The organism is Micromonospora sp. NPDC047707, assembly GCF_040704235.1.
GTDB lineage: Bacteria > Actinomycetota > Actinomycetes > Mycobacteriales > Micromonosporaceae > Micromonospora.
Window position 1 is genome coordinate 55,772 of record NZ_JBEYSU010000019.1, and the last position, 54,664, is coordinate 110,435.

General features: G+C 72.7%; 53 protein-coding genes, 1 tRNA gene and 1 pseudogene. 22 read left to right on the forward strand and 33 right to left on the reverse strand.

The genetic code is table 11. The features are described 5' to 3' along the window. Positions 1 to 35 precede the first annotated feature (35 nt). Positions 36 to 215, reverse strand: a complete 180-nt coding sequence (locus AB0873_RS20525) for a hypothetical protein (protein ID WP_366601338.1) — start codon at positions 213 to 215, stop codon at positions 36 to 38. 196 nt (positions 216 to 411) lie between these two features. On the opposite strand from AB0873_RS20525, the gene AB0873_RS20530 reads away from it, so the two are divergent. Then, positions 412 to 1,437 (forward strand): NADPH:quinone reductase, encoded by a 1,026-nt coding sequence (locus AB0873_RS20530; RefSeq protein ID WP_366601410.1) that lies wholly within the window; start codon positions 412 to 414, stop codon positions 1,435 to 1,437. Positions 1,438 to 1,612: 175 nt separating this feature from the next. Here the strand turns inward: AB0873_RS20530 and AB0873_RS20535 are convergent, their stop codons facing one another. Continuing rightward, positions 1,613 to 3,262 (reverse strand): fatty acid--CoA ligase, encoded by a 1,650-nt coding sequence (locus AB0873_RS20535; protein ID WP_366601340.1) that lies wholly within the window; start codon positions 3,260 to 3,262, stop codon positions 1,613 to 1,615. An 83-nt stretch (positions 3,263 to 3,345) separates the two neighbouring features. Between AB0873_RS20535 and AB0873_RS20540 the strand changes: the two genes are divergently transcribed. After that, entirely contained in the window at positions 3,346 to 3,837 is a 492-nt protein-coding gene (locus AB0873_RS20540; RefSeq protein WP_366601341.1) for an NUDIX domain-containing protein, read from the forward strand. Between the two features lies 1 nt (position 3,838). Here AB0873_RS20540 and AB0873_RS20545 read toward each other — a convergent pair whose 3' ends face one another. Next, a complete protein-coding gene (locus AB0873_RS20545; protein ID WP_366601343.1) occupies positions 3,839 to 5,506 on the reverse strand; it encodes an MDR family MFS transporter in 1,668 nt (555 codons plus the stop codon). 149 nt (positions 5,507 to 5,655) lie between these two features. Continuing rightward, entirely contained in the window at positions 5,656 to 6,207 is a 552-nt protein-coding gene (locus AB0873_RS20550) for a type 1 glutamine amidotransferase domain-containing protein (protein WP_155329219.1), read from the reverse strand. Between the two features lie 124 nt (positions 6,208 to 6,331). Between AB0873_RS20550 and rfaE2 the strand changes: the two genes are divergently transcribed. Together rfaE2 and AB0873_RS20560 are read left to right on the forward strand one after the other, a co-directional pair. Further along, positions 6,332 to 8,095, forward strand: coding sequence for a D-glycero-beta-D-manno-heptose 1-phosphate adenylyltransferase (gene rfaE2 / locus AB0873_RS20555; protein WP_366601344.1), 1,764 nt, complete (start codon positions 6,332 to 6,334; stop codon positions 8,093 to 8,095). Next, entirely contained in the window at positions 8,092 to 8,970 is an 879-nt protein-coding gene (locus AB0873_RS20560) for a glycosyltransferase family A protein (protein ID WP_366601345.1), read from the forward strand. Before rfaE2 ends, AB0873_RS20560 begins: the two co-directional genes overlap by 4 nt. A 53-nt stretch (positions 8,971 to 9,023) precedes the next feature. On the opposite strand, the gene AB0873_RS20565 is transcribed toward AB0873_RS20560, so the two are convergent. From AB0873_RS20565 to AB0873_RS20575, 3 genes are read right to left on the reverse strand one after another with little or no spacing between them, the layout of a single operon-like run. Then, the gene (locus AB0873_RS20565; RefSeq protein WP_366601347.1) at positions 9,024 to 10,130 is read right to left on the reverse strand and encodes a glycosyltransferase family 9 protein; all 1,107 of its coding nucleotides are present in this window, start codon (positions 10,128 to 10,130) and stop codon (positions 9,024 to 9,026) included. 7 nt (positions 10,131 to 10,137) lie between these two features. Continuing rightward, the gene (locus AB0873_RS20570) at positions 10,138 to 10,683 is read right to left on the reverse strand and encodes an Hsp20/alpha crystallin family protein (RefSeq protein WP_366601349.1); all 546 of its coding nucleotides are present in this window, start codon (positions 10,681 to 10,683) and stop codon (positions 10,138 to 10,140) included. Continuing rightward, positions 10,680 to 11,186: a DUF2231 domain-containing protein gene (locus AB0873_RS20575; protein WP_366601351.1), complete on the reverse strand. Its 507-nt coding sequence runs from the start codon at positions 11,184 to 11,186 to the stop codon at positions 10,680 to 10,682. Before AB0873_RS20575 ends, AB0873_RS20570 begins: the two co-directional genes overlap by 4 nt. Before the next feature lie 146 nt (positions 11,187 to 11,332). Between AB0873_RS20575 and AB0873_RS20580 the strand changes: the two genes are divergently transcribed. Together AB0873_RS20580 and AB0873_RS20585 are read left to right on the forward strand one after the other, a co-directional pair. Continuing rightward, positions 11,333 to 11,950 (forward strand): pyridoxamine 5'-phosphate oxidase family protein, encoded by a 618-nt coding sequence (locus AB0873_RS20580; protein WP_366601353.1) that lies wholly within the window; start codon positions 11,333 to 11,335, stop codon positions 11,948 to 11,950. Positions 11,951 to 12,013: 63 nt separating this feature from the next. Beyond that, positions 12,014 to 12,463 (forward strand): annotated as a pseudogene (locus AB0873_RS20585) (SRPBCC family protein); the annotation flags it as partial. 482 nt (positions 12,464 to 12,945) lie between these two features. Here AB0873_RS20585 and AB0873_RS20590 read toward each other — a convergent pair. Both AB0873_RS20590 and AB0873_RS20595 read right to left on the reverse strand, forming a co-directional pair. Then, positions 12,946 to 14,586: an isovaleryl-CoA dehydrogenase gene (locus tag AB0873_RS20590; RefSeq protein WP_366601354.1), complete on the reverse strand. Its 1,641-nt coding sequence runs from the start codon at positions 14,584 to 14,586 to the stop codon at positions 12,946 to 12,948. Continuing rightward, positions 14,583 to 15,182: a TetR/AcrR family transcriptional regulator gene (locus tag AB0873_RS20595; protein ID WP_366601356.1), complete on the reverse strand. Its 600-nt coding sequence runs from the start codon at positions 15,180 to 15,182 to the stop codon at positions 14,583 to 14,585. Before AB0873_RS20595 ends, AB0873_RS20590 begins: the two co-directional genes overlap by 4 nt. A 96-nt stretch (positions 15,183 to 15,278) precedes the next feature. On the opposite strand from AB0873_RS20595, the gene AB0873_RS20600 reads away from it, so the two are divergent. Beyond that, positions 15,279 to 15,926 carry a methyltransferase domain-containing protein gene (locus AB0873_RS20600; protein WP_366601358.1) on the forward strand — a complete coding sequence of 216 codons (648 nt, stop codon included), beginning with the start codon at positions 15,279 to 15,281 and terminating at the stop codon, positions 15,924 to 15,926. A 93-nt stretch (positions 15,927 to 16,019) separates the two neighbouring features. Beyond that, the gene (locus AB0873_RS20605) at positions 16,020 to 16,316 is read left to right on the forward strand and encodes a hypothetical protein (protein WP_366601360.1); all 297 of its coding nucleotides are present in this window, start codon (positions 16,020 to 16,022) and stop codon (positions 16,314 to 16,316) included. Between the two features lie 111 nt (positions 16,317 to 16,427). Here AB0873_RS20605 and AB0873_RS20610 read toward each other — a convergent pair whose 3' ends face one another. Further along, positions 16,428 to 16,604, reverse strand: a complete 177-nt coding sequence (locus AB0873_RS20610; RefSeq protein ID WP_196255788.1) for a hypothetical protein — start codon at positions 16,602 to 16,604, stop codon at positions 16,428 to 16,430. Between the two features lie 584 nt (positions 16,605 to 17,188). Here AB0873_RS20610 and AB0873_RS20615 point away from each other — a divergent pair. After that, positions 17,189 to 17,650 (forward strand): hypothetical protein, encoded by a 462-nt coding sequence (locus AB0873_RS20615; RefSeq protein ID WP_155329232.1) that lies wholly within the window; start codon positions 17,189 to 17,191, stop codon positions 17,648 to 17,650. Positions 17,651 to 17,669: 19 nt separating this feature from the next. After that, positions 17,670 to 18,065: a hypothetical protein gene (locus AB0873_RS20620; protein WP_366601362.1), complete on the forward strand. Its 396-nt coding sequence runs from the start codon at positions 17,670 to 17,672 to the stop codon at positions 18,063 to 18,065. A 273-nt stretch (positions 18,066 to 18,338) separates the two neighbouring features. On the opposite strand, the gene AB0873_RS20625 is transcribed toward AB0873_RS20620, so the two are convergent. Continuing rightward, positions 18,339 to 18,415: transfer RNA gene (locus tag AB0873_RS20625), tRNA-Thr, on the reverse strand. A 134-nt stretch (positions 18,416 to 18,549) separates the two neighbouring features. Between AB0873_RS20625 and AB0873_RS20630 the strand changes: the two genes are divergently transcribed. After that, entirely contained in the window at positions 18,550 to 20,334 is a 1,785-nt protein-coding gene (locus AB0873_RS20630) for a metallophosphoesterase (protein ID WP_366601364.1), read from the forward strand. 112 nt (positions 20,335 to 20,446) lie between these two features. Here the strand turns inward: AB0873_RS20630 and ricT are convergent, their stop codons facing one another. From ricT to tmk, 6 genes are all read right to left on the reverse strand, one after another. Next, a complete protein-coding gene (gene ricT / locus AB0873_RS20635) occupies positions 20,447 to 21,283 on the reverse strand; it encodes a regulatory iron-sulfur-containing complex subunit RicT (protein ID WP_155329236.1) in 837 nt (278 codons plus the stop codon). 295 nt (positions 21,284 to 21,578) lie between these two features. Continuing rightward, positions 21,579 to 22,256 carry a hypothetical protein gene (locus AB0873_RS20640; RefSeq protein ID WP_155329237.1) on the reverse strand — a complete coding sequence of 226 codons (678 nt, stop codon included), beginning with the start codon at positions 22,254 to 22,256 and terminating at the stop codon, positions 21,579 to 21,581. After that, complete coding sequence (locus AB0873_RS20645; RefSeq protein WP_366601366.1) at positions 22,256 to 22,561, reverse strand: hypothetical protein; 306 nt, start codon at positions 22,559 to 22,561, stop codon at positions 22,256 to 22,258. Before AB0873_RS20645 ends, AB0873_RS20640 begins: the two co-directional genes overlap by 1 nt. 1 nt (position 22,562) lies before the next feature. Continuing rightward, on the reverse strand, positions 22,563 to 22,892 hold the full coding sequence (locus tag AB0873_RS20650; RefSeq protein WP_155329239.1) for a YbaB/EbfC family nucleoid-associated protein: 330 nt from the start codon (positions 22,890 to 22,892) through the stop codon (positions 22,563 to 22,565). Positions 22,893 to 23,038: 146 nt separating this feature from the next. Next, on the reverse strand, positions 23,039 to 24,313 hold the full coding sequence (locus AB0873_RS20655) for a DNA polymerase III subunit delta' (RefSeq protein WP_366601368.1): 1,275 nt from the start codon (positions 24,311 to 24,313) through the stop codon (positions 23,039 to 23,041). After that, positions 24,313 to 26,412, reverse strand: coding sequence for a dTMP kinase (gene tmk / locus AB0873_RS20660; RefSeq protein ID WP_155329241.1), 2,100 nt, complete (start codon positions 26,410 to 26,412; stop codon positions 24,313 to 24,315). Before tmk ends, AB0873_RS20655 begins: the two co-directional genes overlap by 1 nt. Before the next feature lie 332 nt (positions 26,413 to 26,744). Here tmk and AB0873_RS20665 point away from each other — a divergent pair, with 332 nt between their 5' ends. Continuing rightward, positions 26,745 to 27,953: an alanine racemase gene (locus tag AB0873_RS20665; RefSeq protein ID WP_366601370.1), complete on the forward strand. Its 1,209-nt coding sequence runs from the start codon at positions 26,745 to 26,747 to the stop codon at positions 27,951 to 27,953. Positions 27,954 to 28,037: 84 nt separating this feature from the next. Here the strand turns inward: AB0873_RS20665 and AB0873_RS20670 are convergent, their stop codons facing one another. Beyond that, positions 28,038 to 28,631 carry a TetR family transcriptional regulator gene (locus AB0873_RS20670; protein WP_155333944.1) on the reverse strand — a complete coding sequence of 198 codons (594 nt, stop codon included), beginning with the start codon at positions 28,629 to 28,631 and terminating at the stop codon, positions 28,038 to 28,040. Positions 28,632 to 28,857: 226 nt separating this feature from the next. Here AB0873_RS20670 and AB0873_RS20675 point away from each other — a divergent pair, with 226 nt between their 5' ends. Next, positions 28,858 to 30,174, forward strand: a complete 1,317-nt coding sequence (locus AB0873_RS20675; protein ID WP_366601372.1) for a D-arabinono-1,4-lactone oxidase — start codon at positions 28,858 to 28,860, stop codon at positions 30,172 to 30,174. Between the two features lie 164 nt (positions 30,175 to 30,338). Here the strand turns inward: AB0873_RS20675 and topA are convergent, their stop codons facing one another. From topA to AB0873_RS20705, 6 genes are all read right to left on the reverse strand, one after another. Next, entirely contained in the window at positions 30,339 to 33,149 is a 2,811-nt protein-coding gene (gene topA, locus AB0873_RS20680; protein ID WP_366601373.1) for a type I DNA topoisomerase, read from the reverse strand. 274 nt (positions 33,150 to 33,423) lie between these two features. After that, positions 33,424 to 34,251 carry a hypothetical protein gene (locus tag AB0873_RS20685; protein ID WP_366601375.1) on the reverse strand — a complete coding sequence of 276 codons (828 nt, stop codon included), beginning with the start codon at positions 34,249 to 34,251 and terminating at the stop codon, positions 33,424 to 33,426. Further along, positions 34,242 to 34,784, reverse strand: coding sequence for a hypothetical protein (locus AB0873_RS20690; RefSeq protein ID WP_155329247.1), 543 nt, complete (start codon positions 34,782 to 34,784; stop codon positions 34,242 to 34,244). Before AB0873_RS20690 ends, AB0873_RS20685 begins: the two co-directional genes overlap by 10 nt. Positions 34,785 to 35,075: 291 nt before the next feature. After that, the gene (locus tag AB0873_RS20695) at positions 35,076 to 37,430 is read right to left on the reverse strand and encodes a sodium-translocating pyrophosphatase (RefSeq protein ID WP_366601376.1); all 2,355 of its coding nucleotides are present in this window, start codon (positions 37,428 to 37,430) and stop codon (positions 35,076 to 35,078) included. 321 nt (positions 37,431 to 37,751) lie between these two features. Then, on the reverse strand, positions 37,752 to 38,186 hold the full coding sequence (locus tag AB0873_RS20700; RefSeq protein ID WP_155329249.1) for an ATP-binding protein: 435 nt from the start codon (positions 38,184 to 38,186) through the stop codon (positions 37,752 to 37,754). Continuing rightward, complete coding sequence (locus tag AB0873_RS20705) at positions 38,186 to 38,521, reverse strand: STAS domain-containing protein (RefSeq protein WP_155329250.1); 336 nt, start codon at positions 38,519 to 38,521, stop codon at positions 38,186 to 38,188. Before AB0873_RS20705 ends, AB0873_RS20700 begins: the two co-directional genes overlap by 1 nt. A 64-nt stretch (positions 38,522 to 38,585) precedes the next feature. Between AB0873_RS20705 and AB0873_RS20710 the strand changes: the two genes are divergently transcribed. From AB0873_RS20710 to AB0873_RS20720, 3 genes are all read left to right on the forward strand, one after another. After that, positions 38,586 to 41,051: a DEAD/DEAH box helicase gene (locus AB0873_RS20710; RefSeq protein WP_366601378.1), complete on the forward strand. Its 2,466-nt coding sequence runs from the start codon at positions 38,586 to 38,588 to the stop codon at positions 41,049 to 41,051. 100 nt (positions 41,052 to 41,151) lie between these two features. Next, positions 41,152 to 41,319 (forward strand): hypothetical protein, encoded by a 168-nt coding sequence (locus AB0873_RS20715; protein WP_366601380.1) that lies wholly within the window; start codon positions 41,152 to 41,154, stop codon positions 41,317 to 41,319. A 121-nt stretch (positions 41,320 to 41,440) separates the two neighbouring features. Beyond that, positions 41,441 to 42,019 carry a hypothetical protein gene (locus tag AB0873_RS20720; protein WP_155329252.1) on the forward strand — a complete coding sequence of 193 codons (579 nt, stop codon included), beginning with the start codon at positions 41,441 to 41,443 and terminating at the stop codon, positions 42,017 to 42,019. 195 nt (positions 42,020 to 42,214) lie between these two features. On the opposite strand, the gene AB0873_RS20725 is transcribed toward AB0873_RS20720, so the two are convergent. From AB0873_RS20725 to ssd, 7 genes are all read right to left on the reverse strand, one after another. Then, a complete protein-coding gene (locus AB0873_RS20725) occupies positions 42,215 to 42,616 on the reverse strand; it encodes an Rv3654c family TadE-like protein (protein ID WP_366601382.1) in 402 nt (133 codons plus the stop codon). Between the two features lie 87 nt (positions 42,617 to 42,703). After that, entirely contained in the window at positions 42,704 to 43,066 is a 363-nt protein-coding gene (locus AB0873_RS20730; RefSeq protein WP_366601384.1) for a TadE family type IV pilus minor pilin, read from the reverse strand. Continuing rightward, positions 43,063 to 43,230 carry a DUF4244 domain-containing protein gene (locus AB0873_RS20735; RefSeq protein WP_120727603.1) on the reverse strand — a complete coding sequence of 56 codons (168 nt, stop codon included), beginning with the start codon at positions 43,228 to 43,230 and terminating at the stop codon, positions 43,063 to 43,065. Before AB0873_RS20735 ends, AB0873_RS20730 begins: the two co-directional genes overlap by 4 nt. Positions 43,231 to 43,255: 25 nt before the next feature. Beyond that, a complete protein-coding gene (locus AB0873_RS20740) occupies positions 43,256 to 44,029 on the reverse strand; it encodes a type II secretion system F family protein (RefSeq protein ID WP_366601386.1) in 774 nt (257 codons plus the stop codon). Continuing rightward, positions 44,029 to 45,252, reverse strand: a complete 1,224-nt coding sequence (locus AB0873_RS20745; protein WP_366601388.1) for a hypothetical protein — start codon at positions 45,250 to 45,252, stop codon at positions 44,029 to 44,031. The genes AB0873_RS20740 and AB0873_RS20745 overlap by 1 nt, the downstream gene beginning before the upstream one ends. Next, on the reverse strand, positions 45,249 to 46,460 hold the full coding sequence (locus tag AB0873_RS20750; RefSeq protein ID WP_366601390.1) for a TadA family conjugal transfer-associated ATPase: 1,212 nt from the start codon (positions 46,458 to 46,460) through the stop codon (positions 45,249 to 45,251). The genes AB0873_RS20745 and AB0873_RS20750 overlap by 4 nt, the downstream gene beginning before the upstream one ends. Beyond that, positions 46,457 to 47,560 (reverse strand): septum site-determining protein Ssd, encoded by a 1,104-nt coding sequence (ssd, locus tag AB0873_RS20755; RefSeq protein WP_366601391.1) that lies wholly within the window; start codon positions 47,558 to 47,560, stop codon positions 46,457 to 46,459. Before ssd ends, AB0873_RS20750 begins: the two co-directional genes overlap by 4 nt. Before the next feature lie 397 nt (positions 47,561 to 47,957). Here ssd and AB0873_RS20760 point away from each other — a divergent pair, with 397 nt between their 5' ends. The 3 genes from AB0873_RS20760 (at position 47,958) to AB0873_RS20770 (ending at position 51,159) form a co-directional block, all read left to right on the forward strand. Next, positions 47,958 to 49,016: a hypothetical protein gene (locus tag AB0873_RS20760; RefSeq protein ID WP_366601412.1), complete on the forward strand. Its 1,059-nt coding sequence runs from the start codon at positions 47,958 to 47,960 to the stop codon at positions 49,014 to 49,016. Positions 49,017 to 49,904: 888 nt separating this feature from the next. Beyond that, the gene (locus tag AB0873_RS20765) at positions 49,905 to 50,711 is read left to right on the forward strand and encodes a hypothetical protein (RefSeq protein ID WP_366601392.1); all 807 of its coding nucleotides are present in this window, start codon (positions 49,905 to 49,907) and stop codon (positions 50,709 to 50,711) included. Further along, positions 50,698 to 51,159, forward strand: a complete 462-nt coding sequence (locus AB0873_RS20770) for a type II toxin-antitoxin system VapC family toxin (RefSeq protein ID WP_366601394.1) — start codon at positions 50,698 to 50,700, stop codon at positions 51,157 to 51,159. Before AB0873_RS20765 ends, AB0873_RS20770 begins: the two co-directional genes overlap by 14 nt. 93 nt (positions 51,160 to 51,252) lie before the next feature. Here AB0873_RS20770 and AB0873_RS20775 read toward each other — a convergent pair whose 3' ends face one another. Continuing rightward, the gene (locus AB0873_RS20775) at positions 51,253 to 51,645 is read right to left on the reverse strand and encodes a hypothetical protein (protein ID WP_366601396.1); all 393 of its coding nucleotides are present in this window, start codon (positions 51,643 to 51,645) and stop codon (positions 51,253 to 51,255) included. A gap of 155 nt (positions 51,646 to 51,800) precedes the next feature. On the opposite strand from AB0873_RS20775, the gene AB0873_RS20780 reads away from it, so the two are divergent. The 3 genes from AB0873_RS20780 (at position 51,801) to AB0873_RS20790 (ending at position 53,644) form a co-directional block, all read left to right on the forward strand. Next, positions 51,801 to 52,322 (forward strand): hypothetical protein, encoded by a 522-nt coding sequence (locus AB0873_RS20780; RefSeq protein WP_366601398.1) that lies wholly within the window; start codon positions 51,801 to 51,803, stop codon positions 52,320 to 52,322. Further along, positions 52,322 to 52,789, forward strand: a complete 468-nt coding sequence (locus AB0873_RS20785; protein WP_366601400.1) for a DUF2335 domain-containing protein — start codon at positions 52,322 to 52,324, stop codon at positions 52,787 to 52,789. The genes AB0873_RS20780 and AB0873_RS20785 overlap by 1 nt, the downstream gene beginning before the upstream one ends. 93 nt (positions 52,790 to 52,882) lie before the next feature. Further along, entirely contained in the window at positions 52,883 to 53,644 is a 762-nt protein-coding gene (locus tag AB0873_RS20790) for a hypothetical protein (protein ID WP_366601401.1), read from the forward strand. A gap of 633 nt (positions 53,645 to 54,277) precedes the next feature. Here AB0873_RS20790 and AB0873_RS20795 read toward each other — a convergent pair. Further along, positions 54,278 to 54,664, reverse strand: a 387-nt coding sequence (locus tag AB0873_RS20795) for a phosphotransferase (RefSeq protein WP_366601402.1), incomplete at its 5' end; no start/stop codon positions are given.

Here is a 54,664-nt window from a genome sequence, read left to right on the forward strand (position 1 = left end):
CATCGGGTCGGCGTAGGGGACGCCGTGCCGGCAGGTCAGACCGAACGGCTGCGGCTCGACCGGGGCAGGAACCGGCGTGGCGGGCGGCCGGCGTCCCACCCGCCCGGCTCGTCGGTGGTGGTCGCCGCCGGCGCGCCACCGCGTCCCGCGTCCCGGTCCGCCGGCCGCCCGGTACAGGCGGGTTCCGCGTCCTTCTCCAGCACCTCGTGTCGCATGGCCCCATCCCTCCCGCCAACTACCTCGTTGTACGGTTTCCGGGGCTCCGGGGATCGGTGTCCGTGGGCTCGGTTGCCGGCGAGTTCGTGAACGGGCGTGCCGCGCCCCGCACCGGCCGCGTCCGGAGGTGCCGGCATGAGCGGGGATCGGTCGGGTACGGCAGCCGACGGCGGACGCGCGGGTGAGGAGACGGGGATGAAGGCGATCGTGTACGAGCGCACCGGCGACGCCTCGGTGCTGCAACTGATCGACCGGCCGGTGCCGGAGCCCGGCCCCGGTGAGGTGCTGGTCCGGGTGGCGATCTCCGGGGTGAACCCGACGGACTGGAAGGCGCGCCGGCAGTGGCCGTTGCCGGCCGGCTGGCAGATTCCCGGGCAGGACGGCGCGGGGGTGATCGAGGCGGTCGGTGAGGGCGTCGACCAGATCCGGATCGGCGAGCGCGTCTGGTTGTGGGAGGCGGCCTGGCAGCGGCCGTGGGGCACCGCCGCCGAGTACACGGTGGTCCCGGCCCGCCAGGCGGTACGCCTCGGCAGCGCCTCCTTCGACCTGGGCGCGTGCCTGGGCATCCCCTTCCTGACGGCGCACCGCTGCCTGACCGCCGGCGAGTACATGCCGGACAAGCTGCACGCGGGTGCGCTGAGTGATCACACGGTGCTGGTGCAGGGTGGCGCGGGCGCGGTCGGGAACGCGGCGATCCAGCTCGCCCGCTGGGCCGACGCGTGTGTGGTCGCGACGGTGAGCAGTGCCGAGAAGGCGCAGCTCGCGGCGGCGGCCGGGGCGGACTTCGTGGTCAACTACCGCGAGCAGGACGTGGTCGAGGAGGTCCGCAAGATCGCGCCCGACGGGGTGCACACGATCGTCGAGGTGTCCGCCGCGCGTAACGCCCCGGCCGACGTCCAGTTGCTGCGGCCCGGCGGCGCGGTGTGCGTGTACGCCGACGACGGCGGCGAGGAGGTGACCCTGCCGATCCGGCCGCTCATGGTGCCGAATGCCCGCTGGCAGTTCGTGCTGGTCTACACCGAGCCGAAGGCGGCGAAGGCGCAGGCGGTGACGGACGTGTCGGCGGCGGTCGCGCAGGGCGGTGTCCGGGTGGGCGCGGAGGCGGGGCTCCCGCTGCACCACTACTCGCTGGCCGCGGCCCCGGCGGCGCAGAAGGCGGTGGAGGATGGTGCGGTCGGCAAGGTGCTGATCACCGCCGCCGGGGACGAACAACCCGGGTGAGCTGGCGCTTTTCTCCATAGCCGGGACAGAGGCGAACAAGTTTCGCAAGAATGACGGTGCGGGTCACCCCCGCAGGGACGGGCGGCCCCGGCGCGGTGCGAACGCCGGGGCCGCCCTTGGGGAGGGTTGTCTCGAAAGAGCCCTACCCCAAGAGGCGACGGTGCGCCTCGAAACGTTACGGCGCCGCCAGCTCGCGAACCTCCAGGCCGCCCTCGGCGTACCGGGACCGGACGACCTTCTTGTCGAACTTGCCCACGCTGGTCTTCGGCACAGCGTCGATGACGGCCCACCGCTCGGGCAGCTGCCAGCGCGCCACCGACCCGGCGAGGTAGTCCCGCAGCTCCTGCGCGCCGACGGTCGCGCCCTCGCGGAGCACCACCGTGGCCAGGGGGCGCTCGCCCCACCGCTCGTCCGGCACGCCCACCACGCAGGCCTCGATGACGTCCGGGTGGGCCATCAACGCGTTCTCCAGCTCCACCGAGGAGATCCACTCACCGCCGGACTTGATGACGTCCTTGGCGCGGTCGGTCAGCGTGATGAAACCGTCCGGCGAAAGGGTGCCGACGTCCCCCGTCCGCAGCCAGCCGTCGCGGAACTTCTCCTCGTCCGGCACCTCGTCGCCGACGTACTGGCCGGTCACCCACGGCCCGCGGACCTCCAACTCGCCCACGGACGTCCCGTCGGCGGCCAGCGGCTCGCCCAGCGGGCCCACGATCCGCGCCTCGACCCCCGCGGGGACCCGGCCCTGGGTGTAGCGGTACCGCCACGCGTCCTCGCCGCTCGCCCCGGCCGGCGGGCGGGCCACCGAACCGAGCGGCGACGTCTCGGTCATCCCCCAGGCGTGGATGACGCGGATGCCGTGGCGCTCCTCGAACGCGTGCATCAGCGCGGGCGGGCACGCCGAGCCGCCGACGATCACCTCGGCCAGCGAGGCGGTGTCGACGTCGTGGCTGTCCAGGTACGCCAGCAGGTCGGTCCAGATGGTCGGCACGGCACCGGCCAGGGTGGGCTGCTCGGCGGTGATCATCCCGGCGATCGGGGCGGCCTGGAGGAACCGGTCCGGCATGACCATCGACGCGCCGGAGAGGAACGCCGCGTACGGCAGGCCCCACGACATGGCGTGGAACATCGGCACGATCGCCAGAACCCGGTCGCGCGGCCCGAGCCCGAAGGACTCCGGCATGCAGACCTGGAGCGAGTGCAGGTAGATGGAGCGGTGCGAGTAGGCGACCCCCTTGGGGTTGCCGGTGGTCCCGGAGGTGTAGCAGAGGGCGGCGGCGTCACGCTCGTCCACCTCGGGCCAGTCGTAGGTGTCCGGCCGGCCGTCCAGCAGGGCGTCCCAGTGGTGTACGGAGATCCGGTCCCCGGCCGCCGCCACGAGCGGCGCCGGGTCGCCGCCGCCGACCACCACCACGTGCCGGAGGGTGGTCATCTCGCCGATGACCTTCGCGAGCAGGGGGATCAGCGTCGAGTCGACCAGCACCACCCGGTCCTCGGCGTGGTTGGCGATGTACGCGACCTGGTCGGGGAAGAGGCGGATGTTGAGGGTGTGCAGCACCGCCCCCATGCTGGGCACGGCGAAGTACGCCACGAGGTGCTCGGCGTTGTTCCACATGAAGGTGGCGACGCGCTCGTCGCCGGTCACGCCGCACTCGTCGCGCAGGGCGTGGGCCAACCGGGCCGCCTGGCGGCCCACCTCGGCGTACGTCATCCGGCGGGGTTCGGCGCCGGTCCAGGTGACCACCTCTGCCGTGCCGTGCACGGTGGAGCCGTGGTCGAGGATCCGGGAGATCTGGAGGGGGGCGTCCATCATCGTGCTACGCATGAGTAACAAGCTAGTGTCGGCGGTCACAGCTTGGGAACCCCGGATCTCCGGACCGCTCCGGCGTCGCTGCGTAGATTGTCCGGGTGAGCATCTCCTGGGCAGAGTCGTACGTCGGGCAACTGCGTGCCCTCGCCGGCGACCGCACGCTGATGTTCGTCGGCGCCCGCGCGGTGGTCCGGGACAACGCCGGCCGTGTCCTGCTGATCCGGCGCTCCGACAACGGCCAGTGGGCCATGCCGGCCGGGGCGATGGAGCTGGGCGAGTCGATCGCCGACTGCGCCGTCCGTGAGGTCCGGGAGGAGACCGGGCTCCGGGCGCTGCGGGTCAGCGCGTTCGCCCTCTACACCGGCCCGGACCGCACCCACACCAACATGTACGGGCACACCTACCAGATCTTCACCACCGCGTTCCGGGTGGAGGAGTGGGACGGCGAGCTGGCCCGGCTCACCGACGAGACCACCGACGCCGGCTTCTTCAACCGCACCCACCTGCCCAGCCCGTTGTCGGCCAGCGTCCCGGAGACCCTCGCCGACCTGGACGTCTTCGAGCAGACCAACCGCCTGATCCTCAAGTAGCTCAGAGCAGCGTCTGGGACTTGGCCTCCATCTCGGCGGCGGCCTCCTCCTTCGACTCCTTCGCCAGGGGCTTGCCGCCGGGGGCCGGGGCGTCGCCGCCGAGCCCGTCCGTGCCGCCGGTCGCGCCCTCGGGGCCGGCCCCCCGCAGCTTGTCGTCGGGCAGCGCCAGGGTGACCAGCACCGCCACGATCGCGACCAGCCCGGCGGTGAGGAACACCAGGTCCAGCGCCTCCACGAACGACGTCTGCACGGCCGCCCGGACCGGCCCCGGCAGGGCGAGGATCGTCGCCGGGTCGTTGACCGACACGTCGGCGCCGCCACCGGCCGCGACGGCGGCCCGCTGCTCGGGCGGCAGCTGGGCGATCGCGCCGGGCAGCCGGCCGGCCAGCTCCGACGTGAGCCGGGACGAGAGCACCGCGCCGAGGATCGCCACGCCGAACGACCCGCCCAGCGACCGGAAGAAGGTGGCCGAGGAGGTGCCGGCGCCCAGGTCCCGCGTCGACACGGCGTTCTGCACGGCAAGGATCAGCGACTGCATGCACAGGCCGAGTCCGATGCCGATCACCACCATGAAGAGGAAGGCGAGCCACAGCGAGGTGCGGACCTCCAGCCGGGTGAAGAGCAGCATCCCGACCACCAGCACCGCCGAACCCGCCACCGGGAACCACTTGTACCGGCCGAGCTGGCTCATCGCCCGCCCGGTGAGCACCGAGGTGACGATGATGCCGGCCATCATCGGCAGCATCAGCAGACCGCTGCGGGTGGGCGAGGCGCCCTTGACGATCTGCAGGTAGAGCGGGATGAAGATGATCGAGCCGAACATCACCAGACCGAGCACGAAGCCCGCCGCGTTCGACAGGGCGAAGGTGGCGCTGCGGAACAGCCGCAGCGGCAGGATCGGCTCGGCGACCCGGGCCTCCTGGACCACGAAGAGCCCGCCCAGCACCGCCCCGGCCGCGAACAGCCCGATGATGACGCCGGAGCCCCAGGCGTACTCGTTACCGCCCCAGCTCAACGCGAGCAGCAGGGAACTCACCCCGGCGACCAGCAGCGCCGCGCCCAGCCAGTCGATCGCGTGCTGCCGGCGGGTGAACGGCACCAGGCGCAGCACCCGGGAGCAGACCACGATGGCGAGGATCGCCAGCGGCACGTTGATGTAGAAGATCCACCGCCAGTCCGTCTCGGCGAAGTAGCCGCCCACCAGCGGGCCGGCCACCGAGGAGATCCCGAAGACCGCCCCGAAGAGGCCCTGGTAGCGGCCCCGCTCCCGGGGTGGCACGACGTCCGAGATGATCGTGAACGCGAGGGTCATCAGACCGCCCGCGCCCAGGCCCTGCACGCCCCGGGTGACGATCAGCTGGGTCATGTCCTGGGAGAGGCCGGCGAGCAGCGAGCCGACCAGGAACGCCCCGATCGAGAAGAGGAAGACCGGTCGCCGGCCGTACAGGTCGGCCATCTTCCCGTACAGCGGGGTGGAGGCGGTCGACGCGAGCAGGTACGCGGTCACCACCCACGAGTAGTGGTTGATCCCGCCCAGTTCCCCGACGATCGTCGGTAGGGCGGTTCCCACGATCGTCTGGTCGAGTGCGGCCAGCAGCATGCCGGTCATCAGACCGACCATCAGCAACCGGATCTGGCGCGCGCTCAACGCCGGGGTCTGCGTCGTCATTCCGCGTCTTTTCCCGCCCTGTCCCGAACATGCCCCCGGCGGACCCCCTTCCCGTCGACCTCCGGGTTGATCATGAAGTTGGCGGGTGAATCGGAGATCAAACCACCCGCCAACTTCATGATCGACGCGAAAGGGCCAGCGGGTGGGGGTCAGTGGGGGCCTTCGGCGAACTCTTCCACGATCTTCGTGCAGAAGGCTGGGAGGTCGGCCGGCTTGCGGCTGCTGACCAGGCCGTTGTCCGTCACCACCGGCTCGTCGACCCAGTTCGCACCCGCGTTCGTCAGGTCGGTGCGCAGGCTCGGCCAGCTCGTCATCCGGCGGCCCCGCACCACGTCCGCCTCGACCAGCGTCCACGGACCGTGGCAGATCACCCCGACCGGCTTGCCGGCCTCGAAGAAGGCCTTCACGAACCGGACCGCGTCCGGGTCGGTCCGCAGGAAGTCCGGGTTCGCCACGCCGCCCGGCAGCACCAGCGCGTCGTACCGGCCGGCGTCCGCGTCGGCGGCGGTCACGTCCACCGGGTACGTCTTCGACTGGTCCAGGTGGTTGAAGGACTGGATCTCACCCGGCTTGAGCGAGACCAGCTCGACGGTCGCCCCGGCCTGCTCCACCGCCTCGCGGGGCTGGACGTACTCGACCTCCTCCACACCGTCGGCGGCCAGGAAGGCGACCCGCTTGCCGTGAAGTGTCGTCGCTGCCATGTCGTTACCACTCCTCTCCGGGGTATGTTTCGTCGGTTCCCGCCGCCGCAGGCCCGAAACGCGGCCACCGTCACCCCGGACGGGCGCAGGTTTGACCCGGCGGCCCGGGGGGACCCGGGAAGGCATGGCAGGAGCAGCAGCGGAACAGCGCCGGCTCGCCGCCGTGGTGGAGAGCTGGCTCGGGCGCCCCGTTCTGGTCGTCGGGGACGCGATGCTCGACGAGTGGCGGTTCGCCGAGTCCGAACGGCTCTGCCGGGAGGCACCCGCCCCGATCCTCACGCTGCGGCGGCGGATCTCCGCCGCCGGTGGTGCGGCGAACACCGCCGTGAACGTGGCCGCACTCGGCGGCCGGGCGGCGCTGGTGGCCCCGGTCGGCGCGGACGTGGCCGGCGACGAGCTGCACGACTGCCTGGACCGGGCCGCCGTCTGGGACCGGACGGTCAACCAGCCGGGCCGCCCGACGCCCGTGAAGCGGCGAATGCTGGCCGGCAACCAGATCCTGCTCCGGGAGGACTCCGGCGACCCCGAGGACACCCTCGACGACGACGGCGTGGCCCGGCTGCTCACCGCGCTCGACTGCGCCACGGAGGAGCTACGGGCGGTCGCCGCCGGCGAGGCACCCACCCTGGTGGTCTGCGACTACGCGCTGGGCGCGCTGTCCGCGCCGGTCCGCGCCTGGCTGGTGGCCAACCGGGAGCGGTACGCGACGGTCGCGCTCGACGCGCACGACCTCGCCGACTGGCGGGGCCTCGCCCCGACCGTGGTGACCCCGAGCTTCGCCGAGGCGAGCCGGCTGCTCGCCCGCGCGGCAGCCCGGCCCAGCACCAACGACCTGCACCTGGACCACCCCGACGGCGACCCGTCCGACGGCCCGTCCGAGCTGACCGTGGGCGTGGCGCCCGGTGACGGCTCCTCCGCCCGGCTCGGCCCGACCGGCGAACCGGGACCCGGCGAGGACCGGGTGGCGATGACCGGGGACGGCCTCACCGTCACCGGCACCGGCGTCACCGTCAACGCGACCGCCGGGGAGGACGTGGACCGGGCGGTGCTGGCCGAGTCCCGCCTGGCCGAACTGCGGGCGCACACCGGCGCCGACGTCGTGGCGGTGACGCTGGACACCGACGGCGCGGTGGTCGGCGGGCCCGACGGGGAGCGCCGCCGCAGCCACAGCACCCCGGTGCCGGCCAGCCACGCGGTGGGGGCCGGGGACGCGTACCTCGCGGCCATGACGCTCGCGCTGGCCGCCGACGCGCCGCTGCCGACCGCCGCGCAGCTGGCCCAGCTCGCGGCGACCATCACCGTCTCGGACACCGGCACGTGTGTGTGCCGCCGCGAGGACCTGCTCGGCGCGCTCGACCAGCCGGTCGAGGACGCCGGCCGGCTGACCCTGGTGGACGCCGACGCACTGGCGACGATCGCCGACGAGCACCGGCGCGACGGCCGCTCGGTCGTCTTCACCAACGGCTGCTTCGACGTGCTGCACCGGGGACACGTCCGGTACCTGGAGCAGGCCCGCACGCTCGGCGACCTGCTGGTGGTGGCGGTCAACTCCGACGACAGCGTCCGCCGGCTCAAGGGCGCGGACCGGCCGGTGAACCCGGTCGAGGACCGGGTGGCCCTGCTGGCCGCACTGGCCTGTGTGGACCACGTGGTCGTCTTCGAGGAGGACTCGCCGGCCCGGCTCATTGAGGCCGTCCGCCCGGACGTGTACGTCAAGGGTGGTGACTACCCGCCGGAGATGGTGCCGGAGGCACCGCTGGTGCGCCGCCTCGGCGGGCAGGTCCGCACCCTCGGGTACGTGCCGGACCGGTCCACCTCGGCGATCATCGACCGGATCCGCGCACACGGCCGGGACGTGACCACCGACGCGGCGGCGGGTCAGGCGTGAACCGACCGCTCGACCTCGGTACTCCCGGAGAGTTCCGCGCCGCTCGGCTGCTCGACGTGCTGATCCCCACCCGGAACCGGCCGGCCGAGCTAGCGGTCACCCTGTCCGGGCTGGCCGCGCAGGAGGGCGTCCCCGGCTTCGGGGTGGTGGTCAGCGACCAGTCCGACGGGGAGCCCGCGTACGCGCACCCGGCGGCGGCCACGATGGTCCGGGCGCTGCGCCACCGGGGGCACCCGGTGCTGCTCACCCGCCGGCTGCCGCGCCGCGGTCTCGCGGAGCACCGGGCGTCGCTGCTGGCCGCCTCGGCCGCCCGGTACGTGCTCTGTCTCGACGACGACGTGTGGCTGGAACCGGGTGCGCTGCGCCGGCTGGTCACCGCCATGGAGGAGTTGGGCTGCGGGTTCGTGGGCAACGCGGTGCACGGCCTGTCGTACGTCGACGACGTGCGCCCGGAGACGCACCGGCACTACGAGGAGTGGGACGGGCCGCCGGTGCCGGAGCGGATCCGTCCGGGCACCCCGGAGTGGCAGCGCGCGGCGATCCATCCGGCGGCGAACCTGCTGCACGTGACGGCGAAACTGGACCTGCCGGCGGGGGCGTGGCGGGCGTACAAGGTGTCCTGGATCGGCGGCTGCGTGCTGTACGACCGGGCGAAGCTGGTCGACGCGGGCGGCTTCGATTTCTGGCGGCGCGTGCAGGAGAAGCACCAGGGCGAGGACGTCGCCGCCCAGCTCGCCGTGCTGGCGCGCCACGGCGGCGCCGGAGTCCTGCCCAGCGGCGCGTACCACCTGGAGTCCCCGACCACGGTCACCGAGCGCGAGGTGGAGGCGTGGGAGGTGGTCCTCGCCGAGGAGGACGCCCCGCAACCGGCGTGAGGTGTTGAGAGGGGACCCTTCCACTACCGGAGGCGTTAAGAAGGGGCCCTTCCTTACGCCGTCAGCAGTTCGCGGGCGGCTTGCATGACCTCCGCGGTGGGGACGTCGGTCACGAAGGAGTCGCGGTGCGGGCACTCGCCGTCGCCGGGGCGGTGCGGGTAGATGCCCGGGGTGCAGTCGACGCCGCAGACCGGGCAGTGCACGGTCCAGGAGCTGATCGGGCGGTGCCGGCCGCGCAGCGGGTTCGCCGTGTTGATGAGGTTGCCGACCCAGAAGACGCCGACCGTGGCGGTGCCGACGGCCGCGGCCAGGTGCAGGGGGCCGGTGTCGTTGGAGACGACCAGGGCGCAGCCGGCGTAGCAGCCGGCCAGGCCGCCCAGGCTGAGCGCGCCGACCAGCGGCCGCACCGGCACCCCGGCCGCCGCGACCACCCGGTCCACCACCTCCTGCTCGGCGGGCGTGCCGGTGACGAGGACCTCGTACCCGTCGCCGTGCAGCTCGCGCGCCACCTCGGCGAAGCGTTCCGGCGGCCAGCGCCGCCGGGTGTCGGTGGCGCCCGAGTGCAGCGCCACCCGGGGCCGCTCGGGCGGGCCGAGCACCTCGGCCGCCTCGGCCCGGTCGGCGTCGGTCACCGCGAGCGTCGGCACGATGGTGGTGGCCGGGGCCCCGACCAGCGCCGCGACTTCCAGGTAGCGGATCACCTCGTGCTGGTAGTAGACGTAGCGGAGCCAGCGGTCCAGCGGCGGCGCGTCCTCGGCACGCAGGCCGGCCGTCACCCGCGCGCCGAGGGCGGCGACGACCGGGTTGGAGTTGGCGCCGCCGCCGTGGACCTGCAACGCCAGGTCGAAGCGTTCCTTGCGGGCCGCCGCGAGGAAGTCGTCCATCGCCGACTCCGGCTCGCCCGGGTCCGGGGCGCGGATGCCGGGCGCGGGTGGCACCACCAGGACGCGGTCCACCGGGCCGGGCCGGTCGCGCCAGAGCTTCGCGTGCCACGGCGCGCCGAGCAGCACGATCTCCGCCTCCGGGTACGCGGCCCGGACCGCGTCCAGCGCGGGCAGGAGGAAGATGAAGTCGCCGAGCGCGTTGGCCCGGAGCACGGCGATCCGCTCGACGTCGGGCACGCGCTCGGCGGTCGGGCCGAGCAGGTTCGGGGCGACCACGTGACCCCTACGGCCGGTCGATGTCGCCGGCGGCGGTGTCCGGGTGGTGGAGTTCCCGGTCCGCGGCCGGGTCGACCGGCTTCGGCGTACGCCCGGAGACGTCCCGCGTGCCGGTGCGGCCGACGGTGATGGTGCGCGGCGCGGGTCGTGCGGCCCGGGGCAGGCGGACCTGGAGCAGGCCGTGGTCCATCACCGCGTCGATGGCGTCCGGATCCACCCGGGACGGCAGGTCCACCCGGTACTCGAAGCCGCGGGTCTCGAAGCCGCCCGGGATGCCGTGGTCGGCGTTGACCTCGGCCTCCGACCGGGCCCGTACGCACAGCTCGCGGTCGTCCAACTCGACGGCCACCTCCTCGGGGGCCACGCCGGGCAGCCGTACGACGACCTCCCAGCCGTCGGCGGTCTCGGTCAGCTCCAGGTCGGGCGAGCCGGAGCGACCGCCGACCAGCCGGCTCAGCTCGGCGCGCAGCGACTGCAACTCGCCCATCGGGTCCCAGCCCTGCTGCCGTCCGCGCCAACCCCGGCCGGAACCGCCACCGCTGTGTTCGCTCATCTCACCTCTCCGATCCGCTGGGTGGCCGCCGGGGACCGCAGCGAGCTGGGCGCGTCCAGGTTGGCGTCGCGGTCGACGCCGACGCCGAGCCGGTCGACCAGTTCCCCACCGAGCCAGGCGCTGATGCCGAGGATGGCCAGGGCGACGACCTCGATCGCGATGAGCGCGCCGCCGGCGGCCCGGGACTCGGCGTTCAGCCGGACCGCCCAGACGGCGGCGAAGAGCAGGATCACCGCCACGTTCGCGGCGGCGTGCAGGAGCGCCACCCGCTTGGCGCGGGTGCCGGTGGGGATGGCGAGCAGGTCGAACGTCCCGGCCGCCGCGGCCAGCAGGCCGCCGACCAGTCCGACGGTGATGTTCCAGTACGCGACCTCGCCGAGGAAGTCGGGACCGCCCACGGTGTCGACGATGTCGAAGAGCACCGCGGTGACGAGCAGGGCGACCGGGAACATCACCAGCATCGGGTGGACGGGGTGGCCCAGCACCTTGAGTCGGCTCTCCATGACGGGCCTCCTGCTCGGGTCCTGCCGGCGGGTCGGGTGAGGCGGTACCCCTGCCTCCGGCGGGCAAACCTCGCCCTGGTGAGGGCCGCCTAGGCTGTCGGGTAGTGGTACGTCGCCACCATGGTCAACGGACGGGGGACGGTCACGTGACGGCGGAGATCACGACCCACGAGGAACTGCGGGAGCTGCTGGGCACGCCGGCACCCCGGGCCGCCGCGAAGGAGCGGACGCGTCTGCACGAGCGGGACCGCCAGTGGCTGGCGGCGTCCCCGTTCTGCCTGGTCGCCACGGCGGGGGCGGACGGCACCTGCGACGTGTCGCCGAAGGGTGACCCGCCCGGCTTCGCCCTCGTGCTCGACGACACGACCATCGCCATTCCCGAGCGGCCCGGCAACAAGCGTGCCGACGGCTACCGCAACATCCTCGACAACCCGCACGTCGGGCTGATCTTCCTGATCCCCGGGCGCACCGACACGCTGCGGATCAACGGGCGGGCCCGGCTGCTGCGCGACGCGCCGTTCTTCGACTCCATGGTGGTCAGCGGGCACCGTCCGGTGCTCGCCGTCGTGGTCGAGATCGAGCAGATCTTCTACCACTGCGCGAAGGCGTTCCTCCGGTCGGACCTGTGGCGGCCGGAGACCTGGTCGCCGGAGGTGCTGCCGTCCCGGGCCCGGCTGGTGAAGGAGGTGGAGGCGCCGGCGGAGAACCTGGCCGACCTGGAACGCCACTACGGCCCGGAGTACGCCCGCCGCCTCTACGTTTGAGCTGACGGGCGAGGGTACTGATTCCTCGGGGTCGACGAGGACGGCCGACGAGGAGGAATCATCATGACCACGACCGTGGAGAAGTCCATCGAGGTACAGGTGCCGGTACGCACCGCGTACAACCAGTGGACCCAGTTCGAGGAGTTCCCGAAGTTCATGGGCGGTGTCCGCGAGGTGCGCCAGCTCGACGACCGGCGGATGCACTGGGTGGCCGAGATCGCCGGGGTCCGGCGGGAGTGGGACGCGGCGATCCTCGAGCAGGTGCCGGACCGCAAGGTCGCCTGGGCGGCGACGGAGGGCGCGACGAACGCCGGTGCGGTCTACTTCCAGCCGGTCGACACGGACCGCACGATGGTCCGGCTGCACCTGGAGTACGAGCCCGAGGGGCTGGTCGAGAAGACCGGCGACAAGCTGAACGTCGTCGAGCGGCAGGCCGAGTCCGACCTGGAGAGGTTCAAGTCGTTCATCGAGAGCCGGGGCGCCGAGACCGGGGCCTGGCGCGGCACGGTCGACACCGGTGCCGGCGTCGGCACGCCGGGCGTCGAGTACGCCGCGGGCACCCGGGGCGACAGCGGCAAGGCCGGTGTCTCCGGCACGGCGGTGGCCGCCGGAGCGGCGGTGGCGGGCGCGGCGGTCGCCGGGGCGGCGGCGACCGCGGCGGCCCGGCACCGCGCCGACGGCGACGAGGACGACACGCCGACGCCCACCACCGAGACGGAGTACGTGGTGACGGATGTCCCCGAGAGCGGCGTCGCCAACTACCCGCCCGCGCCCCGGCGGGACGGCTGACCGGTCGTCGCCCGACGGGCCCGGTAGCTCCCGCCGGCGGGGTGCCACCGGGCCCGTGCCGTCAGGCCGCCCGCGGCCGGACCGTCACCATCCACAGGTGACCGTCGGGGTCGGCGAACGTGCCCGCGTACCCCCAGGGTTGTGGTCCGGGCCCTTCGCATCATGGACCGGTCGGCACTCCGAAACCCATCGACGGTCGCGCTGGCTCACGCCTCCGGTGAGCCGACCTTCGGGGTGGCCCGGTCGATGATCGCCGCGTGGTCGACGCCCGCCGGCAGGGTCCCGTACGCGTAGCCGTGTTCGCCGCCGAGCCGGGACGCGCAGAAGGCGTCGGCGACGGCCGGGTGGCCGTGGCGCACCAGCAGCGATCCCTGGAGCACGAGCGCGAGCCGCTCCACCACGTGCCGGGCCCGCAGTTCCACCTCACCCGGGTCGGCCAGTTCGGTACGCAGCCGCCGCACCGCCGCGTCGAGCCGGGAATCGGCGCCCGCGGCGGCGTCCACCTCCGCCTCGAAGGCCGCCAGCACCTGCGGCTCCCGGGTGAGGGCGCGCAGCACGTCCAGCGCGGCCACGTTGCCCGACCCCTCCCAGATCGAGTTCAGCGGCGACTCGCGGAACAGCCGGGGCAGGCCCGACTCCTCGACGTACCCGTTGCCGCCCAGGCATTCGAGGGCCTCGGCGGCGTGCCCGGGCCAGCGTTTGCACACCCAGTACTTGCCGACGGCGACGGCCAGCCGCTTGAAGGCGGTCTCGCCGGCGTCGCCGCGCGCCGAACGGTCCGTCGCGCCTGCCAGCCGCAGCATGAGTACGGTCGCCGCCTCGGACTCCACCGCCAGGTCGGCCAGCACGTTGCGCATCAGCGGCTGGTCGACCAGGTAGCGGTCGAAGGCCCGGCGGTGCGCCGCGTGGTGGACGGCGGTGATCACTCCCTGGCGCATCCCGGCCGCCGCGCCGATCAGGCAGTCGAGCCGGGTCAGGTTGACCATGTCGATGATCGTGCGGACCCCCCGGCCCTCGTCCCCCACCCGCCAGGCCACCGCGTGCTCGTACTCGATCTCCGACGACGCGTTGGACCGGTTGCCGAGCTTCTCCTTGAGCCGCATCAGGCGCATCGGGTTGCGCGTGCCGTCGGGCAGCACCCGGGGGACCAGGAAGCAGGTGAGCCCGCCGGGGGCCTGGGCGAGCGTGAGGAACAGGTCGCACATCGGCGCGGACGTGAACCACTTGTGCCCGACGAGCCGGTAGCTGCCGTCCGGCTCGGGCCGCGCGGTGGTGGTGTTCGCGCGCACGTCGGACCCGCCCTGCTTCTCCGTCATCGACATGCCGGCGAGCAGTCCCCGTTTGCCGAGCGGCGGGCGCAGCCCCGGGTCGTACGTCGAGGCGGTCAGCAGCGGCTCGTACCGCGCGGCCAGCTCCGGGGCGTGCCGGAGCGCCGGGACCGCCGCGTACGTCATCGAGATCGGGCAGCCGTGCCCGGCGTCCGGCCGCCAGGTGTAGAACTTCGCGGCGCGGGCGACGTGCGCGCCCGGCCGGTCGTCGGCCCACGGCGCGGCGTGCAGGCCGTGCCCCACCGCGGTCCGCATCAGCTCGTGCCAGGACGGGTGGAACTCCACCTCGTCGACGCGGTGGCCGTACCGGTCGTGGGTCCGCAGCACCGGCGGGTACTCGTTGGCCAGCCGACCGTGTTCGATCGCCTCCGCGCCGCCGCCGAGCCGGCCGAGCTCGCGCAGCTCGGCGGCCGCCCAACCGGCCCCTTCCCGGTCGAGGCCCTCCAGCAGGGCGGGGTCATCCGCCGCGTCGTAGCCGACCAGCGGTGGTACCTGGTTGAACACCTCGTGCGTCGTCACGGTGACACTCCCAGCGCGCGGTGGATGAATCGGGTCAGTCCGGGGATGGTGTCCGGGCCGGCGACCCCGGCGGCCAGCGGGCCGACCATGGCCTCGGCGAGCGCCCCGACCAGCGCGGTCGCGGTCAGCTCCGGATCCTGCGGGGGCAGCTCACCGGAGGCCACGCCCGCCGCCACGTACCCCGCGATCAGGTCGGCGTGGGCGCGGCGGAAGACGAGCCGCTGCGCGTCGACCGCCGGGTCCACGGGTTCGGCCAGCAGCGCGTACGCCAGCCGTGGCGCCTGCAACGCCCGACCGGCGAACGTGGCGACGACGGCCGCGAGCCGCGCCGCCGCCGTACGCTCCCGCGCCGCGGCACGGGCGACCGCGTCGATCTCGCGTTGCGACGCCGTCCGGAACACCTCGGCGAACAGGTCCGCCTTGGTCGGGAAGTGGCGGTAGACGCTACCGGTGGCGATGCCGGCGCGGTCGGCGACGGCGGCGACGGTGCAGCCGGCGTACCCGTGTTCGGCCATGATCTCCAGCGCCGCGGCGATCGTCCGCTCGCGGGACGCGCTGAGCCGAGCCCTGACCCGCTCGGTCGTCCGGTACGCCACGCAAGAATTGAACCACCGTTCACTTCTTGCCGGCAAGGGGTGGGACGGCTGACCGTCACGGTCCGGGGGTGATCGCACCGGCCCTACCGTCTCGGTATGACTGAACCGTCCCGCCTGGACGCCGTACGGAAGTCGTACGACACCGTCGCCGAGGACTACGCGAAGCTGGTGCCGCCGCGGTTCGCGGCGGACCCGTTGGGACGCGGGATGCTCGGGGCGTTCGCCGAGTTCGTCCGGGCCGGCGGCGGGCAGCCGGTCGCCGACCTCGGGTGCGGTCCGGGCCATGTCACCGCCCACCTGGAGTCGCTGGGCGTGTCCGTGTCCGGCGTCGACCTGTCACCGAAGATGGTGGAGGTCGCCCGGCGGACGTACCCGAACCTCCGCTTCGACGTGGGCTCGATGACCGCGCTGACGGTCCCCGACGGGACGCTCGGCGGCATCGTCGCCTGGTGGTCCGTTCATCACCTGCCGCCGGAGGAACTGCCGGCGGTGTTCGCGGAGTTCCACCGGGCACTCGCCCCGGGCGGCCACCTCCTGGTCGGGTTCCACGTCGGGGACGAGCGCCTGCGCCCGACGCACGCGTACGGCCACCCGGTGTCCTACGACACCCACCTGTTGCCGCCCGACCACGTGGCCGAGTTGCTGAGCCGCGCCGGACTGGGCGTCGTCGCCCGGCTCGTGCAGGAGCCGGGCAAGGGGCTGAAGCGGCAGCAGGCCTGCCTCTTGGCGCGCAGGCCCTCGTAGCGCAGCCCGCCGTTCGGTTGGCTGCCCGGGCGGTCCCGCTGCGGCTCGGCGGCGCGCCGGGCCTTGCTGCATGGATGGCTGTACGGTCTTGCCGTGGCAGAGGAGTTCGAACATGCCGGGGTTCCGTACTCGGTTCAGTTTGCGTATGACATGGACGCCTGGTGCATGGAACTGAGCGAGGCGAACGCCGTTACCCGTCTGCCAGGTCCGGCCTTCCTCGTCGCGGTGGTACCGGACGAGGACATGGCCCCCGAGCCGACGATCCACGTTGGCAGCACCGGTGAACGCGACATCCCGTACGAGGTCATGCGCTGGTTCATGGCCAAGGTCGCAGAGCAGGTCGAGCAGCGTGGCGCTGGGCTGATCGAGACAGGCAGGCACGGCACGTAGGCATTTCCATGCCTGCTGATATCCGAGAGGCCGAATTCGGCAGTGCGAGGGTAAATGGCATCGACGTCTTCGCCGGTGGCCACGACGGCCCGGAACGCCAAAGGAATGCCGTCAGTCGAAATCAAAGATGCTGTGCCGGTCATAGAAGTGCAGCACGTACCTGCAGCGACGGCAGATCATCAAGGTCATGCGGTGGCTCGTCAACCCCCACCGGCTGTCCTGACGTGCCGTCTCCTGCTGGAACTCGGTGCCTCGGCAGAGCGGGCAAGAAAGCTGGGGCTCGGTCATGACGCGAGGGTAGGAAGCGACCGCCATGAACCGCGGATGCGGACCGCTCGCCGGGCAGGGCCGGACGCCTGCGGCTTCCTCATCGGCTCGGCCGAAACTCGCCGTAGCGCGCCCGCGGTGGCCATCGACCGCCGCACGTGCCACTCCGTCACGCCTCGGAAGTTGATGGCCAGGGCGACACCGATAAGGCCCATGGTCAGACTCGTCATGACAGCGGCCACGAAGCGCCATGTCTCCATCCGACCTCCCCGACGCGAGCCACCGATCATAGGTGGCCCCGCCTCGCAAAGATCAAGACTGCTGTCGGCCAGCGTCGGTGACGGCCGTAGATGATCATTGTCGCGGCGCACAACGAGGCCTGCCTAGATCGGCTGTCTCCGGTTAAGGTGGTCTCAGCCTCGCGGACACTGGCCTATGGATGGCCCATCATGGGCGCGTCGGCGGGATCTCCTCGATCAAGCAGGCTCGTCCCTGCGCGAGTCCTCCGGTCGAGGCAAGGCTCGCCGTAGGCGACCGCGGAGCGGCTTGGCCTTGGGCCTCGCGTCGGGGCAGTCGAACTGGTCGGGTTCTGTCATCCTGGCGCGGTGAAGCCCAACCTGGAGCGAATCCCGGGGAAGCAGGACCGGCAGGCGGAGGCGATCCTCGCCCGCGCGCCGCAACGCATGGATCAAAGGTTCATCAGTTCCCTCGATCCCTCTGCTTCGCTCGCCCTCGGGCGGTACGGCGCGCGCCTCGCCACACTGGCCCTGAGGCAGAACCGTCCCGACCTGCTGCGTCGTTCGTTGCTTGCAACAGGGCTCGCCGGGTGTCTGGAACCCGATGACGGCCGGGACCTCATGGTGGGTCTGGCATTGCCGTGGATTGTTGCGCGGCAGCTCGGGGCGTCCCCGGCTGCGGTGTTCGGCGATGTCGCCGACAGTCTTCCGGATGGCCCGGTCGCCGCACTGTTCGAGGCCTTCGGCGCCCGGACAGACATCACACTGGAGGCCTTCGGCTGGGAACTGGTCACAACCGCCGACGGTCCGGATTTCCGCCCGCAGCACTGATCACGAGCGAAGGGGTCCCATGAGTTACGACCTCGAGTGGGCTGATCTACCCGAATCTGCTGCCACTGCTCGTTCTCGCCTCGAGGCGTGCTCTGGCCTGGGAGACCTGTGCGTACACGCTCCCCCATGCCTGGGCGAATACGAGACGCTTGCCGCTGCCTACCAGTTCCATCTGAACATCGCCGGCATGGCCTTCTGCCGTGGCGGTATGCGCCGCACGGGCATGACCTACCAGGCAACCCCGCAGCCTTTCCCCGCCTGGCCCTTCGATGGCATCGACGACTGGCATTCCGCCGATCAGCGTCGGCGTGACGCGTACAAGGAGGCCGAACAGGCGGCCTCGGCCCAGACGGTCCCCGGAATGGTCGGCATCCCAGAGTTCAAGCTGTCGAGTAACGGCCCTTGGCTGGTATAGGAGCGAGGGAGGTCGAGCAGGCCGTCGACTGCTACCAGGCGTCGTCACCGATTTTGCGGGCAGAGTTGGAGGAAGATGACCTGTGGGCAGCCTGGATTGACTGGCTGAGACAGACGGTCAGCCACGGCGGCTTCACCGTACGATGATCCACCCGCCAGATGACGTTGGAGCCTGGCAGACGGGCGACGGTCCCGATCGTTTCCATGCCCCTGCTTCGGATGGAGAAGGCCCAGGTCATGACCGGCGATCACGCCGCTGACCTGGGCCTTTCTCTGGAGCCGCCTGACGGAATCGAACCGTCGACCTACGCATTACGAGTGCGTCGCTCTAGCCGACTGAGCTAAGGCGGCAACGAGCGTCAAGTGTACGCCACCCCTCCGGCACCGCCGAACGGGATCCCCACCACACCGCCGGCCCGAAGCCGAGGCGCGTTCGGACGTCCACCGGACAGCGTCGCGCGCCGACCGGCACTACGCTCCGGCGGATGACGGACGATCATCCCTCCGGATCGCCGGACGACCAGAGCGTGCCGCACGAACCCGCGGCCACCCCGCCACCCGGGGGCCCGCATGCCAGCGAGGCGGCCGGTGGCCGGCCCGCCCGTCGGCCGACCAGCATCGACCCGCTGGAACTCGGCTTCACCCCGCGCAAGCCGGTGCCGTGGCTCGCGCCGTTCCTGCTGATCAGCACCGGCATCCGTACGCTGCTGGCGATGCTGTTCGGGGCGTACCTGGACAAGCGTGAACTCCAGAACGCCCTCGACGCCAAGATCGCCAAGCAGGTCGGGCCGGACGGCGGGCTGTGGCTGGACTACGTCGCCGACCTGGGCGACGGCTTCAACGCCACCTACTCGGTCGCGTACCTGCTCGCCCAGCGCGAGCTGGTCGTGGACGGGCACCGCCTGCCCCGGGCGCAGACCCTCGTGATGGGCGGCGACCAGGTCTACCCGTCGGCGGCCTTCGAGGCGTACGAGGACCGGTGCAAGGGCCCCTACCAGGCGGCGCTGCCGGTCACCCCGCCCGAGCGGCCGACCCTGTTCGCGGTCCCCGGCAACCACGACTGGTACGACGGCCTCACCGCCTTCCTGCGCCTGTTCGTCCGGTCCCGGGACCGGCACTTCGGCGGTTGGGGCACCGGCCAGTCACGGTCGTACTTCGCGATCGAACTGCCGGCCGACTGGTGGCTGCTCGGCCTCGACGACCAGTCCGGTTCGTACCTGGACGACCCGCAGCTCACCTACTTCGACGCGGTGGCGGAGCGGCTGGGGCCGGAGAGCCGGGTGATCCTGGCCGTGCCGGCGCCGACCTGGGTCAAGGCCGTCGACCACCCCACGGCGTACGACTCGATCGACTACTTCATCCGCACCATCGTCGCGCCCACCGGGGCGCAGGTGAAGCTGATCATCTCCGGCGACCTGCACCACTACGCGCGGTACGCCGGCCCGGACCGCCAGATGGTCACGTGTGGCGGCGGTGGCGCGTACCTCTATCCCACGCACAAGCTGCCGGAGCGGATCGAGGTCCCGCCGCGGGACACCCTGGCCCGCCGGGCGAGCGCGTCCCGGACGTACGAGTTGGCGGGCCGCTACCCCGACGCGGCGCGGTCCCGGCGGTACGCCTGGGGGATCTTCCCCCGGCTGCCGTTCCGCAACCCGGGCTTCACCACGCTGCTCGGCACCCTGCACACGTTGCTGATGCTGGCGATGGCCGGCGTCGCGACGAACCGCGGCGGGACGGAGCAGCGGCTGTTCAGCGTGCCGCTGGTGGCGATGCTGCTCGTGACGCTGCTGGGGGCGGCGTTCTTCGCCAAGCCGCCCTCCTCCGGGGGTAAGCGGCACGTACGGCACTGGATCCTCGGTGTGGGGCACGGCGTGACCCACCTCGGGCTGGCGGCGGCCGGCACGTGGGCCTGGCTGGCGCTGCCGTTCCACGACTGGCCCTGGCCGCTGCCGGCGGTGGCCGCCGTGGTGCTGTACGGCCCGGTGATCGGTCTGCTGGCGAGCCAGGTGGTGGCCGCGTACCTGCTGGTGGCCGGCGCGTTCGGGGTCAACGTCAACGAACTCTTCGCCGGCCAGGGCATCGAGGACTCGAAGGGCTTCGTCCGGCTCTACATCAGCCCGGAGGGCACCCTGACGATCTACGCGATCGGCGTCGACCGGGTGGCCCGCGACTGGCGGATCAACCCCGACCAGTCCCCCGAGTCCTCCTGGCTGATCCCGACGACCCCACTAACCCCCCGCCTGTCCGAACCCCCGATCACCGTGACCTGACCACCGACCCACGTTGATCATGAGGTTAGCGGGTGGGTTGATCGCGAAAACACCCGCTAACTTCATGATCAACACGGCGAAACCCGGAGCGGGGGTGGGGGTGGGGGTGGGGTTAGGGGTTGTAGTGGGCGTCGTGGGTTTGGCGGGGGGTGCAGACGGAGGCGCGGCTGCAGGAACAGCGGGAGCCGTCGGCGTCGAGGCGGACCGTCACCGCGTCCCGGGGGACACTGTGGCCCACGACCCGGCCCTGCCCCTCCGGAGTGCTCACCCGGGCGCCGATCGCCGGGGCGGATTCCTGGAAGCGCTGGTAGAGCGGGTGCTCGTACTTCAGGCAGCACATCAGCCGGCCGCACGCGCCGGAGATGCGCAGCGGGTTGAGCGGCAGGTCCTGGTCCTTCGCCATCCGGATGGTCACCGGCTCGAAGTCGGTGAGGAAGGTGGCGCAGCACAGGTCCCGACCGCAGGAACCGATGCCGCCCTGCACCCGGGCCGAGTCACGCGCGGAGAGTTGGCGCAGCTCGACCCGGCAGTGCAGGGTCGCGCCGAGATCCCGGACCAACGACCGGAAGTCCACCCGGTGCGGAGCGGTGAAGTAGATGGTGCTGCGCTCGCCGCCTTCCCCGCCGCCGAGCACATGATCCACGGCGACCACTTTCATCGGCAGGCCGTGCTCCCGGATCAGGCGCTTCGCCGCGACCTTGGCCTCCGCCTTGCGCCGGCGCAGCGCCTCGTCGCGGCGCAGGTCCTCCTCCTGCGCCAGCCCGGCCAACCTGGGGAACCCGTCGGTGTCGTCGGCCACCCACTGGGCGGCCCAGACGCACTCGGCAACCTCGGGCCCGTCGTCCGTCGGCACCAGCACCTTGTCGCCGACCTGCGGACGGAACTCGCCCGGGTCCAGGTAGTAGAGGCGCCCGTACCGGTGGAAGCTGACCGCGCACAGCATGCCCATGCCCTCACCCTACGTCCCCCGGACCGTCCCGGCCCGGCCGGCGTCGCGGGACGACTACGCCGTGCAGCCATTCATGTCGATCGAATCGGCCGATCCACGGGCCGTCCCGCCGGGCCGATGATCCTCGCCCGGACGGCTGATTCCGTCGCAACCGGCGGGACAAATCACGGCCCGGGGCGTTGAGTGGAAGGCAGACCTGCGGGGGGTGCAGGGGAAGGCCACGGCGTCGGCGCCGGGAGCCGGGGACGGCTCACGAGCGCGACGCCGTGCGCCATGTCGAAGGCACCCGCAGGTGTCACCGGCCCACCCGCGTCGAGGCGTCGTAACGGGGGTCACCGCTGACCGGTGCGCGCCACCGGGTCTCGGCCAGGCTCGGCCCCCACTGCCGCAGGAGCGTCTCCGCGCCGTCGTACGCGACGCAGAGCACCGCCAGCACCCGCGCCGCGATCTCGGCGGCCTCCAGCCCGGCCGAGGCGCGCGGGGTGGACACGGCGAGCGGCACCGACGTCGCGGCGACGACCGCCACCGCCTCGGTGGACCGCAGCACGTCGGCCAGGGCCCGGGCGAGCGTCAGCCGACTGCCCTCCACCCAGTCGGCGAGGGCGTCGGCGTACCCGGCGGTCGACTCCAACCGCCCCACCAGGCTCTCCGGCCCCTCGTCGAGGTGGCGCAGCAGCGCCGCGCGGGACTCGCCGTACGCGCCGGCGGCCGCGCCGGACCAGAGCACCGGGTCGGTGAGCGCGGCGGAGACCTCGTCGTACGCCGGGACGAGCCGGCGCACCGACCGGCCGGCACCGGCCAGCGGCGCGGGGTGCAGGTGCAGGAAGCTCCGGACGGCCTCGCCGGGGAGCACCTGCATGCGGCGCAGCAGCGGCCAGACCCGGTGCCCCTCGGGCGCGCCGGCGGCGAGCAGCGTGTCGACGCGGCGCAGCAGGTCGAGGCCGGGCTCGGCGAGCCGGTCCAGCGGATCCATCACGCCTCCCCGGCGAGCCGGCGGCCGGCGGCCCGGTCGACGTCGGCGTAGCGGTCGGCGGCGTCCCGGACAGCGGCCGCGGCGGCGGCGAGGCGCAGCGCGGCGGCGTGGGCCTCCCGGGCCCGGTCACCGGTGGCCGCCGTCCACTGCCGGTGCAGGGCCCGCCCGATCTCGCCCGGCCGGCCCGCCGCGTCGCCGCCGAAGGCGACCTCGGCCGGGTCGCCGGCGGTGACCGCGCGGGACAGGCCGGCCAGCGTCTCGCTCGCCGCGTCCAGCCGGGCGGCGAGGGCGCGCAGCACGTCCATGTCAGGCCCCCGCGAGCGGACGGTAGGCGGCGAACGTCTCGTTGTGCAGCTTCTCCCGGGCCCACTGCGCGGCGTCGGCGGCCGCCGCGACCGCGGCCTGGACGGAGCCGGCGACGTCGCGTGGGTGACGGTTGTGCAGGGGGCCGAGGAACCGCACGTCGGTGATCCGCCCGCCGGCGGTCACCACCACCTCGACCAGACCGTCCGGCGAGCGGACGGTGACCTCGACCGTCGTGACCGCCTGGTCGAACTCGGCCTGGAGGGACTCGACGCGGCGGTAGCGCCGCACCGCCTCCTCGATCCAGGCCTCGTCGATCTCCCCCCGCGGCATCCGCGCTCCTCCCGGACGGACCCGGACCTCACTCAGCGTGGCGTCATGGTCACCGTGCATGGCACACCGGACCGTACCGCACAGCAATCGCGCCTGTCGATGCCCTGTGGACGACCGGTCCGGCCGGTGGGAGCTGCCAGCGGCTGTCAGCCCTTCCAGAGGGCGAGCATCATCGCCTCGACGGCGATGCGGGGCTTCACGTTCGCCTCGATCGCCGCGCGGCAGGCCAGCACCGCCTCCAGGCGGCGCAGCGCGCCCTCGGCGTCCCACTTCCGCGCTCCGGCCTCGGCGAGGGAGGCGGTGTCGGTGTGCACGGGCGCGACGGACGCGCGCAGCGCCATGGTGAGCGCGTCCCGGTAGAAGCCGGCCAGGTCCACCAGGGCCCGGTCCAGCGCGTCCCGCTGCGCCCGGGTGGCCCGGGACTTCTGCCGCTTCTCCAGCTCCTTGAGCTGCCCGGCGGCACCCCGGATGGCGCCGGCCGCGCCCCGGCCGGTACCACCCGCGCCGAGGGCGGTCTCCAGCGCGGCGCGCTCGGCGGCGTCCGTCTCCGCCACCGACGCCTCGGCCTCCGCCTCGGCCGCCTCGATCAGCGCGGAGGCCGCGTCGAAGGCGGCACCCACCCCGGTCAGCCGGCGAGGCACCGCCAGCACCGCGTCCCGCCGCTTGCGCGCCTCGGGGTCGCGGGCCAGCCGCCGAGCCCGCCCGACGTGCCCCTGCGCGGCCGCCGCGGCCCACCGTGCCACGTCGGGCGCGATCCCGTCCCGCCGGGCCAGCACCTCGGCCACCGCGTCCGGCGGCGGCTGCCGCAGCGGTACGACGCGGCACCGCGACCGGATCGTCACGGAGATGTCGTCCGGGTGCGTGGACGGGGCGCAGAGCAGGAAGACGGTGCGCGGCGGGGGCTCCTCGACGGCCTTGAGCAGCGCGTTGCCGGCCGCCTCGGTGAGCCGGTCCGCGTCCTCGATGACCACCACCTGCCAGCGCCCGCCGGACGGGGTGCTGGCGGCGCGCAGCACCAGGGCCCGCATCTCGCTGACGCCGATGGAGAGCCCCTCCGGCACCACCAGCCGGACGTCGGCGTGGGTGCCGGCGAGCGTCGTGTGGCAGCCGGGGCAGGTGCCGCAGCCGGTGCCGTGGACGCACTGCAGCGCGGCGGCGAAGGCCCGCGCGGCGACCGAGCGGCCGGAGCCGGGCGGCCCGGTGAAGATCCAGGCGTGGGTCATGCCCGCCCCCGGGTCGCCCGGCGACACGCCACTCGCGCCCGGCGCCACCTCGACCTCCTCGACGAGGGCGGCCAGCTCGTCGGCGTCGTCCGGCCGGTGCGCGGCGGCGCGCAGCACGGCGGCGGCCGCCGCGGCGGCCCGGCGCAGGGTGTCGACCGCCTCGTCCTGGCCGACCAGGTCGGCGAAGACGTCCGGCATCAGGTCCGATGCTCCATCGTCACCAGCTCCGCGTCGGATAACTCCGGCTGCACGGAGGTGTCCGGGCCACTCGCCGGGCGAGGGTGCGCGATGCCGCCCGGCGCGCCCGCCATCTCGTCGATCCGCCGGGCCACCGACTCGGCGATCTCCGTCACCGGGCGGGAGGCGTCCAGCACCAGGTAGCGCTTCGGGTCGGCGGCGGCGAGGTCGAGGAACGCGTACCGGACCCGCTCGTGGAAGCTCACCGACTCCGCCTCCAGGTGGTCGCGGTCCTCGCCACGGCTGGCCACCCGGGACAGGCCGGTACGCGGATCCACGTCGAGGAGCACCACCAGGTCGGGCTTGAGCCCACCGGTGGCCCAGGAGGAGAGCCAGGAGACCTCGTCGACCGGCAGCGTCCGCCCGGCGCCCTGGTACGCGAGCGACGAGTCGACGTAACGGTCGCTGATCACGACGCCGCCCCGGGCCAGTGCCGGCCGGACGACGGTGGCCACGTGGTGGGCCCGGTCGGCGGCGTAGAGCAGTGCCTCGGCGCGCGGCGACGGCACGTCGGAGCCGGGCTGGCCGAGCAGGAGGGACCGGATCCGCTCGCCGACCGGGGTGGCGCCGGGCTCGCGGGTCACCACCACGTCCCGCCCCTGCTCCCGCAGCCGGTCGGCGAGGAGACCGAGCTGGGTGGACTTGCCGGCTCCCTCGCCGCCCTCGAACACCACGAACAGCCCGGTGGAGACGAACGGCTCGGCCGGCATCAGCGGGCGCCCGCGTACCGAGCCCCACAGGTCGGCCAGGACCGGGACGCCCTTCTTGTCGTCCATCTGCCCGAACGCGCTGATCCCGGCGAAGATGCCGGCGGCGCCGGCGACGAGCAGCAGCAGCCGGGTCGACGAGACCGAGAACTCGGCGCCGGCGACGTCGAGGGTGCGGGAGCCGCCCAGACCGGCGAGGAGGCTGCCCAGCGCGATGGCGAGGATCAGCACCAGCCGGGTGCCGATCTGCACGACGGCGAACACCCGGCCGCGGACCTCGTCGGCGATCTCGCCGCCGAGGAGGGTGACGCCGGAGAGGAAGGCCATGCCGGCTCCGGCGCCGACCAGGATCGCGCCGACCATCGCCATGGACAGGTGGATGGCGAAGGCCAGGGTCATCACCGCCGCGCTGGCCAGCACGATGCTCATGCCGAACCAGCGGCGGCGGGACATCTCCTTCACGATCATCGGCCCGAGGCCGATGCCGACCGCCAGGCCGATGAAGATGGCGCCGAAGAGCAGGAAGAAGGCCGCGTCGCCGGCGTTCAGCGAGGTGGCGAAGAACTGGGCGGTGCCGATCACGATGCCGCCGCCGGCGAAGGCGCCGAAGATGCCGAGCACCAGGCCCCGCACCAGCGGGGTCTTGCCGATGAACCGCCAGCCCTCGGTGAACTGGCGGAGCATGGTCTGCTCGGTGCGCTCCCGCTCGCCGGGCCGCGCCTGGCTGATCTCGCGGATGCCGAACGCGACGACCAGGGCGGTCGCCAGCCGGGAGAACGCGTTGATCCAGAGCGCGAGCTGGGCCGGTTCCGCCCAGGACGGGAGGTCCCCGCCGGTGACGGTCCGCACGCTGCGGTCCAGCACCGCCGCGACGATCGCGGCGAGCACCGGCGTGATGCCGTACGTGGTGATGAGCGTGAGCTGGTTGGCGGCCTCGAGTCGCGCCCGGGGGATCAGGTTGGGGACCGCGGCCTCCTTGGCCGGGATCCAGAGCAGGGTGACCGACTCGATCAGGAAGGTGGCGACCGCCGCCCAGCCGACCACCACCGGCCCGCTCGCGCCGAGCAGCGCGACCAGCGGGATCGAGGCGAACAGCAGGAACCGCAGCACGTCGCAGATGACCATCGTCCACCGCCGGTCGAACCGGTCGGCGAGCACGCCGGCGATCGGACCGAGCACGAGGGCGGGCAGCAGGCGGACGGCGATCACGCCGCCGAAGGCCGCGCCCTTCGCGGTGCTCCCCTCCACCTGGGAGGCCGCGAAGACGGACGTGGCGAGCAGGCCGAACCAGTCGCCGAACGAGGCGGCGCCGAGCACGATCCAGAGCCGCCGGAACGGGCGGATGCGCAGCACCGAGCGGATGGCGGCGTAGCCCGAGTGGTCGGGCTGCGCGGCGGTCTTGGCTCCGGACGTGGACGGGCCCGGCTGGGCGCCGGTCGAGTCGGGCTGCGCTCCGGACGGCGACACGCCGGGCGACTCGCCGTTCTGCTGGCTTTCGATGGCCGTACCTCCACGTGGCGGCCCATCGCTGGGCGGTCCCGGTGCAACACTCTAGACCCGGTGGGGACCCTCCCCACCGCGACATTCCCCTGCTCGCCGAGCGTAGGCCGACGCGACCACCCACCGCAGCCCGGACGGACGCGAGGGTATTTCGCATTGAGCCCGGGACGGTTAGCGTGCACCACGTGGCCACCGACAGGCACGACCTTCGCGATCGACTCGACCGCGCCACCGCGGACCTCGACCCGCCGTACGCGGTCGTCGACCTCGCCGCGTTCGACGCCAACGCCGCCGCACTGGTGGACCGCGCGGCAGGTAAGCCGGTCCGCGTCGCCAGCAAGTCCGTCCGCAGCCGGGACCTGATCGCCCGCGCCCTGGCGAACCCGGGCTGGCGGGGCGTGATGGCGTTCACCCTGCCCGAGGCGCTCTGGCTGGTCCGCTCCGGCGTGACCGACGACGCGCTGGTGGCGTACCCCACGGCCGACCGGTCCGCGCTCGCCGAACTGGCGGCCGACCCGGCGCTCGCCGCCGCGGTGACGCTGATGGTCGACGGCACCGACCAGCTCGACCTGGTGGACTCGGTCGCCGCCCCCGATCGACGGTCCGAGCTGCGGGTGTGCCTCGACCTGGACGCGTCGTGGCGGCCACTGGGCGGGCGGGTGCACGTCGGCGTCCGCCGCTCACCGGTGCACAGCGCCCGGGCGGCCGGCGCGCTCGCCGCCACCGTCGCGGCCCGCGCCGGCTTCCGGCTGGTCGGCCTCATGGCGTACGAGGCGCAGATCGCCGGCCTGGGCGACGCGCCGCCGGGGCGGGCGGCGCTCGGCGCGGCGATCCGGCTGGCCCAGCGCGGGTCGTACCGCGAGCTGCTGGCCCGCCGCAGCGCGGCGGTGGCCGCCGTCCGCGAGCACGCCGACCTGGAGTTCGTCAACGGCGGCGGCACCGGCAGCGTGGCCGCCACCAGCGCCGATCCCGCGGTCACCGAGGTCACCGCGGGATCGGGCCTGTACGGGCCGACGCTGTTCGACGCCTACCGGGCCTGGCGCCCCACCCCGGCGGCGTTCTTCGCCTGCGCGGTGGTCCGCCGTCCCGCCCCCGGCTACGCCACCGTGCTCGGCGGCGGCTGGATCGCCTCCGGCCCCGCCGAGCGCAGCCGGCTCCCCCGGCCGGTCCTCCCGGTCGGGCTGGAGCTGGTCGGCACCGAGGGGGCCGGCGAGGTGCAGACCCCGCTGACCGGCACGGCCGCCGCGACGCTGCGGGTCGGCGACCGGGTGTGGTTCCGGCACGCCAAGGCCGGCGAGCTCGCCGAGCACGTCAACGAGCTGCACCTGGTCGACGGCGACACCGTGGTGGCGACCGTCCCGACGTACCGCGGTGAGGGCCGGGCCTTCCTGTGAGCCGCCGGCGAGGCGACGCGCCTGCGTGGTCGCGTCGCCGCCGACCGGGCCGGTTGCGGGCGGTCCGGGCAGGTCGTACGGCGGTCAGGCCGGCTGGGCCACCTCCGCCGGCTGGCCCGCGCTCTCCCGGGCGTCGACCTGGCGGTGCAGGTACTCCCGGATGAGCGCCTTGGCCTCGGTCAGCACCCGGGCGTCGCCCTCCGGCTGCCGGCGGAACGCCAGCTTGATGAGCGCGTCGGAGGCCTCGACCGCGATCTCCAGGTGGAACCGGAGGTCCGGTACGTCGGTCAGCCCGAAGCGTTCGGTGAGCACGCGGGCGAGCTGATCGGCGATCACCCCGTTGTTGTCCCGCTGCTCATCGAGCAGGTGCAGGTCGACCACGTCGCCGAAGTGCAGGGTACGGAACCCCGGGACAGTACGGTGCATCGTGATGTACTCGTCGATCGCCGCGTCGACACCGTCCCACCAGTGGGTCAGGTCGTCCGAGGCGAACCTCTCGTCGAGCCGCTGGAGGTAGGACTCCATCGTGCGCAGGGTCAGCGCCTGCACGATCGCCCGCTTGTCCGGAAAGAACTGGTAGACCGACCCGATCGCCACCTCGGCACGCTCGGCGAGCAGAGTCGTGGTCAGCCCCTCGTACCCCACCTCGTCGACGAGCTCGGCACAGGCGTCCAGCATCCGCTGGACCCGCGCGACACTTCGACCCTGCACCGGTACGCGGCGCAGCGGCCCGGTCGTGGCGGCTGGTGTGGACACTCGGCGCCACCCCCCTTCGACGGATGAACATATCTGCACGTCACGAGTCCGTGACTACCGGTACAACGAGCGGACCTCGATTGCGGTATTTACCAGGTACAACGTTCCTGATATGAAGTCAGTTCATATTCATGTCGAGGAGTGTCCCATGGTCGCCACCGCACCCTCCGTAACCGCCTGGTCGAACTGGGCCGGCAATCAGCGTGGCACCGCCACGGCCGTCCTGCGTCCCAGGTCCGTCGACGACGTCGCCGACGCCGTCCGGGCCGCCGCCACAGCGGGCGAGCGGATCCGGGCGGTCGGCAGCGGCCACTCCTTCACCGCCGTCGCGCTGACCGACGGGCACCGGATGGAACTCTCCGACCTGGACACCGGCGTCCGCGTCGACGTCGACCGTCGACTGGTCACCGTACCCGCCGGGATCACGCTGCGGGCGCTCAACCGGCTCCTCGCCGAGCACGGGCTGGCCCTGCCCAACCTCGGCGACATCGACGCGCAGACCGTCGCCGGCGCGATCTCGACCGGCACGCACGGCACCGGCGCCGGGTACGGCTGCCTGTCCACGTTCGTCGAGTCGCTCACCCTGGTCACCGGCACCGGCGAGGTGCTGCACTGCTCCGCCGACGAGCAGCCCGACGTGTTCGCCGCCGCCCGGGTCTCGCTCGGCGCGCTCGGCGTGCTGGTCGACGTGACGCTGCGCTGCGTGGACGCGTTCGTGCTGCTCGCGCACGAGCGGCCGGCGCCCCTCGCCGGTGTGCTGGCCGACCTGCCGGCCCTGCTGGGCCGCCACGACCACGTCGAGTTCTACTGGTTCCCGTACACCGACCGGGTGCAGGTCAAGACCAACGACCGGGTGCCCGCCGACGACCGGCCGCTGCCCCGCTGGCGGGGCTGGCTGGACGACGAGTTCCTCGCCAACACCGTCTTCGCCGGGGCCTGCCGGCTGGGCCGCGCCGTGCCGGCGCTCGCACCGACCATCAGCGCGGTCTCCGCGCGGGCGCTCGCCGAACGCCGCTACACCGGCCGCTCCGACGCGGTCTTCTGCACCCCGCGCCGGGTCCGCTTCGTGGAGATGGAGTACGCGCTGCCGCGCGACGCCCTCGTACCGGCCCTGGACGCCCTGCGCGGGATCGTCGACGGGCTACCGTTCAAGGTGCTGTTCCCGGTGGAGGTGCGGTTCACCGCCGCCGACGACGTCTGGCTGTCCCACGGTCACGGCCGGGACTCCGCGTACATCGCGGTCCACCAGTACGTGGGCATGCCGTACGAGCCGTACTTCCGGGCCTTCGAGGAGGTGGCGGCCGGGTTGGGCGGCCGGCCGCACTGGGGCAAGCTGCATTGGCGCGACGCGGCGTCGCTGGCGTCCGCGTACCCGCGCTGGCAGGCCTTCCAGCAGGTCCGCGACCGCCTCGACCCTGACCGTGTCTTCGCGTCGCCCCACCTGGACCGGGTCCTCGGCTCCTGACGCCGGACGCCCCCGCCGCCGGGCTCGGGTGACCGGTCCGGCCCCTTTGCTCTGCTTCACTCCACGCACCGGTTCCGCTCAGAAAGCGTTGCGTCCGTTGAAGCAGAGCAAAGGGCGCCGAGCAGGGTCGCGGCCGCCATGACACCGCGCGGCCCGAGACGGCGTCACTCCGTCGACGTCGTGGCCTTCTTCGGGGCGACCTTCTTGGCCGGGGTGGCCTTCGCGGTCGTCGCCTTCTTCGCCGCCGTCGCCTTGGTGGCCGCGGCGGTCTTCTTCGCCGCGGTCTTCTTGGCCGGCGCGGCCTTCTTCGCCGCCTTCTTGCGGGGCGCCGGACCCTTCGCCCGCTTCTCGGCGAGCATCTCCGACGCCTCCTCCATGGTCAGCGCCTCCGGCGTCTGGCCGCGCCGCAGCGACGCGTTGGTCTCCCCGTCGGTCACGTACGGCCCGAACCGCCCGTCCTTGATGACCAGCGGCTTCTCGGTCAGCGGATCGACGCCCATCTCCCGCAGCGGCGGCGCGGCCGCCCGGCGCTGGCGGGTCTTCGGGGCGGCGAGCAGGGCCAGCGCCTCGTCGAGGGTGACCGTGAACATCCTGTCCTCGGAGTCCAGCGACCGGAACTCCTCGCCCCGCTTGACGTACGGCCCGTAGCGGCCGTTGTTGGCGAAGACCTCGTTGCCCTCCGGGTCGACGCCGACCAGCCGGGGCAGGCTGAGCAGCTTGAGCGCCTCCTCGAAGGTCAGCGAGTCCGGCGACTGGGAACGCAGCAGCGACGACTTGCGTTCGCCGCTGGCCACGTACGGGCCGTACCGGCCGGACTTGAGCAGGATCGGCTCGCCGGTGGCCGGGTCGTCGCCGAGCTTGCGCTCGCCCCCACCGCCGAGGAACAGCTCGTGCACCTTCTCCGGCGTCAGTTCGTCCGGTGCCAGCCCCTCCGGGATCGGCGCGCGGTCGCCCGGGGCGCCGCCCTCCTCGCCCTCCGCCTTCGGCGGCGGCACCTCGCCGGGAATAGCCCGCTGGAGGTACGGCCCGAACCGGCCGACCCGCACCACGACCTCGCGCCCCTCGTCGTCGGTGAACAGCGGGATCGAGTTGACGCTGCGGGCGTCGATGTCGCTCAGGTTCTCGGTGACCAGCTTCTTCAGGCCACCGGAACGGGCGATGTCCTGGTCGCCGGCGCCGTTGGCGCTGCCGAAGTAGAACGCGGTCAGGAAGTCGACCGCCGCGTGGTCGCCACCGGCGATCTCGTCCAGCTCGTTCTCCATGCTGGCGGTGAAGTCGTAGTCGATCAGGCGCGGGTAGTGCCGCTCCATCAGCCCGACCACCGCGAACGCCAGGAACGACGGGATCATCGCCTGCCCGCGCTTGAAGACGTACCCCCGGTCCTGGATGGTCTGCATGATCGACGCGTACGTCGACGGGCGGCCGATGCCCAGTTCCTCCAGGGCCTTGACCAGGGACGCCTCGGTGTAGCGGGCCGGCGGCTGGGTGTGGTGGCCCTGCGCGGCCAGCTCGTCGGCGGTGAGCGGCTGGTCCTTCACCAGCGTGGGCAGGCGGCGCTCGGCGTCCTCCGCCTCGGCGTTCTCGTCGTCGCTGGACTCGACGTACGCGCGCAGGAAGCCCGGGTCGGTGATGGTCTTGCCGGTGGCGCCGAAGTCGGCCTCCTCGCCGCTGGCCGTGGTCGCCCGGATGCGCACCGACACGCTGGAGCCGACCGCGTCGGTCATCTGCGAGGCGATCGTGCGCCGCCAGATCAGCTCGTAGAGCTTGAACTCCTCGGCGGACAGCTCCTTGGCCACCTCACCCGGGGTGCGGAAGTTGTCGCCCGCCGGGCGGATCGCCTCGTGCGCCTCCTGCGCGTTCTTCACCTTGCCGGTGTAGCGGCGCGGCTCCGGCGGCACGCTGCGCTCGCCGTACAGCTCGACGATCTGCCGGCGGGCCGCCGCGATGGCGGTCTCCGACAGGTTCACCGAGTCGGTACGCATGTAGGTGATGTAGCCGTTCTCGTAGAGCCGCTGCGCGGTGCGCATCGTCTGCTGCGACGAGAACCGCAGCTTGCGGGCCGCCTCCTGCTGGAGGGTGGACGTGATGAACGGCGCGTACGGCCGCCGGCGGTAGGGCTTCTCCTCCACCCGGGTGACCGTGAACGGCCGGCCCTCCAGCCGGGCCGCCAGCCCGCGCGCCCCGCCCTCGTCCAGGTGGACGACACCCGCGCCGGCCTTCACCCGGCCGGTGGTCGGCTCGAAGTCCTTGCCGGTGGCGATCCGGTCGCCGTTCAGCGCGATCAGCGTGGCGTTGAAGGTGCGCGGCCCCTCGCCGGCCCGGGCGACCGCGAGGGTCGCGAGGATGTCCCAGTACTCGGCGGTGCGGAACGCCATCCGCTGGCGCTCCCGCTCGACGACGATGCGGGTCGCCACCGACTGCACCCGGCCCGCCGACAGCTTCGGCATGACCTTCTTCCACAGCACCGGCGAGACCTCGTAGCCGTAGAGGCGGTCGAGGATGCGGCGGGCCTCCTGCGCGTCGACCAGGTCCCGGTCGATCTCCCGGGGGTTGGCCACCGCGGCCTGGATGGCCGGCTTGGTGATCTCGTGGAAGACCATCCGCTTGACCGGCACCTTGGGCTTGAGCGTCTCCACCAGGTGCCAGGCGATCGCCTCGCCCTCGCGGTCCTCGTCCGTCGCCAGGAGGATCTCGTCGACCTCCTTGGCCAGCTTGGTCAGCTTGCTGATCTGCTGCTTGCGGTCCGGCGAGACCACGTAGAGGGCGTGGAAGCCGTTGTCGACGTCGACGCCCAGCCGCGCCCACGGCTCGCCCTTGTACTTCGCCGGCACGTCGGCGGCGTTGCGCGGCAGGTCGCGGACGTGCCCGAAGCTGGCCTCCACGACGTACCCCGGGCCGAGGTAGCCCGAGATCGTCTTGGCCTTCGCCGGTGACTCGACGATGACCAGACGGGTGGTTCCAGCGTTGCTCGGCACGTCTCTCCCCGACCTCACTCCTGTTCGTGACCGCCCGGCCGCCCGGTTCGGGCCGCACTCGACCCCGCCGGGCCCGGCGGTCCGGATGTCCAACGTAACGCGTCGCCCGCGATTCGGGTTTCGCGGGCGACAAACCACTCCCTCTCGCGGCCGGCGGGGCCGGACGGCGCCACCGTACACCGCCCGTGGCCCGCCGAGTGGTCTCCCGTGACGAACCAGCCCTGCAGCCGACCCGTCCCCACCCGTTCGCCGCCCCCACCCTCGTCCCTCGTCCTCAGGGGCGGATGGGCCAGGATCCCGGTGGGGTGCGCGGCGGGGGGTCGCCGATCAGCTCGGTCAGGCGGGTCAGGTCGCGGCGACCGGTGACGCGGTAGGCGGGGACATCGGGGTCGAGCACGGCGTTGGGCAGGCCGGCCGCGGCCAGGGCGGCGCCGACCGCCGCCAGGTGCGCGTCGGCGGCGGCGCCGAGGCGCAGCAGGACGTCCGGCGGCTCCACCGACCCGGCGGCCGCGAGCCACAGCCGCAGTCGCCGGCCGTTCAGGTGGAAGCCGTCCGGCGGGCGCTTCGCCGGGCCGTCCAGCCACGCCGCCGCGAGCGGCTTCAGGAGCCGGGTGTACGACGTCCGCACCGCGTGCCGCCCGTCCCCGGTCTCCGCCCAGCTCGCCCGCAGGCCCCGGGCGGCCAGTTCGGCGACGAGCACGTGCACCCGCCACGCGGCGTCGACCACCACCGCCATCCGGGCGGTGCCGCCCATGACCGACACGTCGGCGGGCCCGGCGAGCAGGCCGGCCAGGTCGGCGACGGACGGGTCGGTGGCCTCGGCGCCGAAGAAGGTCAACTGCCGGCGGGGATCGTCCGGGTCCGGCGGATGGCCGGCGGGGCGGGACCCGCCGCTCCGCCCCGGGCCCTCGTCCGCCTCGGCGGTGCCGGGATCCGCCCCGGCGCCCGGGTCCGCCGCGCCGACGGACGGCGGATCGGCGGGCGGGGCGGGACGCCGCCGGCGAGCGGGTCGCGCGGGAGCCGGCACGGCCGGCTCGGGCACCGGGAAGAGCGTCGGCAGCGACTCCGCGTCCGACGATCCGGCGGCACCGCTCAACGACACTCGGGGACCTCGGCGAAGGCGCGCTTCAACTCCTCCGAGTTGAGCCGGGTGGTGTCCAGCGCGCTGGCGTCGTACTCCCGGTTCAGCGTCTCCACCGCGGCCCGCACCCCGTCGTAGAAGACGGTGGGTTGGCTGGTGCTCAGGCCGTCGATGACGTCGCGCGCCTTGCCGTACGCGTCGCGCATCCGCGCCAGCGACGTCCGGAAGCCCTCCGACACCTCGGCCCCCTTCTCGGCGTCCGGAATGCCGGCCTGCTCGACCTTGCGCCGCGCGGTCTCGCTGGCCTGCTCCGCGCCGTCGAAGAGCCGCACCAGGTTCTCCTTGGCCTGCGCCGGTGTGGTCTGGGCGGTCATCTGCTGGTCGGTGCTGCTGGTGAGCTTGCTGATCTCGGCGCGCCAGGGTGTCAGGGCCGAACAGACCGACGCCGCCCAGGCCCGGGGGCTCGGCCCGCCGGCGCAGCCCGCGCCCAGCAGGACGACCGTGGCCAGCAGCGCCGTCAGCTTTCCGGCGGCTGCCGCCCGGCACGTACGCATGCGTTGCAGCGTACGGCGTCGCGTCCCGCCGCACACCGGTCAGGTTGGCCGGTGTGCGGTCCCCGGCCGGTCAGGCCCGACCCGCCGGTCCTGCGCTCGGCCCGCCGGTCCCCGGTCGATGTCGGCCCGCCGGTCCCCGGTCGATGTCGGCCCGCCGGTCCCCGGTCGATGTCGGCCCGCCGGTCCCCGGTCGATGTCGGCCCGCCGGTCCTGCGCTCGGCCCGCCGGTCCCCGGTCGATGTCGGCCCGCCGGTCCCCGGCCGGCCACGCCGGCCGGGGACCGGGTCGGGTTCAGGCGTTGACCGTCTCCGGTCGCTGGTCGGGGTTGCCGGCGCCGGTGCCGGTGCCGGAGTCCGCCATCGCCACGCCCTTGCGCTTGCTGAACACGACCGCCGCGACGACGACCAGCGTCGCCACCACCGCGATGGTGATCCGCAGGCCGGTGTTGCGTTCGTCGCCCACGCTCCAGGCCACCACGGCCGGGGCGATCAGCAGCGAGACCAGGTTCATCACCTTGATCAGCGGGTTGATTGCCGGACCGGCGGTGTCCTTGAACGGGTCGCCGACGGTGTCGCCGATGACCGTCGCGGCGTGCGCCTCGGAGCCCTTGCCGCCGTACGCGCCGTCCTCGACCATCTTCTTGCTGTTGTCCCAGGCGCCACCGGAGTTGGCCAGGAACACCGCCATCAGCGTGCCGGCACCGATGGCGCCGGCCAGGTACGACGCCAGGGCGCCCGGCCCGAGGCCGAAACCGACCGCGATCGGCGCCATGATCGCCAGCAGGCCGGGGGTCATCAGCTCGCGCTGCGCGTCCCGGGTGCAGATGTCGACGACCTTGCCGTACTCGGGGCGCTGCGTGCGGTCCATGATCCCGGGCAGCTCGCGGAACTGCCGGCGGACCTCCATCACGACGGCGCCCGCCGAGCGGGACACCGCGTTGATGGCCAGCCCGGAGAAGAGGAAGACCACCGCCGCGCCGATGATGAGGCCGACCAGGTTGCGCGGGTTCGCCACGTTCAGCGAGTTGAGGATCTCGGCGCCGACGTCGGCGACACCCGCGTCCGAGTACGCGGTGCGCAGCGTGTCGGTGTACGAACCGAACAGCGCGGTGGCGGCGAGCACCGCCGTGGCGATCGCGATGCCCTTGGTGATCGCCTTGGTGGTGTTGCCGACGGCGTCCAGCTCGGTCAGCGTCCGGGCGCCGTGCTCGTCGATGTCACCGGACATCTCCGCCACGCCCTGCGCGTTGTCGGAGATCGGGCCGAAGGTGTCCATGGCGACGATCACGCCGACCGTGGTGAGCAGGCCGGTGCCGGCCAGCGCGACGGCGAACAGCGACAGCGTGATGGAGCTGCCGCCGAGCAGGAACGCGCCGAAGACGCCCGCGGCGATCAGCAGCGCCGAGTAGACCGCCGACTCCAGGCCGACGCTGATGCCGGCGAGGATGACGGTCGCCGGGCCGGTCTGGCTGCTCTTGCCGATGTCCTGCACCGGGCGGCGGTTCGTCTCGGTGAAGTAGCCGGTCAGCGCCTGGATCGCCGCCGCCAGCACGATGCCGATGACGACCGCGCCGATGGCGACCACGCGCGGGTTCTCGTCGACGTCGGTCAGGCCGCCCTCCAGCTCGGCGAAGGTCGCCGGCAGGTACGCCCAGGTGGCGGCGGCGACCAGCACCGCGGAGAGCAGCGCCGAGATGTAGAAGGCCCGGTTGATGGCGGTCAGGCCGGAGCGGTCCGAGGCGCGCAGCCGGGTGATGAAGACGCCGATGATCGCGACGAGCACACCGATGGTGGAGATGATCAGCGGGAAGACCAGGCCCTGCTCGCCGAAGGCGGCGCGGCCGAGGATCAGCGCGGCGACCAGGGTGACCGCGTACGACTCGAACAGGTCGGCGGCCATGCCGGCGCAGTCGCCGACGTTGTCACCCACGTTGTCGGCGATGGTGGCGGCGTTTCGCGGGTCGTCCTCGGGGATACCCTGCTCGACCTTGCCGACCAGGTCGGCGCCGACGTCGGCGGCCTTGGTGAAGATGCCGCCGCCGACCCGCATGAACATGGCGAGCAGCGCGGCGCCGAAGCCGAAGCCCTCCAGCACGGTCGGGGCGTCACCCTTGAAGAACAGGACGACCAGCGCGGCGCCGAGGAGACCGAGGCCGACGGTGAGGAAGCCGACCACGCCACCGGTGCGGAACGCGATCCGCATGGCCGCCTCGCGGCCGCCCTCACGCTCGCGGGCGGCTGCGGCGACCCGCAGGTTGGCCCGGGTGGCCAGCCACATTCCGGCGCCACCGATGAACGCGCTGAACAGCGCGCCGACGACGAAGAAGGCCGATCGGCCGATCTTCACCGCCGTCTCGCTGCCGTCGGTGTCGTGCACCGGCAGCAGGAAGAGCAGCACCACGGCGACGACCACGAAGATCGCCAGGGTGCGGAACTGCCGGAGCAGGTACGCCGAGGCGCCCTCCTGCACCGCCCCCGAGATCTCCTGCATGTTGGTGGTGCCTCTGCCGGCCGCCAGCACGGTCCTCGTCAACGTGGCGGCGAAGACCAGCGCCACGGCCGCGATCACGGCGGCGAGAACCACGTACGTGACATTGTCCCCGGTGAGGGAGATCCCGCCGCTGTCTGCGGCCAAGGTGTCGGACATCTGTGTCCTCCTGTACCGAACGCTCGCGCCCGACCGGTGGAGACGCACCGGCCGGCGCCTGGATGCGGTGTCGCAAGCACGCGCCAACCCACCCCGAGCGGACCAGCGATGAACACCGTTCCCGCTGGGTGCGGGATGGATCACTTGCTGACAACCCGGGTACTGTAGCCCTCCGCAGTGTCGGAGGTCACACCGAGGGGCCACCGTGTCCGGATGATCTTCGTCGCTGTGTTATGAGGAGAAATCTGATATAGGAGGGCGTCCATGACGATCAGGCCGCGCCCCCTGATCGGGACGCGGCCTGCGGCAAGAAAGATCAGGTCAGCGGGCGACCGGCCACACCATCCGCACCTCGGTGCCGACTCCCTCGTCCACCGGACGCACCTGGAGGTCCTCGACGAAGCCGGCGAGCAGCGCGAAGCCGACGCCGGTGGTCAGGGCGTCCTCGCTGAGCGACTCCTTGGCCAACTCGTCGGGCGGCAGCGCGGCCAGGCCGATCCCGGCCTCGATCGGCGCCCGGTCGACGACCCGCACGGCGTACGCCCCCGAGTCGGACATCTCCACCAGCACCGGGTCGGGCAGGCCGTACTGCCGGTGCAGGGCGACCGCCCGGGTGCACGCCTCACCGATCGCGAGCCGCACCTCGTCGAGCAGGTCCTCCCGGACGCCCGCCCGCCGGGCGACCGCGACCCCGACCAGTCGGGCGGTGCGGACGTGCACCGGTGCCGGCGAGAACGAGAGGCGGACGGTGGCCATCACGCGCCGGTCGCCGCGTCGACCGTCGGGTGGAGCGGGAAGACCTGGTCGAGTGCGGTGATCCGGAAGATCTTCAGCAGTGGCTCCTTGTCGCACACGAGGGCGAACGTGCCGCCCGCGGTGCGCAGCCGTTTGAGGGCGCCCACCAGCACGCCGAGCCCGGTGGAGTCGAGGAAGTCCACCCGGCCGAGGTCGACCACGACGTGCCGGGCACCGCCGTCGATCAGTTCGAGGAGCCGTTCGCGCAGCCGGGGGGCGGTGTAGACGTCCACCTCACCGCCGACCTCGAGCACCGTGTGCTCGCCCACGGTGCGGGTCGCCAGTGACAGCTCCATCGGTTCCTCCTCGCAAGAGCCGTAAACTCTCCAGGGCATTCAACCACTACCGCCGGATGCCCTGATGGTCACCGGCGGCGGCCCACCTCTTACCCCGGGCCCCTGCTTTTCATCTCCGAACACCCGTGCGAGAGTGCAGGACGTGACTGTCGACAGCTTCAGCTCGGCGCGTCTGACGCCGCGCCACGACCTGAAGCCGTCGGTCGCCGCCACGCCGAGCGCCGGCCCCGGCCCCGCGCCGGCCGACCTGCTGGCCCGGTTGCGCGCCCGTGGCGAAGCCGACCCGGTCACGCACGTGGAGCGGGTGCCGGCCCGCCCCGGCACGCCCGCGCCGTGGCCCGACTGGGCCCCGGCCGAGCTGCGAGCGGCGTTCGCCCGCCGGGGCGTGGTCGCGCCGTGGCGGCACCAGGCCGAGGCGGCCGATCTCGCGTACGCCGGGACGCACGTCGTCGTCGCCACCGGCACGGCCTCCGGCAAGTCGCTGGCGTACCAGCTGCCCGCACTGGCCACCCTGCTCGCCGACCCCCGGGCCACCGTGCTCTATCTCGCGCCGACCAAGGCGCTCGCCGCCGACCAGGTGCGCGCCGTCGCCGACCTGGAGTTGGAGGGGGTACGCCCCGCCTGCTACGACGGGGACACCCCGCGCGCCGAGCGGGAGTGGATCCGGCGGCACTCCCGGTTCGTGTTGACCAATCCCGACATGCTCCACCACGGCATCCTGCCCGGGCACGCGCAGTGGTCGGGCTTCCTGCGTCGACTCGCGTACGTGGTGGTCGACGAGTGCCACACCTACCGGGGGGTGTTCGGCTCGCACGTCGCCCACGTGCTGCGCCGGTTGCGGCGGCAGTGCGCGGGCTACGGGCGTACCCCCGTCTTCGTGCTGGCCTCGGCCACGTCGGGTGACCCGGCCGCGGCGGCCGGGCGGCTCACCGGCCTGCCGGTGACGGCCGTCACCGAGGACACGTCGCCGCGCGGCGGGGTGACCTTCGCGATGTGGGAACCGCCGCTGCTGCCCGCGGCCACCGCCTCCCCCGACGACGTCGATCTCGCGCCGGTCCGACGGTCCGCGCTGCGGGAGACCGCGGACCTGCTCGCCGACACGGTCGCGTCGGGGGTCCGCACGTTGGCCTTCGTCCGATCCCGGCGGGGCGCCGAGGTGGTGGCCGCGAACGCCCGGCGCGCCCTGGACGACGCGGTGCCCGGGCTCGGTGAGCGGGTGGCCGCCTACCGGGCCGGCTACCTGCGCGAGGAGCGGCGTGAACTGGAGCGGGCGCTGCTGCACGGCGACCTGCTCGGGCTGGCCTCGACGAACGCGCTGGAACTGGGTGTCGACCTGGTCGGGCTGGACGCGGTGCTGATCTGCGGTTACCCGGGCACGCGGGCGTCGCTCTGGCAGCAGGCCGGCCGGGCCGGGCGCTCCGGCCAGGAGGCGCTGGCCGTACTGGTGGCCCGGGACGACCCGCTCGACACCTATCTCGTCCACCACCCGGAGGCGGTCTTCGGGGCGCCCGTCGAGGCGACCGTGCTCGACCCGGCCAACCCGTACGTCCTCGGGCCGCAGTTGGCGTGCGCGGCGGCCGAGGCGCCGCTCACCCCGGCCGACCTGGAACTGTTCGGCGACGGCGCGAAGGAGGCCGTCGACGCGCTGGTGGAGGCCGGCGCGCTGCGGCAACGGCCGACCGGCTGGTACTGGCGGCACCGGGAACGCCCCGAGGTCGACCTGCGCGGCGAGGACGGCGCGCCTGTCTGCGTGGTGGAGGCCGCGACCGGCCGCCTGCTCGGCACGGTCGACGGTGGGTCGTCGCACTTCCTGCTCCACACCGGGGCGGTCTACCTGCACCAGGGCGTGTCGTACGTCGTCGACACCCTCGACCTCGCCGACGGGTGCGCGCTGGTGCACCCCGAGGAGCCGGACTGGTCCACCCATGCCCGGGACGTCACGTCGCTGTCGGTGGTGTCGGTGCGGTCGTACGTGGACGCCGGGCCGGTCGGGCTCTTCCTCGGCGAGGTCGACGTGACCAGCCAGGTGGTGTCGTACCAGCGCCGGCGGATCGCCACCGGCGAGGTCATCGACACCCGCCCGCTGGACCTTCCCGCCCGTGAGCTGCGCACCGTGGCGGTCTGGTTCACTCTCTCGCCGGAGTCCCTCACGGCGGCCGGGGTCGACCCGGCCGACGTGCCGGGCGCACTGCACGCCGCCGAGCACGCCGCGATCGGGCTGCTGCCGCTGATGGCCACCTGCGACCGGTGGGACATCGGCGGACTCTCCACGGCGGTGCACCCGGACACCGAGGCGCCGACGGTCTTCGTGTACGACGGGCACCCGGGTGGGGCCGGTTTCGCCGAGCGCGCGTACGGGACGGCGTCGGCCTGGCTGCGCGCGACCCGGGACGCGATCGCGGAGTGCGCCTGCGAGTCCGGCTGCCCGTCGTGCGTCCAGTCCCCGAAGTGCGGCAACGGCAACAACCCGCTCTCCAAGCCGGACGCCGTCCGGGTCCTCGACGTGGTGCTGGCCAACCTTCCGGCGTGAGGGCGTCCCACCAGGTGCCCGCCGGGCATGGAACGTCGCGCGCCGGGGCATTCTTGGGAGCGCTTCCATGGATCTGTTTCTCCCTGCCAACGGAGGGATCATGGCCGACACCATCGCCGAGACCGTCGACCTGCTCTACACGATCGACCAGGACAACCTCACTCCCGACCAGCAGATCGCGCTCGGCACCGCCCTCGCGACGCTCGCCCAGGCCGAGCGGCTGGACCAGATCAACGAACGGCTGCACGCCATCCACCAGATCCTTTAGACCTGGGCCCTGCGCACGACGGCCGACGGCCGCTGCTGACACGCGGCCGTCCGGGGCTCAAGCGGCAGGCGGCGGGGCCCGGGCTGTGCGAGACTCCGCCCCACCCTCTGAAGGAGATCTCATGCAACCCGACAATGTGCAGGCTCAGCAGCAGTTCCACATCCGGCAGCGGATCCGGTTGATGGTCAACCAGTACGAGGTCCACGCCGTCGCCCCCGACGGCTCCGAAGGCGGCCTGTTGGCCTTCGCGCAGCAGAAGCGGCTCGCCTTCAAGGAGCAGGTGACGATCTACACCGACGACTCGAAGCAGCAGCCGCTGCTCGGCTTCAAGGCGCGGCAGCGTCTCGACCTCGGTGCCACGTACGACGTCACCGACCACGCCGGCAACCCGATCGGGGCGTTCCGCAAGGACTTCGCGCAGTCCCTGCTCCGCTCGACCTGGCACGTCGAGCAGGCCGGGCTGCCCCAGGTGACCGGGCAGGAACGGTCCCTGCCGGTGGCCCTGCTCCGGCGCTTCGTCGACTCGCTGTCCTGGCTGCCGTACCACTTCGACTTCGTCGCGGACGGCCAGCCGGTCTTCTCCGTCGTCAAGCAGTGGGGTCTCCGCGACCGGTACGTCGTCCAGATCCAGCACCCGGAGATCGACCGCCGGCTGGTGATCGCGATGGCCATCGCCCTGGACGCCCTCCAGGCCCGCTGACGTCAGCCTTCGGCCCGGGCCGAAGTCGCCGTCGCCGTCGCCGGGTACCGGCCCCGGTCTCGGTCCGGGATCCGGCCCGGGTTTCGGCCCCGGTTCCGGCCCGGGTTCCGGCCCCGGGATCCGGCTCGGGTTTCGGCCCCGGTTCCGGCCCGGAATCCGGCCCGGGTTTCGGCTCGGGCGGGCGCCGTCGCCGGGTCAACTCGGACGCGCCCCGCCGCCCGCGCCGTTCGTCGCCGCCCCGGCTCGGACCGGGCCGGCCCGGGCGCGGGCGGTCGCCACTCGGGTCAGGCCCGGCATCGGTGTCACCGTCACCTCCGCCGTGATCAGGACGTCCAGCCCGTCGAGCCGGCAGTCGACCAGCCGTCCCCCGTTGTCCGAGACGACGCTGGCGGCCGACGCGCACGCCGCCGCACCGCCCCGGACGGCGTCACCGGCACCGGCCAGGGCACCGAGGTCCGCCGCGACACCGGCGTGCTGCCGCGCGACCCGGGTGGCCGCCACCGCCGCGCCGGCCGTACCGAACAGGACGAACGCGATCCCGACGGCGAGCAGGAGCACGCTCGCGCCACCCCGGTCTTCGTCCACGTCGACCCTCATGTCGTTCCCCCCGATCGGATACGTCATTCCAGCGCGGCAGATCTACGCTCATGTCTGGGGCGGAGGTGTCCGATGGCGATCTGCGGATCACGGGAGGTGGGCGCCGGGCTCGACGGCGGCCACAACGGTCGCGGCGACCGTGAGCCGGGGAAGCCGAGCACCCAGAGCACGGACCGGGGCCCGGACCGTCGCGCGTACCCGGTCCCCGTCCACGGTGATGGACACCTCCGCCCCGGGCGGGGCGACCCGGTCAGCGGCGGCCCGTCCGTCGTCGCCCCGGGAGGCGGCGATCGCCGCCTCCCGGGCCGCGTGCAGGCATTCGCCCTTCGTGCCCACCGCGTGGACCGCGGTCAGGCCCGTGAACAGGAACAGCAGCAGCGCCGGAAGCCCGGCCGCCAGTTCGGCGGTGAAGGATCCGCGGTCACGGCCGGCCCACCGGCGCCGCGTCACTTGAGTGCCCGGTCGATGACGGCCGTCAACGCGGACTGCACGTTGCCGGAGGTCAGCACCTTGAGCAGGATGCCGGCGAAGGCGACCGCGGCGAGCGTGCCGACGGCGTACTCGGCGGTGTTCATCCCGGCGTCCCCGCGAAGGCGGGCGATGAGTCTGCGCATGTGCGTTGTCCTTTCTCGAAGGCGGTCAGAGCACGTCACCGAGGACGGCGACGATCACCGGCACCAGACCGGCGAGAATGAAGGCCGGCAGGAAGCAGAGCCCCAGCGGCAGCACGATCAGCACCCCGGCCCGACGGGCAGCCGCCTCGGCCGCCGTGGCCCGGTCGGCCCGCAGGTCGTCGGCGAGGCGGGTCAGCGCGCCGGCCAGGGCGGCACCGCTGGTCGCCGAGCGGAGCGCCGCCGCGATCAGCCGCTCGGCGCCGGGCACCGGTTCGAGTGACGCCCACGCCTCCGCCGGATCGGCCCCGAGCCGAAGGAGCCGGCCGACCCGGGCCAGACGCTCCCCGAGCGGACTCTCGAACGCCTCCGCCACGGCCAGCACCGAACGGTCGACCGGGGCGCCCGCGCGCATCGCCGAGGCCAGAAGATCCGCGGCGAGCGGGAGGTCCTCCGCTTCCCGGCGGCGCCGCTCGCGTACGGCCGGCGACTCGACCCGCCGCAGCGCCCGGTCCAGCACCACGGTGGCGACCGGCGCGCCGAGGAGCCCCGGCCAGCCGCCGACCACCACGACGATGGCCACGCCGACGAACGCCGCGACGAGCCGGATCCTGTCCGGCCGGAGCCGGCGCCGCTGCCGGCTGGACGCGTCCGCCGGGGTCGCTGAACGGATCCGTCGCGGGGCGGCCGGGGCGCGCCGCAGGTCCCGTAGGCGGCGTACCGGGCGACGGCTCGTCCACAGGGCCGACGCCAGCAGCACACCCGCGGACAGGCAGCCCACGGTCAGGACCGTCCGGACCATCACGCGTCTCGCACGGGGATCGACGTGAGCCGGTCGGCCCAGAGCAGCCCGGCGACCTGTAGGGCGACGGCCAGGACGGCACAACCCCCGCCGACGGGGGTGTGCAGGAGCACGGCGACCGGGTCGACGCCGATGCCGTACCCGAGGCCCATTCCCCCGAGCGGCAGTGCCGCGAGGAGCCAGGCGGTCGCCCGCGCGCCGGCCGCCTGGGCTGCCGCGGCGGCGACGCCCCGGTCGGCCGAGCGGGCGTCCACGTCGATCCGCTCCAGCAGCTCCGCCAGCGGCGCGCCGGTCCGGTCGGCGAGGTGCACGGCGGTCCGGGCCAGCGAACCTCCCGACCCGTCGGTCACGGCTGCCGACAGTGCGACCGCCTGGGCCACCGGCAGGCCGGCCCGCAGGTCGGCGGCGAGGTCACAGAGCTGGTCCAGCCGCTGCTTCCGGGCTCGTCGGGCGTTGCGCGACGCCTCCCGTCGCAGCAGTGCGCGGACTCCCACCGTGCCGTACGCCCCGGCGGCGACCGCCGCCACCGGACCGCCCACCAGGGCACCCAGGGCTGCCGTCACCACACCGACCACCAGCAGGGCGCGCCTCGGCGACGCCGGCGGGGCCAGCCACCAACGCCGACCCGCCATGCCCGTCGCTCCGGGCCGGCCCGAGCCGGCGACCGCCGTGCGGAAGGTTGATGCCCGACGGCCGTCGCCGGCAGGCGGAGGTGACCCGCCCGGCCGTCGGGAATCCCGCCGAGGCGGCGGTCCGGTGCGGCCCGGGCCACGCGTGCCCGGCGTACCAGGCGACGTGAGCAGGTCGGCCGCCGCTGGCGCACGTGACAAGCGGGCCGGCCGGCCGACCGGAACCGGCGACCACTCACCCACTCCGGTCGGGCCCGCCACCGACGCCCGGCCCTGATCGGCCGGCGACGGCTCGCCCTGCGGCGTGTCCACCCTCGACCGGGAGATCGGGATCCGCGCCACCTTCGTCGCCGGCCCGGCCGCGGGCAGGTCGCCGGGAGTCGACGTCGAGGTCTCGTCCCGGTCCGGTCGGGCGCCACCGACCGGCGCGGGAGGGTCGCGCCGCAGGCTGGTCACCCACGCGACCAGGGGATCCTCGACGACCGGCGCAGTGTCGACACCGGACGCGCGTCGACGGATGACCAGCAGCGGCCGGCACGCGACGGCCGTCAGGGTCACCAGGACCAGCGTCAGCAGCAGGTACGGCGGGATCATGCCGGCCCCGCCGATCCGGGCCAGGGCCCGTGCAGGATCGGGGGGACCGCGACGTTCCGCCCCTTCAGCAACTCCGCCAGCCGTCGGGCGGCGGACGCCGGGCCGCCACCGCGGACCCACGCCGGCACGGCGCTGACCAGCCGGTCGGGCCCCTCCGGCAGGAGCAGGCAGACGGACTCCAGCACCCGTCCGCGCGTCAGCCGCCGGACGTGCAGCACCACCTGGAGCGCCGCCGCCACCTGCGCGTGCAGCGCGGGCCGGGGCAGGCCGCCCAGCAGACCGAGCGCCTCCAGCCGGGCGGGCACGTCCGACGGGGTGTTGGCGTGCAGCGTCCCGGCGCCGCCCTCGTGGCCCGTGTTGAGTGCGGCCAGCAGGTCGACGACCTCCGGCCCGCGGCACTCACCCACCACCAGCCGGTCCGGTCGCATCCGCAACGCCTGGCGTACCAGGTCGGTCAGGCCGATGGCGCCCGAGCCCTCCACGTTGGCGGTCCGGGCCTGCAGGCCCACCACGTGCGGGTGGTTCGGGTGCAGCTCGGCGGCGTCCTCGACGAGCACGATCCGTTCCGTGGCCGGGACGAGACCGAGCATCGTGTTGAGCAGTGTCGTCTTTCCGGAGCCCGTGCCTCCCACGACCAGGTACGCGAGCCGGGCCGCCACCACCGCGGACAGCACCGGGGCCACCGGACGCGGCACGGTGCCCTGGCGGATCAGCTCGTCGAGGGTGAACGGCCGCTGCCGGAAGGTCCGCAGGGACAGGTACGGCCCGTCCGTCGCCACCGGGGGCAGCACCGCGTGCAGGCGGGTGCCGTCCGCGAGCCGCGCGTCCACGTACGGGGAGCCGTCGTCCAGCCGGCGCCCGGCGCCCGCCGCGAGCCGCTGCGCCAGCCGGCGGACGTCGTCCACCGAGCCCACCGGCACCGGGACCTGTTGGAGGCCCTGCCCCCGGTCGATCCACACCCGGACGCCGTTGACGAGCACGTCGGTCACCTCGGGGTCCGCCAGCAGCGGAGCGAGCGGGCCGGCGCCCACCAGGTCGTCGTGCACCCGGTCGGCCAGGCGGAGCAGCGTGGTGTCGCCGAGCACGGCGGCGGTCGGTTCGGCGCGTACGGCGGAGACGATCGCGGCCGGGGTGACCGGCGCGGACGAGGATGCGATCCGCTGCCGGACGCGGGCGGCGAGCGCGTCCCCGTCGGTGGGCCCGGTCACGCCGCACCCGCCGCGGGCGCTCCGGTCAGCTCGCCGACGATCCGTTGGCACAGGGCCGCCAGCGAACCCCGACCGTCGGCGGCTGGGGCTTCGCCGCGTTCCAGGCCCCGGCAGAGCCCGGGCTCGGGGCGCAACGTCCCGGCGAGCGGGAGCCCGAGTGCGCGCGCGACCTCGGCGGCCTTGAGCCGGCCCGGCGCCGGCCCCCGGACGATCAGCGACAGGTCGGCGCAGTGCGGCGCGGCGGCGGCGACCACCCGGGCGGCCGCGGCCGTGGCCCGCAGCTCGGCGGGGACGACGAGGAACGCCCGGTCGACGGTCTGGAGGGCGGTCACCGCCGCGTCGTCGAGATGCCGCGGCAGGTCGACCACGACGACGTCCCGACCACGCCGGGCGGCGTCGAGGGTCGCCGCCATCGCCGGGGCGGGCAGCGGCAGGAGATCGCCCCGGTCCCACGAGAGCACCACCAGGTCGCCCCGGCTCGGCAGGGCACGCACCAGAGCCGGCGCGTCGACCCGTCCCTCGGCGTCGGTCAGCGCCGGCCAGCGCAGCCCGTCCAGCTGTTCCCAGCCCAGCACGAGATCCAGTCCGCCGCCGAGGGGATCGGCGTCGACGAGGAGCGTGCGGAGTCGGGACCGGGCGGCCGTGACGGCGAGACCGCCGGCGAGGATGCTCGCGCCGGCCCCACCACGACCGCCCAGGACGGCCACGGCCCGGGCCCCGCCGGGGACCGGCTGGTCCGGGCCGCACTCGGCGAACCGGTCCACCAGCCAGGGCTCGGCGGCGGGCAGGGTGGCGACGTGCTCGGCTCCCATCAGATCGGCGACCTCCCAGCCGGGCTCAAGGTCGCCGGAGCGACCGACCAGAACCAGGCGACGCCGGTACGGCAGGCGCGCCCGCAGGCACTGCTGGGCCTGGTCGGTGCCGACGAGCACCAGCGGGGCGGGCGCCCAGCGGGACCGGGCGGCCACCGGATCCGGCGCGAGGTCCACCTCGACGCCGCCGGCCGCGGCGAGCCGCAGCAGGTCGTCGAGCAGGTCGCTGTCGGACGTGACGAGCAGGGGCAGGCGCCGAGGGGGTGGTACGGAGGTGCGGGGTGGCATCACGGCCTCCAGCGGTCGGCTCGGATTCGCTGGTTCGGAACCCTGCTCGCTCCGACCCCCGCCACGCCGCCCCTCGGACGGCGCCTGTGGACGACGGAGCCACCTGTGGACAACGCCCGAAACGGCAGTTGATCTGCTATGCCCGCCGTCCGGTAGGAGCGCGTCCGTCGAGGTGGCCGTGCCTGCTGACGCCGCCTGATCGCACAGGGCGGAGACCGGTGGTGGCACCCGGCCGCGGAAAAGCGGCCGCGGAGTCGACTGGGGGAGCGGACGATTCACCGGGACCGGTCGCCCCGGCGGAGCGATCGACGGCGCGACCTTTCCGGCGAACCGGCCCAGGGCACGGGACGCCCCTACTAGCGTCGGGACCATGCCGGCTCGTTCGTCCCGCTGGTCGATGCCGCCCCGGGTCCTCGAGGCACCGTCGTACCTGCAGGCGTTCGTCCTCTCCGGGGTGGTGACGGTGCTGGTCACGCGGGCCTTCCTCCAGGCGGCCGGCTACCCGAGGCTGGGCGGCGGCGGGCTCCACATCGCGCACGTGCTCTGGGGTGGCCTGCTGATGACCGCGGGTCTGGGCGTTGCCCTGGTCTTCCTGGGCAGTGCGGCGCGCATCCTCGGCGCGATCCTGGGCGGGACGGGCTTCGGCCTCTTCGTCGACGAGGTCGGCAAGTTCGTCACCGCCGGCACCGACTACTTCTATGCCCCCGCCGCCGGCATCATCTACGGTTCGTTCGCGGTGCTAGTGGTGATCACCCAGGCGATCCGTGACCGGACCCGGCTCACCGACCAGGAGCGGACGGCGAACGCCCTGTACACGGTGGTCGGCGGGCTCGGCACCGGCCTCACCCCTCGGCGCCGTGCGGCGGTGACGCGGCTGGTCCGCGGGTGCGGCCCGGAGGTGGAGGAGGCGGTGGCCCGACTGCTCGACGCGGTGCCCCGACGGGAGCCACCCGGCACCCGGTTCTGGCAGCCCTGGCTCGACCGGGGCCGCCGGGCACTGACCTGGGTGACCACCCACCGGTGGGTGGTGTCGCTGGTGGTCCTGTATCTCGTCGGCGAGCCCTTCGTCGTGGTGCTCAGAGTCCTCGAGGACGCGGTCACCGGCCAGTTGCCCGACCAGCGGGAATGGGGCGCCGTGCTCGGGGTCGCGCTCTCCGCGCTGATCACGGCGGTGCTCGGGATCCGTGGGGCTTTGCTGCTCCCGACCGACCAGGTGCGGGCCTTCCGGCTGTTCAAGCTCGCGCTCCTGGTCGACCTGCTGTTCGGGCAGATCTTCAGCTTCACCGTCAATCAGTTCGGGGCGCTCGCCGCGCTCGGCGTGGACCTTTTCCTGCTTGCGGTGGTGACGGCCGAATACCGCCGGCTGTCCCGGCAGGCGTCGGCGGCCGCGATCCGGAAGGCCGAGGAATCGGGCAGCCGGGAAGAAACCCAGGACAGTCACGGCCGGAACCAGTAGCCGTACGGATGACCGCTCGTTGGGGGATTTCAGCCAGACCACGTCTGATTGACGGCTGTCAACTCGTTGTCCTTCAACGCCGCGATAAGAGGACGTTGGGAGGAATTCGAGGTCAGAGCGTCCGCCGAAGACTTCGAGTCCCTCGCGTTCGATGTGGACATGAGGCCCTACCAGCGGAACTTCCTCGGGTGAAGCCAACCTTAGGCGTGAAGCCATTGGTCCGATAGCGGGGCGGCGAGTGGTCGGCGGAGTCACCACGGAGCGGGAGGACGGCGCGCCCTGCAGGGCATGGGCCGCGAACAGGCGTGGGCGACGCTGAATCGTTATACGCACACGCCAGACGGCTACGCCGGCGCCCGCATTCTGGCCGCATTCGTCCGACGCAGGGAGGCCGTTGGACGCCGGGGTTCGGCGAGGGTGAGGAAGGGCGCCACCTGCGGCGGAGTATTTGACCGGGAAAGGGACGACCCCCGTCGGGGGGATGCGGTCCCAAGCGGTCGACTGCTGCCAGCTGGTGGCGACCCGTGCCGACGAGCAGGTGTCTGGCCTCGTCCGTTGACGTTCCCGACCCAGCCATATCGAGGCTTACGCTGCCTCCTTGCTGCCTCGGCCTTCTCGGATCCAGCCGAGGAACCTGCCGTGCAGCGCGCCGGCAGGGATCATGTGGAGATCCTCGGGAGCCTGGACGAAGTAGGAGCTGAGGTAGAGCGCAAGGGAGACCCCGGACCGCAGCAGGCGGTGACCAGCAGGACCGCGAAAGAGGGCTCCCCCGCCGGCCTGCCGGCTGGCCGACGGCCGAACGGCAACTGAAGCGGAAACGCCACGCCAGGTAACGCTAGCCCGTTATGCCGGTACCACGGGTGGAAAGACTATGACATGGTGAGCGGTATGAGCACGGAACTGCGGGTCACGCTGCCGGGCCCGGAGGGATCAGCGGACGCGCGGCGTGCACTTGCGGTGCTTGACCGATTCCTCACCCTGCTCGGACGCCTCGAAGACGCCACCCTCAAACGACCAGTCTCCCGCGACCACACCACGTGGAGCTTCACGGACGTGCGCCTCGGCAGCCTCGTCACCACGCTTGCCCCGAACCGCCTCGCCAGCGGCGCCACCTCCGTGACGATCAAGGAGATTGCCGGCACGACCGTCATGGGCCTCGCCACCGCGCAGCATCAGGAAGGGCTGCCCCCCGGGTGGACCCTGCAAGCCGCACGGGCCGGGGCAGAGCTGGCGCAACTGCTCGGCCTTCTCGTATCCGACGGCATGATCCTGGAACTACTTGAGAACGGCAAACCCCAGGGCCCGCGGGTCATGGTGACGCGACAAGCCGCCGAGAACCTCGCCGCGGCTGTGAAGACTCGGCGGCATTCCATAGGGTCAGTGATTGGCCGCCTCGACGCGATCTCGCTACACGACCGCCGCGAAGCCGGGCTGTGGCACGAGCGCACCGGGGAGAGGATTGCGGTCACGTTCGACCCGAGCCAGATGGACGAGATCCGGGCAGCACTGGGCAAGCGCGTCGAGATCGCCGGCCGGCTCACCCGCGACGCCGAGGACCGCCCCCTGAGCGTCAAGATGCGGTCGCTTGAGGTGCTACAGGATGCACCGGTCACCGACCTGATTGGCCTCGACCCCAATCTCACGGGCGGCAGGGACCCGGTGGACTACCTGAGGGAGATCCGTGGCGCGTCCTGATAACCCCTCCTCGGTCTACCTCGACTCGGACACGCTCATCTACGCCATAACGGAGAAGGACGGCTGCGAGCCCGTCCTTGCGATACTGCGCTTGGCGGAAGCCAGGAAGCTGGAGGTCGTCATCTCCGATTTGTCGTACGTCGAGGCGCGAGGTTGGGGCAAGGGCGATCCCTATCCAGCCGAACTCGACCAGAAATGCCGAAACGCACTAGACAGCACCAATCTGGTGCGGGTGGAATTCTCGCGGCGGATCGCCCTACGGGCAAGGGAATACGCCTACAGGCACCGGCTGGGCAACTACGACGCGATCCACCTTGCATCGGCCGTGGAGGCTGGCGTCAACGTGATGATGACCTGGGACAAAGAGCTGCTACGGGCGAGGTACGTTGACGGCGTCTGGATCGAGGAGCCGTACGAGATTGGTGATCCGACCCTGTTCTCTGCCTAAGCCCTGGCCAACGCACCCGGGCCAAGCCGCAACCGAACTTCCTAGTCGTCCTGGCTCGTCCAGCCGCGTCCGCTCCCGTCGTCACCCAGGTTGTCACTCACCCGTCATGGGCCGCTCTCTCCCCCGGAGGCGTTCCCGAGCGGCTTCCAACCGCGCCTTGTAGTCCTGCATGAACAGCTCAGGCAGCGAGGTCTCCAAGGGACCGCTAATGCTGTACAACGCAGCCCAGATCGCAGGGTCGTCGACCAGGCGATCGAACGCTTCCGTCCCGATGACGCGGTCGAGCCAGTCTGACAGCACCAGCGCCTGGTCGTGGCTTAGCTTGATCGCAAAATGGTCCTCGGGCATGCCCAGACGGTAGCCAGCAGCGCGTCCAGACCAGAATCCGGCGTACAGGTCGACTCGTCCGTCGCCCACCAGGTCAGCCGCTGTCACATCGCGGCTGACCTGCTGGTTCGTCGGGCGCTGCTGGTCGTCGCTGGTCACCGTTGGTCGGCCTTCGACGGCCCGGCTACGGCCCAGACGGCCCAGAGGCGGCCCGAATGACCGGGCATGGGTGACCAAGCCTCGGTGCCTCGCCTAGTGATGCTCGTCTGTGTTGTCCTGCGCGGGTACGATCGCGGGGCGAGGGGAGGGCAGTCGTGGCGAAACACCGTGGGTCCGCACGGTCAGTCTTCGAGGGTGTTCAACGACTGGGCGATTTCTCGGGATCTCTTTACCGTGCCCGTCGTCCGCGTGGCACGATCCGCGCGACCCCCGCGAGTCAAGACCGCGCCTCGATCCGCGGCGATTTCCGTGCTCTCCGACGCGACATCCTCGAAGGCATTCGCCTCGTCATCGGCGAGCGGTGGTTGAAGACGACAGCCCGCGAAACCTCCGGCTCGTACCTACGCGAATTCCTCGACAAGGGCGGCAATTACGAGCTAGCAATGCGCTGGACAGACCGTGAAGGCAGGGTTTGGTACAGCGGGATTGATCCGCCGACGGCAGAGGCCACGACTCCAACCTTCGACGAGATGGAGTCAACCTACACGAGGATCCAAGACGCGTATCGCTCCTTCAGCGTCCGCGAATCAGTTGACGGACGGATCAGCGGGATGAGATCGGTTCCTGCTGATGATACCCAGACCGAACCTCGAGCTACTTCAGACGGAGATCACTGATGACGGAGGACGCCGCCGGCTCCGGGGTCGGCGAGGTTGAGCGCGTCATTCCCGCACCTCGCAGCGAACCCGATCCTTCCCGTGAGGTCGAGCTCGTAGACCTGCGAGTGAGCCGGGAGCAGCTTGAGCAGTGGTCTTCTCCGTTCGTTCCGTCCCACGAACTACAGCGGCTCGATGCAGTTGTTGAGAATGGAGCCGAGCGCGCGTTCAGGTACGCGGAGAGGGAGCAAGAGCACCGGCTCGGCATGGACGAGCGCCAGGCGCAGCGTCTGGAGCGTGCTGATAGGCGCGAATATGTTCTTGCGTGGGCCGGGATGGGTTTCGCATTCATGCTTGCCTCGACGGCTATCGGTGCCGGCGTGTTCCTCGGCTACAAGGGACAGCCAATTGCTGGAACCATTCTGGGCGGCGGCGGGCTTGTCTTGATCGTTGCGGCTTTTCTTCGCAGGCCCAAACAGGAGCCATGATCCACCCAAGCACCTGAGCATTAACGTTGAGCATTTGGCGGTGGAATCGTGGTGAGTCCAGATTTTTGGACGACTAGCGCTCAAACAATGCCCGTGCTTGCACTGGCAATCGTTGTTGAGGCTCGTGCGATAATGGCGGGCTGGACTCCTGGAGAAATGCGCACAGTTAAGAGCATGCAGGGCCTAGCCTGGGCAACCCCGCTCATTGTCTACGCCATCGCCACCCCGGCCTGCTTCCGCTCCCTCGCCGGAGAGAGGGTGTGGACGGGATGGCCAGACATCATCAATTTCGGCATAACAATGGGGATCTCAACCCTGGTGATTAGTCCAGCCCTCGAATTAATTGTTCGCTCGAACGCGAGAATCGTCGCGGGCTTGACCTGGCTATTCGCCCTGCGATTCAGCCTATTACGGTTCCGGCGGATGCCTCGAAGAATCGGGGCAACTCGACATCGCATTGTCGCGGGACTCGATGAGCTGTCGGGGCTCGAAAGGGAGCTCGATTCACTCGAAGCGACGGTCTATAACTCGGACCATCCCACCTGCGCCGAGTGCGTGGCCAGCCTCCGGAGGATCGATACAATCCGCGAAAAGATTGGTAAGCGGCGTGTTGAGTTGAATGAGAACCTTGAGGAGCTAGAGAATATTGCAAGCGAGTATGACCGGGTAAGGAAGCGCGGTGTAACTGCTTTCAACAAGCTGGAAGCACAATTGGAGCGCATGAGTCTGAGCGGAGAAAAGTCTAAGGAGCTTTCCGACCTCACCAGAAGCATTGACGCCATTCCAATGCATGCCAGCGCCAAGTCTGATTCTTCCTCGGAATCGACCACTTCTTCTGATTCCTCCAGGCCATGACTTGACCTGCCGCCACCCCCTGCCATCCCGTATGCCATCGACCCGCCCGCTTGGGGAGCGGGCCGTCGCCCGGCCCGCCATGTCAAGCGGACCTTGACGCCTCGTACGGACGCTGGCGGGTCGGGCGGTGGTCTGCTCGGCTTGCCCGGTCGATGGCAGGCGGGATGGCCTACCGCAACCACCCACGGACGGCGACCCGCCCGCGGAGCCCCGGCTATCCTGGAGCCGGAGCGCCCCGGCCGGAGGCGCACTAGCCGCAACCCCGCGACCGCCGCCAGCCCGCCGACGCGGCCGGCGTCCGCTCCCCTACGCCGCGCGGGCACGTGGCCGCGCGGCCCGGCTGGCTGCCGGCCCACCACCCCACACGTCAACGGCCTGTCGTTCTGCGGCGGCCCACCGGGCTCCCCGCTGTCCGCGCCAGCCGCCGGGCATCCGGCGTGACGGCCGCAGAGCGACAGCGGCAGCGGCCGGCGCGCGCCCAGGCGGCGGCGCGTGCGGCCCGTCAAGGGCCGCCTTGAAGACGTACAGAAACTTTGAACCAACTTCGCCGGCAGCCGGCCGGCAGCCGGTGTCCGGGCTCGGGACCTGCGTGACAGATCGGTATCAGGACCTGCGTGACGCCTACGGCACCGGTCAACTGATGACTGGATCCTGAAGGACTTGGACCAGGGCACGCTCTTGGAAGCCCTCGGGATCAGGGCTGGACTGGCCGGCGATCGTCACGAGCGCCTTCCACAACGCCCACCCGCGTGCTCGTCGCCACGTGTCCTCGGACAGGCCGACGGCGTCCGCGAAGACCTTGCGCTCATCACCGAGGAAGTAGGTCCAGGCCATCACGAGGTCGCCGGCGGGATCGCCGACGCCGCACGTACCGAAATCGATGACCGCAGACAATCTCCCGTCGGCGGCGAGCAGGTTGCCGACGGCCACGTCGCCGTGGAACCACACCGGCGCGGACGGCCAGGCCGACGTCAACGCCTCGTCCCAGATGGCCTGGCAGGCGGCGACGTCGACGACGTC

Coding starts and splice junctions, on each gene's coding strand:
- ssd (WP_366601391.1), bottom strand. CDS start 47,560: ATGCCACCCCGCACCTCCGTACCACCCCCTCGGCGCCTGCCCCTGCTC.
- AB0873_RS20550 (WP_155329219.1), bottom strand. CDS start 6,207: ATGGCAGCGACGACACTTCACGGCAAGCGGGTCGCCTTCCTGGCCGCC.
- AB0873_RS20525 (WP_366601338.1), bottom strand. CDS start 215: ATGCGACACGAGGTGCTGGAGAAGGACGCGGAACCCGCCTGTACCGGG.
- AB0873_RS20695 (WP_366601376.1), bottom strand. CDS start 37,430: ATGTCCGACACCTTGGCCGCAGACAGCGGCGGGATCTCCCTCACCGGG.
- AB0873_RS20745 (WP_366601388.1), bottom strand. CDS start 45,252: ATGATCCCGCCGTACCTGCTGCTGACGCTGGTCCTGGTGACCCTGACG.
- AB0873_RS20650 (WP_155329239.1), bottom strand. CDS start 22,892: ATGCCGCGGGGGGAGATCGACGAGGCCTGGATCGAGGAGGCGGTGCGG.
- AB0873_RS20570 (WP_366601349.1), bottom strand. CDS start 10,683: ATGAGCGAACACAGCGGTGGCGGTTCCGGCCGGGGTTGGCGCGGACGG.
- rfaE2 (WP_366601344.1), top strand. CDS start 6,332: ATGGCAGGAGCAGCAGCGGAACAGCGCCGGCTCGCCGCCGTGGTGGAG.
- AB0873_RS20645 (WP_366601366.1), bottom strand. CDS start 22,561: ATGGACGTGCTGCGCGCCCTCGCCGCCCGGCTGGACGCGGCGAGCGAG.
- AB0873_RS20675 (WP_366601372.1), top strand. CDS start 28,858: ATGGTCGCCACCGCACCCTCCGTAACCGCCTGGTCGAACTGGGCCGGC.
- AB0873_RS20690 (WP_155329247.1), bottom strand. CDS start 34,784: ATGCGTACGTGCCGGGCGGCAGCCGCCGGAAAGCTGACGGCGCTGCTG.
- AB0873_RS20670 (WP_155333944.1), bottom strand. CDS start 28,631: ATGCTGGACGCCTGTGCCGAGCTCGTCGACGAGGTGGGGTACGAGGGG.
- AB0873_RS20740 (WP_366601386.1), bottom strand. CDS start 44,029: ATGGTCCGGACGGTCCTGACCGTGGGCTGCCTGTCCGCGGGTGTGCTG.
- AB0873_RS20725 (WP_366601382.1), bottom strand. CDS start 42,616: ATGAGGGTCGACGTGGACGAAGACCGGGGTGGCGCGAGCGTGCTCCTG.
- AB0873_RS20760 (WP_366601412.1), top strand. CDS start 47,958: ATGCCGCCCCGGGTCCTCGAGGCACCGTCGTACCTGCAGGCGTTCGTC.
- AB0873_RS20575 (WP_366601351.1), bottom strand. CDS start 11,186: ATGGAGAGCCGACTCAAGGTGCTGGGCCACCCCGTCCACCCGATGCTG.
- AB0873_RS20705 (WP_155329250.1), bottom strand. CDS start 38,521: ATGGAGCTGTCACTGGCGACCCGCACCGTGGGCGAGCACACGGTGCTC.
- AB0873_RS20720 (WP_155329252.1), top strand. CDS start 41,441: ATGCAACCCGACAATGTGCAGGCTCAGCAGCAGTTCCACATCCGGCAG.
- AB0873_RS20655 (WP_366601368.1), bottom strand. CDS start 24,313: ATGCCGGACGTCTTCGCCGACCTGGTCGGCCAGGACGAGGCGGTCGAC.
- AB0873_RS20630 (WP_366601364.1), top strand. CDS start 18,550: ATGACGGACGATCATCCCTCCGGATCGCCGGACGACCAGAGCGTGCCG.
- AB0873_RS20600 (WP_366601358.1), top strand. CDS start 15,279: ATGACTGAACCGTCCCGCCTGGACGCCGTACGGAAGTCGTACGACACC.
- AB0873_RS20710 (WP_366601378.1), top strand. CDS start 38,586: ATGGTCACCGGCGGCGGCCCACCTCTTACCCCGGGCCCCTGCTTTTCA.
- AB0873_RS20530 (WP_366601410.1), top strand. CDS start 412: ATGAAGGCGATCGTGTACGAGCGCACCGGCGACGCCTCGGTGCTGCAA.
- AB0873_RS20715 (WP_366601380.1), top strand. CDS start 41,152: ATGGCCGACACCATCGCCGAGACCGTCGACCTGCTCTACACGATCGAC.
- AB0873_RS20785 (WP_366601400.1), top strand. CDS start 52,322: ATGACGGAGGACGCCGCCGGCTCCGGGGTCGGCGAGGTTGAGCGCGTC.
- AB0873_RS20640 (WP_155329237.1), bottom strand. CDS start 22,256: ATGGATCCGCTGGACCGGCTCGCCGAGCCCGGCCTCGACCTGCTGCGC.
- AB0873_RS20535 (WP_366601340.1), bottom strand. CDS start 3,262: ATGCGTAGCACGATGATGGACGCCCCCCTCCAGATCTCCCGGATCCTC.
- AB0873_RS20545 (WP_366601343.1), bottom strand. CDS start 5,506: ATGACGACGCAGACCCCGGCGTTGAGCGCGCGCCAGATCCGGTTGCTG.
- AB0873_RS20620 (WP_366601362.1), top strand. CDS start 17,670: ATGAGTTACGACCTCGAGTGGGCTGATCTACCCGAATCTGCTGCCACT.
- ricT (WP_155329236.1), bottom strand. CDS start 21,283: ATGGGCATGCTGTGCGCGGTCAGCTTCCACCGGTACGGGCGCCTCTAC.
- AB0873_RS20735 (WP_120727603.1), bottom strand. CDS start 43,230: ATGCGCAGACTCATCGCCCGCCTTCGCGGGGACGCCGGGATGAACACC.
- AB0873_RS20765 (WP_366601392.1), top strand. CDS start 49,905: ATGAGCACGGAACTGCGGGTCACGCTGCCGGGCCCGGAGGGATCAGCG.
- AB0873_RS20610 (WP_196255788.1), bottom strand. CDS start 16,604: ATGACCGAGCCCCAGCTTTCTTGCCCGCTCTGCCGAGGCACCGAGTTC.
- AB0873_RS20700 (WP_155329249.1), bottom strand. CDS start 38,186: ATGGCCACCGTCCGCCTCTCGTTCTCGCCGGCACCGGTGCACGTCCGC.